This is a genomic window from Clostridium merdae, assembly GCF_900176635.1.
Lineage (GTDB): Bacteria > Bacillota > Clostridia > Oscillospirales > Acutalibacteraceae > Faecalispora > Faecalispora merdae.
In genome coordinates this window covers 918,787-975,617 of record NZ_FXLN01000004.1, presented here as the reverse complement: position 1 = coordinate 975,617, position 56,831 = coordinate 918,787, and the positions used below count along the sequence as shown (strand labels likewise).

58 protein-coding genes, 1 tRNA gene, 1 other RNA gene and 1 pseudogene (1 of these 61 running past the window's edge) are annotated in these 56,831 nt (G+C 44.7%); 31 read left to right on the top strand and 30 right to left on the bottom strand.

All coding sequences use genetic code 11. The features are described 5' to 3' along the window. Positions 1-16: 16 nt before the first annotated feature. The 10 genes and pseudogenes from CAN90_RS10250 (at position 17) to CAN90_RS10205 (ending at position 6,076) form a co-directional block, all read left to right on the top strand. Positions 17-535 (top strand): DUF6106 family protein, encoded by a 519-nt coding sequence (locus CAN90_RS10250; protein ID WP_085833729.1) that lies wholly within the window; start codon positions 17-19, stop codon positions 533-535. Then, positions 516-806, top strand: a pseudogene (locus CAN90_RS13835) (holo-ACP synthase); the annotation flags it as partial. The gene CAN90_RS10250 and the pseudogene CAN90_RS13835, both read left to right, overlap by 20 nt. A gap of 73 nt (positions 807-879) precedes the next feature. Beyond that, positions 880-2,409 (top strand): NAD(P)H-hydrate dehydratase, encoded by a 1,530-nt coding sequence (locus CAN90_RS10240; RefSeq protein WP_242953624.1) that lies wholly within the window; start codon positions 880-882, stop codon positions 2,407-2,409. Positions 2,410-2,419: 10 nt separating this feature from the next. Then, positions 2,420-2,938, top strand: coding sequence for a hypothetical protein (locus CAN90_RS10235; protein WP_085834338.1), 519 nt, complete (start codon positions 2,420-2,422; stop codon positions 2,936-2,938). Between the two features lie 229 nt (positions 2,939-3,167). Further along, positions 3,168-3,623, top strand: a complete 456-nt coding sequence (locus tag CAN90_RS10230; protein ID WP_085833726.1) for a MarR family winged helix-turn-helix transcriptional regulator — start codon at positions 3,168-3,170, stop codon at positions 3,621-3,623. Between the two features lie 69 nt (positions 3,624-3,692). Next, entirely contained in the window at positions 3,693-4,232 is a 540-nt protein-coding gene (locus tag CAN90_RS10225; protein ID WP_085833725.1) for a flavodoxin family protein, read from the top strand. A gap of 18 nt (positions 4,233-4,250) precedes the next feature. Then, positions 4,251-4,601 (top strand): DUF1304 domain-containing protein, encoded by a 351-nt coding sequence (locus CAN90_RS10220; protein ID WP_242953623.1) that lies wholly within the window; start codon positions 4,251-4,253, stop codon positions 4,599-4,601. Positions 4,602-5,118: 517 nt separating this feature from the next. Continuing rightward, a complete protein-coding gene (locus CAN90_RS10215) occupies positions 5,119-5,490 on the top strand; it encodes a type II toxin-antitoxin system PemK/MazF family toxin (protein ID WP_085833723.1) in 372 nt (123 codons plus the stop codon). An 89-nt stretch (positions 5,491-5,579) separates the two neighbouring features. Next, complete coding sequence (locus CAN90_RS10210) at positions 5,580-5,765, top strand: spore coat protein (RefSeq protein WP_085833722.1); 186 nt, start codon at positions 5,580-5,582, stop codon at positions 5,763-5,765. Positions 5,766-5,779: 14 nt separating this feature from the next. Beyond that, entirely contained in the window at positions 5,780-6,076 is a 297-nt protein-coding gene (locus CAN90_RS10205; protein ID WP_085833721.1) for a spore coat protein, read from the top strand. Positions 6,077-6,203: 127 nt separating this feature from the next. Here CAN90_RS10205 and CAN90_RS10200 read toward each other — a convergent pair whose 3' ends face one another. The 4 genes from CAN90_RS10200 to CAN90_RS10185 form a co-directional block, all read right to left on the bottom strand. Then, entirely contained in the window at positions 6,204-6,878 is a 675-nt protein-coding gene (locus CAN90_RS10200; protein WP_085833720.1) for an amino acid ABC transporter permease, read from the bottom strand. Then, a complete protein-coding gene (locus tag CAN90_RS10195; protein ID WP_085833719.1) occupies positions 6,878-7,633 on the bottom strand; it encodes an amino acid ABC transporter permease in 756 nt (251 codons plus the stop codon). Before CAN90_RS10195 ends, CAN90_RS10200 begins: the two co-directional genes overlap by 1 nt. 72 nt (positions 7,634-7,705) lie before the next feature. Further along, on the bottom strand, positions 7,706-8,551 hold the full coding sequence (locus CAN90_RS10190; RefSeq protein ID WP_085833718.1) for a transporter substrate-binding domain-containing protein: 846 nt from the start codon (positions 8,549-8,551) through the stop codon (positions 7,706-7,708). A gap of 71 nt (positions 8,552-8,622) precedes the next feature. Continuing rightward, positions 8,623-9,345 carry an amino acid ABC transporter ATP-binding protein gene (locus tag CAN90_RS10185; protein WP_085833717.1) on the bottom strand — a complete coding sequence of 241 codons (723 nt, stop codon included), beginning with the start codon at positions 9,343-9,345 and terminating at the stop codon, positions 8,623-8,625. A gap of 974 nt (positions 9,346-10,319) precedes the next feature. Between CAN90_RS10185 and CAN90_RS10180 the strand changes: the two genes are divergently transcribed. The 4 genes from CAN90_RS10180 to CAN90_RS10165 all read left to right on the top strand — a co-directional run bounded on the left by CAN90_RS10180 (position 10,320) and on the right by CAN90_RS10165 (position 14,562). Then, complete coding sequence (locus CAN90_RS10180; RefSeq protein ID WP_085833716.1) at positions 10,320-11,525, top strand: aconitase X catalytic domain-containing protein; 1,206 nt, start codon at positions 10,320-10,322, stop codon at positions 11,523-11,525. A gap of 1 nt (position 11,526) precedes the next feature. Further along, positions 11,527-11,940 (top strand): aconitase X swivel domain-containing protein, encoded by a 414-nt coding sequence (locus tag CAN90_RS10175; RefSeq protein WP_085833715.1) that lies wholly within the window; start codon positions 11,527-11,529, stop codon positions 11,938-11,940. 35 nt (positions 11,941-11,975) lie between these two features. Next, a complete protein-coding gene (locus CAN90_RS10170) occupies positions 11,976-12,944 on the top strand; it encodes a C-terminal binding protein (RefSeq protein WP_085833714.1) in 969 nt (322 codons plus the stop codon). 286 nt (positions 12,945-13,230) lie between these two features. Further along, a complete protein-coding gene (locus tag CAN90_RS10165) occupies positions 13,231-14,562 on the top strand; it encodes a Na+/H+ antiporter NhaC family protein (RefSeq protein ID WP_085833713.1) in 1,332 nt (443 codons plus the stop codon). 148 nt (positions 14,563-14,710) lie between these two features. On the opposite strand, the gene larE is transcribed toward CAN90_RS10165, so the two are convergent. The 4 genes from larE to CAN90_RS10145 all read right to left on the bottom strand — a co-directional run bounded on the left by larE (position 14,711) and on the right by CAN90_RS10145 (position 19,158). Next, entirely contained in the window at positions 14,711-15,535 is an 825-nt protein-coding gene (gene larE / locus CAN90_RS10160) for an ATP-dependent sacrificial sulfur transferase LarE (protein WP_085833712.1), read from the bottom strand. A 14-nt stretch (positions 15,536-15,549) separates the two neighbouring features. After that, on the bottom strand, positions 15,550-17,007 hold the full coding sequence (gene larC / locus CAN90_RS10155; RefSeq protein ID WP_085833711.1) for a nickel pincer cofactor biosynthesis protein LarC: 1,458 nt from the start codon (positions 17,005-17,007) through the stop codon (positions 15,550-15,552). A gap of 226 nt (positions 17,008-17,233) precedes the next feature. Continuing rightward, positions 17,234-17,585: RNase P RNA component class A (rnpB, locus tag CAN90_RS10150), an RNA gene on the bottom strand. A 46-nt stretch (positions 17,586-17,631) separates the two neighbouring features. Then, on the bottom strand, positions 17,632-19,158 hold the full coding sequence (locus tag CAN90_RS10145; protein WP_085833710.1) for a nicotinate phosphoribosyltransferase: 1,527 nt from the start codon (positions 19,156-19,158) through the stop codon (positions 17,632-17,634). A gap of 462 nt (positions 19,159-19,620) precedes the next feature. Between CAN90_RS10145 and CAN90_RS10140 the strand changes: the two genes are divergently transcribed. The 6 genes from CAN90_RS10140 (at position 19,621) to CAN90_RS10115 (ending at position 24,408) form a co-directional block, all read left to right on the top strand. Next, positions 19,621-19,869, top strand: coding sequence for a helix-turn-helix domain-containing protein (locus tag CAN90_RS10140; protein ID WP_085833709.1), 249 nt, complete (start codon positions 19,621-19,623; stop codon positions 19,867-19,869). 388 nt (positions 19,870-20,257) lie between these two features. Beyond that, on the top strand, positions 20,258-21,010 hold the full coding sequence (locus tag CAN90_RS10135; RefSeq protein ID WP_085833708.1) for an amino acid ABC transporter ATP-binding protein: 753 nt from the start codon (positions 20,258-20,260) through the stop codon (positions 21,008-21,010). A gap of 61 nt (positions 21,011-21,071) precedes the next feature. Beyond that, a complete protein-coding gene (locus CAN90_RS10130) occupies positions 21,072-21,932 on the top strand; it encodes a transporter substrate-binding domain-containing protein (RefSeq protein WP_085833707.1) in 861 nt (286 codons plus the stop codon). Positions 21,933-21,978: 46 nt separating this feature from the next. Beyond that, positions 21,979-22,683 carry an amino acid ABC transporter permease gene (locus CAN90_RS10125; RefSeq protein WP_085833706.1) on the top strand — a complete coding sequence of 235 codons (705 nt, stop codon included), beginning with the start codon at positions 21,979-21,981 and terminating at the stop codon, positions 22,681-22,683. Then, positions 22,683-23,369, top strand: a complete 687-nt coding sequence (locus CAN90_RS10120; RefSeq protein WP_085833705.1) for an ABC transporter permease subunit — start codon at positions 22,683-22,685, stop codon at positions 23,367-23,369. Before CAN90_RS10125 ends, CAN90_RS10120 begins: the two co-directional genes overlap by 1 nt. Positions 23,370-23,376: 7 nt before the next feature. Further along, entirely contained in the window at positions 23,377-24,408 is a 1,032-nt protein-coding gene (locus CAN90_RS10115) for a uroporphyrinogen decarboxylase family protein (protein WP_085833704.1), read from the top strand. 205 nt (positions 24,409-24,613) lie between these two features. On the opposite strand, the gene CAN90_RS10110 is transcribed toward CAN90_RS10115, so the two are convergent. After that, on the bottom strand, positions 24,614-25,183 hold the full coding sequence (locus CAN90_RS10110) for a TetR/AcrR family transcriptional regulator (protein WP_242953622.1): 570 nt from the start codon (positions 25,181-25,183) through the stop codon (positions 24,614-24,616). Between the two features lie 36 nt (positions 25,184-25,219). Beyond that, entirely contained in the window at positions 25,220-25,975 is a 756-nt protein-coding gene (locus CAN90_RS10105) for a flavodoxin family protein (protein ID WP_085833702.1), read from the bottom strand. 266 nt (positions 25,976-26,241) lie between these two features. On the opposite strand from CAN90_RS10105, the gene CAN90_RS10100 reads away from it, so the two are divergent. The 3 genes from CAN90_RS10100 to CAN90_RS10090 all read left to right on the top strand — a co-directional run bounded on the left by CAN90_RS10100 (position 26,242) and on the right by CAN90_RS10090 (position 28,010). Next, positions 26,242-26,556, top strand: coding sequence for an MGMT family protein (locus CAN90_RS10100; RefSeq protein WP_085833701.1), 315 nt, complete (start codon positions 26,242-26,244; stop codon positions 26,554-26,556). A gap of 9 nt (positions 26,557-26,565) precedes the next feature. After that, entirely contained in the window at positions 26,566-27,027 is a 462-nt protein-coding gene (locus tag CAN90_RS10095; protein ID WP_085833700.1) for a pyridoxamine 5'-phosphate oxidase family protein, read from the top strand. Positions 27,028-27,173: 146 nt separating this feature from the next. Further along, the gene (locus CAN90_RS10090; protein WP_085833699.1) at positions 27,174-28,010 is read left to right on the top strand and encodes a DegV family protein; all 837 of its coding nucleotides are present in this window, start codon (positions 27,174-27,176) and stop codon (positions 28,008-28,010) included. Positions 28,011-28,082: 72 nt separating this feature from the next. On the opposite strand, the gene CAN90_RS10085 is transcribed toward CAN90_RS10090, so the two are convergent. From CAN90_RS10085 to pdxS, 3 genes are all read right to left on the bottom strand, one after another. Beyond that, on the bottom strand, positions 28,083-28,412 hold the full coding sequence (locus tag CAN90_RS10085) for a hypothetical protein (RefSeq protein ID WP_242953621.1): 330 nt from the start codon (positions 28,410-28,412) through the stop codon (positions 28,083-28,085). A gap of 69 nt (positions 28,413-28,481) precedes the next feature. Continuing rightward, positions 28,482-29,054, bottom strand: coding sequence for a pyridoxal 5'-phosphate synthase glutaminase subunit PdxT (gene pdxT, locus CAN90_RS10080; RefSeq protein WP_085833698.1), 573 nt, complete (start codon positions 29,052-29,054; stop codon positions 28,482-28,484). Then, the gene (pdxS, locus tag CAN90_RS10075; RefSeq protein ID WP_085833697.1) at positions 29,051-29,923 is read right to left on the bottom strand and encodes a pyridoxal 5'-phosphate synthase lyase subunit PdxS; all 873 of its coding nucleotides are present in this window, start codon (positions 29,921-29,923) and stop codon (positions 29,051-29,053) included. The genes pdxT and pdxS overlap by 4 nt, the downstream gene beginning before the upstream one ends. A 144-nt stretch (positions 29,924-30,067) precedes the next feature. Here pdxS and pdxR point away from each other — a divergent pair, with 144 nt between their 5' ends. Continuing rightward, the gene (gene pdxR / locus CAN90_RS10070) at positions 30,068-31,483 is read left to right on the top strand and encodes a MocR-like pyridoxine biosynthesis transcription factor PdxR (protein WP_085833696.1); all 1,416 of its coding nucleotides are present in this window, start codon (positions 30,068-30,070) and stop codon (positions 31,481-31,483) included. Positions 31,484-31,542: 59 nt separating this feature from the next. Here pdxR and CAN90_RS10065 read toward each other — a convergent pair whose 3' ends face one another. The 4 genes from CAN90_RS10065 to nth form a co-directional block, all read right to left on the bottom strand. Beyond that, on the bottom strand, positions 31,543-34,146 hold the full coding sequence (locus tag CAN90_RS10065; RefSeq protein WP_085833695.1) for a cation-translocating P-type ATPase: 2,604 nt from the start codon (positions 34,144-34,146) through the stop codon (positions 31,543-31,545). Positions 34,147-34,569: 423 nt separating this feature from the next. Beyond that, entirely contained in the window at positions 34,570-35,385 is an 816-nt protein-coding gene (locus CAN90_RS10060; protein WP_085833694.1) for a zinc ribbon domain-containing protein, read from the bottom strand. Between the two features lie 209 nt (positions 35,386-35,594). Next, positions 35,595-35,670 (bottom strand) — tRNA-Ala (locus tag CAN90_RS10055). A gap of 97 nt (positions 35,671-35,767) precedes the next feature. Continuing rightward, the gene (nth, locus tag CAN90_RS10050; RefSeq protein ID WP_085833693.1) at positions 35,768-36,418 is read right to left on the bottom strand and encodes an endonuclease III; all 651 of its coding nucleotides are present in this window, start codon (positions 36,416-36,418) and stop codon (positions 35,768-35,770) included. Positions 36,419-36,563: 145 nt separating this feature from the next. On the opposite strand from nth, the gene glyA reads away from it, so the two are divergent. From glyA to CAN90_RS10025, 5 genes are all read left to right on the top strand, one after another. Next, a complete protein-coding gene (glyA, locus tag CAN90_RS10045) occupies positions 36,564-37,817 on the top strand; it encodes a serine hydroxymethyltransferase (RefSeq protein ID WP_085833692.1) in 1,254 nt (417 codons plus the stop codon). A gap of 126 nt (positions 37,818-37,943) precedes the next feature. After that, positions 37,944-39,212, top strand: a complete 1,269-nt coding sequence (locus CAN90_RS10040) for a replication-associated recombination protein A (protein ID WP_143750818.1) — start codon at positions 37,944-37,946, stop codon at positions 39,210-39,212. 83 nt (positions 39,213-39,295) lie between these two features. Then, a complete protein-coding gene (locus CAN90_RS10035; RefSeq protein ID WP_085833691.1) occupies positions 39,296-39,955 on the top strand; it encodes a flavin reductase in 660 nt (219 codons plus the stop codon). Positions 39,956-40,144: 189 nt separating this feature from the next. Next, positions 40,145-41,497, top strand: a complete 1,353-nt coding sequence (gene uraA, locus CAN90_RS10030; RefSeq protein ID WP_085833690.1) for a uracil permease — start codon at positions 40,145-40,147, stop codon at positions 41,495-41,497. A gap of 42 nt (positions 41,498-41,539) precedes the next feature. Beyond that, entirely contained in the window at positions 41,540-42,016 is a 477-nt protein-coding gene (locus CAN90_RS10025; protein ID WP_085833689.1) for an NADAR family protein, read from the top strand. A gap of 128 nt (positions 42,017-42,144) precedes the next feature. On the opposite strand, the gene CAN90_RS10020 is transcribed toward CAN90_RS10025, so the two are convergent. Together CAN90_RS10020 and CAN90_RS10015 are read right to left on the bottom strand one after the other, a co-directional pair. After that, positions 42,145-43,077 (bottom strand): hypothetical protein, encoded by a 933-nt coding sequence (locus tag CAN90_RS10020; RefSeq protein ID WP_085833688.1) that lies wholly within the window; start codon positions 43,075-43,077, stop codon positions 42,145-42,147. After that, entirely contained in the window at positions 43,067-44,290 is a 1,224-nt protein-coding gene (locus CAN90_RS10015; protein ID WP_085833687.1) for a nucleotidyltransferase, read from the bottom strand. Before CAN90_RS10015 ends, CAN90_RS10020 begins: the two co-directional genes overlap by 11 nt. Before the next feature lie 126 nt (positions 44,291-44,416). Here CAN90_RS10015 and CAN90_RS10010 point away from each other — a divergent pair, with 126 nt between their 5' ends. Further along, complete coding sequence (locus CAN90_RS10010) at positions 44,417-45,625, top strand: acetate/propionate family kinase (RefSeq protein ID WP_085833686.1); 1,209 nt, start codon at positions 44,417-44,419, stop codon at positions 45,623-45,625. A 62-nt stretch (positions 45,626-45,687) separates the two neighbouring features. Here the strand turns inward: CAN90_RS10010 and CAN90_RS10005 are convergent, their stop codons facing one another. Further along, a complete protein-coding gene (locus CAN90_RS10005) occupies positions 45,688-45,894 on the bottom strand; it encodes a DUF378 domain-containing protein (protein ID WP_085833685.1) in 207 nt (68 codons plus the stop codon). A gap of 208 nt (positions 45,895-46,102) precedes the next feature. Here CAN90_RS10005 and CAN90_RS10000 point away from each other — a divergent pair, with 208 nt between their 5' ends. Beyond that, positions 46,103-47,092, top strand: coding sequence for an aldo/keto reductase (locus tag CAN90_RS10000; RefSeq protein ID WP_085833684.1), 990 nt, complete (start codon positions 46,103-46,105; stop codon positions 47,090-47,092). Positions 47,093-47,328: 236 nt separating this feature from the next. On the opposite strand, the gene CAN90_RS09995 is transcribed toward CAN90_RS10000, so the two are convergent. From CAN90_RS09995 to CAN90_RS09950, 10 genes are all read right to left on the bottom strand, one after another. Continuing rightward, entirely contained in the window at positions 47,329-47,943 is a 615-nt protein-coding gene (locus tag CAN90_RS09995) for a V-type ATP synthase subunit D (protein ID WP_085833683.1), read from the bottom strand. A 15-nt stretch (positions 47,944-47,958) separates the two neighbouring features. Continuing rightward, a complete protein-coding gene (locus tag CAN90_RS09990) occupies positions 47,959-49,389 on the bottom strand; it encodes a V-type ATP synthase subunit B (protein WP_085833682.1) in 1,431 nt (476 codons plus the stop codon). A gap of 30 nt (positions 49,390-49,419) precedes the next feature. Continuing rightward, a complete protein-coding gene (locus CAN90_RS09985) occupies positions 49,420-51,183 on the bottom strand; it encodes a V-type ATP synthase subunit A (protein WP_085833681.1) in 1,764 nt (587 codons plus the stop codon). A gap of 35 nt (positions 51,184-51,218) precedes the next feature. Then, positions 51,219-51,815, bottom strand: a complete 597-nt coding sequence (locus CAN90_RS09980; protein ID WP_085833680.1) for a V-type ATP synthase subunit E — start codon at positions 51,813-51,815, stop codon at positions 51,219-51,221. 30 nt (positions 51,816-51,845) lie between these two features. Next, positions 51,846-52,154, bottom strand: coding sequence for a V-type ATP synthase subunit F (locus tag CAN90_RS09975; protein ID WP_085833679.1), 309 nt, complete (start codon positions 52,152-52,154; stop codon positions 51,846-51,848). Between the two features lie 44 nt (positions 52,155-52,198). Next, the gene (locus tag CAN90_RS09970; protein ID WP_085833678.1) at positions 52,199-52,642 is read right to left on the bottom strand and encodes an ATP synthase subunit C; all 444 of its coding nucleotides are present in this window, start codon (positions 52,640-52,642) and stop codon (positions 52,199-52,201) included. 57 nt (positions 52,643-52,699) lie between these two features. Next, positions 52,700-54,652, bottom strand: coding sequence for a V-type ATP synthase subunit I (locus tag CAN90_RS09965; RefSeq protein WP_242953620.1), 1,953 nt, complete (start codon positions 54,650-54,652; stop codon positions 52,700-52,702). An 18-nt stretch (positions 54,653-54,670) separates the two neighbouring features. After that, positions 54,671-55,717 carry a V0D/AC39 family V-type ATPase subunit gene (locus CAN90_RS09960; RefSeq protein WP_085833677.1) on the bottom strand — a complete coding sequence of 349 codons (1,047 nt, stop codon included), beginning with the start codon at positions 55,715-55,717 and terminating at the stop codon, positions 54,671-54,673. A 4-nt stretch (positions 55,718-55,721) separates the two neighbouring features. Continuing rightward, positions 55,722-56,033: a hypothetical protein gene (locus CAN90_RS09955; protein WP_085833676.1), complete on the bottom strand. Its 312-nt coding sequence runs from the start codon at positions 56,031-56,033 to the stop codon at positions 55,722-55,724. 182 nt (positions 56,034-56,215) lie between these two features. Next, positions 56,216-56,831: the end of a PFL family protein gene (locus tag CAN90_RS09950; protein WP_085833675.1), read on the bottom strand. 743 nt of this gene lie beyond the right edge of the window; 616 of the gene's 1,359 nt are visible here — the last part of the coding sequence; its start codon lies beyond the right edge, outside the window; the stop codon is at positions 56,216-56,218.

Here is a 56,831-nt window from a genome sequence, read left to right as displayed (position 1 = left end):
AATGGGAGATGACGGAATGGATGTTTTTGTAGAACAATTACTTCAAAAGAAAAAAGGTCGCAAGGATTATATGATTATTGGTGCCGCCAGTGTCTTTGGGCTAATACTACTGGCGTTGTGTACCCAGGTTCCCTTTCTAATTCCTTTTCTTTTATTAATTGTTGCAGGTGTATTTGCAGGCATTTATTATGTAGCCGCATCCAGAAATTTGGAATTTGAGTACAGTACCACCAACGGAGATTTTACGGTGGATCAAATTACAAACCGTAGCCGTCGCAAGCGGATTTGCGGCTTTGACCTGAAATCCGTAGAGGAGATGGGGCTTTACAACGCCTCCACACTTCAAAACAGAACCTTTGCGAGCCGACTGATGGTTGGTGTAGACGATGAGGGCACGGATGCGTGGTACTTTGTCGTGCATTTGAAGGATGCAGGAAACACTTTGGTTGTGTTTAACCCCAATGAAAGGATGCTGACGGCAATCAAACCGTTTTTGCCCCGGCAGGTATCTGTAAATGCTTACCGTGGGCGTTGATCTGGTTGAGATTCCCCGGGTCGAGCATGCTATGCGCAACCCGCGCTTTTGCCAGCGTATTTTGGGTGCGAGAGAGTACGCCCAGCTTTCGGAGCGTGGATTCCCGGCGGCAAGTGTGGCCGTCAGCTTTTGTGCCAAGGAAGCTTTTTCGAAAGCTCTTGGTACCGGTGTGCGGGGCTTTTTGTTAAGCGAGGTACAGCTTTTGCGTGATGACCTCGGTAAGCCCTTTCTATTCTTGGAGGGAGCTGCCCGCAAAGCGGCTCAAAACATGGTGTTTACAGTCAGTGCTACGCATACCGACCGGTACGCGTCCGTTACAGTCATCGGAGAGGAGCGTCACAGCAATGAAGGTATTCGAAAGCGGTGCCATGCGGGCGCTGGAAGAAAAAGCAGTTCAGGCAGGAACCAGCTACTCCGAGCTTATGGAAAACGCAGGCTTGGCAGCCGCGCAGATACTGAGGGAGAAAGCCGCCGGAGCGCATTTCGTCATACTGTGCGGAAAGGGCAATAACGGGGGCGACGGCTATGTTGCCGCACGGCATTTATCAAGCTGGGGAGCACAGGTATGCGTGGTGCTAATTCAAGGTGAGCCGGAAACCGAATTGGCAAACCAAATGTTTCTTCAAATAAATCGGGAACAAATTCAAGTTCTGGATTGGAAAAAAGAACCGGATGAAATAAAAACGCAAGTGTATGGAGCCGATTATGTACTAGATGCAATGTATGGAATTGGCTTTCGCGGCAGTTTGACAGAGTATCTATTTCCTTTGCTTGATGCAGTAGAAACCTCCGGTGCACACGTATTGGCGTTGGATTTGCCCAGCGGAGTTGCTTGCAATACGGGAGAAGTGCCTGGTCGCTCGATGAAGGCGGCTCAAACCGTGAGCTTTACGGCTCTAAAGCCAGCTCATCTCATTGAGCCGGGAAGAAGCTTTTGCGGAACCGTAACGGTGGTACCCGTGGGTATTTCGAAAGAATGGCTTGATAAAGAAACCGCCTCGTTATTTACCATAGAAGAAAAGGATGCTTCGCTCTTATTCAAACAACGGGAACAGAATACCAATAAGGGCACCTATGGTACTTTGCTTTCTGTTTGTGGCAGCAGGGGGATGGCAGGTGCAGCGATGCTGGCAGCGCGTGCAGCTCTGCGCAGTGGAGTTGGTTTGCTTAATATGGCAATTCCCGCGGAGCTTTATCCGGTTGTGGCCGGTGTGCTCCCCGAGCCTGTTTTTACAATATTGGAACACGAACGCAATGGTGTGATTTGTAAAGAAGATTCTGCTATGTTAAATCAAAGAATGCTGAGTGCTTCAGCAGTGCTCCTTGGCTGCGGAATTGGTACCTCTGCCTTTGCTCGCTCGCTTCTTCGGCGTGTGGCGGCTTGCACCTCCGTACCGCTTGTAATCGATGCAGATGGAATAAATCTCTTGGCTGAGAATATAGATATATTGAAAACAGTCAGAGTGCCGGTCGTACTTACCCCGCATCCGGGGGAGATGGCGCGGCTTCTTCATTCCACAACCGAGCAGGTACAAGCGCACCGTTTGGAATATGCCAAATGCTTTGCACAGGAACATGGCGTAACCCTTGTTCTAAAAGGCTCTGGCACCATTGTAGCCAATGCGGACGGCCGTGTGTTTGTTAACACCACGGGCAACCCGGGCATGGCAAAAGGCGGGAGCGGAGATGTGCTTGCCGGTATAATTGCCTCTTTTATAGCGCAGGGAACCCCGCCTTACTGGGCGGCGGTATTTGGCGTATTTCTGCATGGGCTTGCGGGTGACCGCTGTGCGAAGAGGCTGTCTCAGCGTGGAATGCTTCCGTCTGATATGATTGAGGAGCTGCCCTTACTGTTTTCAGAATTTGAACAATAAGGGTGATTTCATGCGCAAACCGACCCGTCTTCTTGTTATTCTGTTTTGCCTCATTTGTTTGGCAGTTTTGGCGGCGGGGTGTTCCCCGTCACTCACACAACCCGTGGTAAATCCGGTAATGACCTTTGAGTCGAAAGCCAATGTTTCCGTAGGGAAGAGTCAATACATTTGCAAACTGCAATATACCGCTGGGCAGGGCGCACAGCTTACGCTGTTAGAACCGCAGGAGCTTGAGGGCATGACATGGGTGTGGGATCATAAAATCCTTTCCGTTAGCTACCAGGGGTTAACAGTGGCACAGGATAATCTCATGCTCCCGCAGACGGGAATGATACCGATGATTCTTAAATCTTTGGATGCCGCTTCGGTGGATGGCGCGTTAACAACCTCCGGTGATGGGCTATTTTTTGGCAGTGGCGAAAAAAACAATTTCACACTTACAGCGGATCGCCGTACTGGGCGAATCAAGCAATTGGCTATTCCAGAAGAAGAACTGCTGGTGGTGTTTGAACCAATTACCGAGAAATAATAGTACCGCTCTGTGCAAAAACGGTTGTGCCTATTTCTTTAAATAGAAGTAGGAATAAGATAGCACCTGGTTTGCTACCCTATATGTTAGGCTGTGTGATTGATAGCCTAACATATAGGGTGTTTTTATGAACTTCAATCTTTATAGTTTTAACTAGGGACGTTTGAACAGAGACATTGACAAACAAAGATTTTATTGTTATATTTGTACATGCAAATGAGGTGTTGGTATGGATAATAATCTACTTTCAAATTGTTCGGATAGCAAGCTCTATGGCTGCTTATTTTTTTCTACTACAAAGTTGGCGCGTGAGCTAGGCAGGCTTGCAGATGAAGCCTTTAGTAAAACCGGGCTGTCCCCTAGCCATGCCGTTTTGCTCTATATTATTAATTTAAAGAGGGAAGTACAGCAAAAAGAGGTAGGGGAGCTGCTTCATCTAACGCCCTCTACGATAACCCGTTTGGTAGATAAATTAGAGCGAAAGGGTTATGTGAAAAAGCATTCGGAAGGGAAAAATGTTTGCTTGCTGGCAACAGAAGAGGGGTTACAGCAGCAAGAGCAAATTGTTTATTCTTGGAGCCAACTTCAAAACGGCTATCAAGGTGTACTAACGGAAGAAGAAAGCTTGTATTATTTAGAGATGAATGACAAACTTTTGAGAAAGCTAACGGGTGAAAAAAATTAAACCTGAGATTGCTTGATATCAATACGTTAAATAGTATTTAGACTTAAGTATAGATGAAGGGGATTTTTTATGAATATTTTGGTTATTACTGGAAGTCCGCGAAAAGGTGGAAATACAGAAATTATGGCAGATGTGTTTGCACAAGCTGCAAGAACGGCAGGCCACACAGTAATCATAAAAAATCTGAGCCAATTAAAGGTTGCCCCTTGTATTGCCTGTCAATATTGTTTTACTCATGATGGTGAGTGCGTGCAAAAGGATGATATGAATAGCATTTTAAAGGATTTGGATACAGCCGATATGCTGGTCTTGGCATCTCCTATCTATTGGTTTGATATTTCAGCTCAGACGAAGTGTTTTATAGACCGTATGTATGCTTTCGGGAGGAAAGGCTTTCATATTCAATCTATCGCCATGCTGCTGAATTCTGGAGCAGACAATGTGTATGCAGCCGCTGAAGCTCAGCTAAAGGCGATTAGCTCTTACTTAAAATGGGAGATAAAAGGGATTATAAAAGCACCGAATATGACAGAAAAGGGGAGTATACAGAACTCACCTGATTTGCAAAAGGTTCGAGATTTTGCAGTAAGTTTGAAAGAAAGTGTGTGAGTAATGCAACTGATTAGTATGATTTTTCTTGGTCTCATTGTGTTAGAACTGCTTTTTATTGTGTGGGTCGAAATTTTTGCATGGACGAGCAAAGGGCCAAAAATGTTCCCGCACCTTAGTGTTGATTTTATATACAGTACAAAAGAAATGGCGGCTAATCAAGGAATATACAATGCATTTTTGGCTGCGGGGTTAATTTGGTCGTTGCTCATCAAAACAGCACCGTGGAATGCTTACATTGCTTCCTTTTTCTTAGGGTGCGTTATTGTTGCAGGAGTTTTTGGAGCTTTTACATCCAATAAATCTATTTTTTATAAGCAGGCTCTTCCTGCTATTATTGCGATGGTAGTTCTTTGGATTTTTAAATAGCAAATCCAGTATTCTTAATTAAATTAGTAAGTGGTAATACGCCTTTACGAATACTTTTCTTACTGAAAAAGCATAGAAGGAGAATGCAAAAATGCATTCTCCTTCTATGCTTTTTCGTTTTCGTCACTTTTATAATGCTTAAAGGAATGCCTCTGGCCTCATTGTTGCAAGTGTACGGGCTGCTGTAGAGGGTACGATTTTTTTTATGGGCACGTTCAAGTGAGCGTTTGTGCGGATAGTGCGTATTTTTTACTTACAGCGGCTTTTGCTGAATAAGATTTACAAAGCTACCCGCAATTAATGAAAAAACCGATACTATGCTAGTTGGCGTATTTTTGTTACGAATACTCTTTTCGAATCTCACTGTCAATTGTAGGGTAAGCTAATATTATGTAGAGAGGCGCAACCCTTAAAAAGAGATTAAAAAGAAAAATATTTTAAATATTGTATGAAAGTTTTTATAAGAGGCAAAAATAGGATTGGGCCCAAACATTAAATTATTCGGAGCGTGAAAAACGTGAATGTCAGAAGAGGCGAAATTTATTATGCTGATCTCAGCCCAGTAATCGGGTCTGAACAAGGCGGGGTAAGGCCGGTACTGATTGTTCAGAATGATGTCGGTAACCGATTCAGCCCCACCGTAATTGCAGCAGCCATAACCAGCCAAAGGGCAAAGGCCAAATTGCCGACACACATTATGTTGGATGCAGAAACCACAGGATTAGCGAGGGATTCCATTGTGCTTCTCGAACAAATCCGCACCATAGATAAACACAGATTAAAGGAACGTATGGGGCGGCTAGACCATGGGTCAATGTCGCTGATTGATCAGGCGTTGTCTATCAGCTTTGGCTTAGAACCTGAAGCAGAGGTCAGGCAGGCTACATAGAAATGCCTGAAAACATCAACCTGAAGAATATTCTTTACCAATTACGCAAAGAATAAGGAAAATAAAGCGAATAAAAGGAGGTAAAGAAAATGGCATCATTAACCACAAAGGAGCTTTCTGCAATTGAAGACCAGCTTAGCGGAGAAAAACTTTTAATTACAAAACTGAAGGCTTATTCAAAGGGCTGCACAGACCCACAGCTCAAGCAGCAGTACAACGATTTGGCCTGCAAGCATCAGCAGCATTACGATAAGCTTCTCGGATTTTTAAGTTAAAAGGAGAAATGAAAATGGATCAGAATCAAAGCCAGAATCAAACGCAATCCTGCATGCAGGATAAAGAGGTTCTTCAAGACGTACTGTCTTCGCAAAAAGCGATTACCAGTACCTATAATACGTTTACCAATGAGTGCGCAACTCCGAATGTGCGTAATGAGTTCATGAATATCCTCAATGAAGAGCACCAGCTTCAAGCGCAGATTTTTGATGAGCTACACAAGCGCGGTTGGTATCCCACTCCAGCAGCAGAGCAGCAGAAGATTGACCAAGCAAAGCAAAAATTTCAAAATATGAATCAGAACGGCTGATTCCTTGCTAACTGCAAAAAGACCTCAGGCACGGGTTAAATCCCATGTCTGAGGTCTTTTGCAAGAAAAAGAGTGGAATAAAAAAGTAGGTAGATTGTATTCATTGGCCGCCCATACACACCAATACTTATGCTTCCACCAAAACAGGTGCTTTCACAATTTGCCCCTTTGTGTTTTGCCTGCGAACAATGGTGGAGAGAGTAAAATTAATGATGAAATACATGCCGGCCATGAAAGCGAATAAAATAAACACCTGCGTTGAGGAAGCGAACCGACCCATTAAGATCATACCCTTGCCAGTGAACTCCTCAATTGCGACCGCCCATAAAAAGGAAGTATCCTTTACGGTGGTAATCATCTGCGAGAGCAGAGAGGGCACAATGTTCTTAAAGCACTGTGGAATAATAATAAACCAAAGTGTTTGGAAGAAGCCAAAGCCCTGTGAATATGCCGCTTCGAACTGCCCTTTTTCAATGGAATTCAGTCCTCCACGCACAACTTCAGCCATTATCGCCGTTGTAAAGATAGACATAGAGAGAATACCGGAGTAAAGAGCGGGGATAGGAACTAGAAAGCGGATGGCCAATATCCAAAGAATCAGCGGTGTGTTGCGAAAGGTTTCAATATAAACCGCGGAGAGCTTGCCGAAAATACCTCGGTCATAGTTACGAATCAGCCCCAGAATGGTGCCGAAGAACAGCGCAATGGCTATGGTGGTGGTTGCAATAAAAACAGTGGTTCCCATTCCGCTTAGCAGAAATAGAACATTGTCCTTAGAAAAAATGGTACTTAATATTTCCATTACGCTGCTCCTTTCTTCGAGAGCTCCGGCAGGCTGCCCCAAAATACCTTCTTACTTTTTGCGGGTAGTGCGGTCGCCTGAATATCGTGGCTCTTGAGCTTCTGCTCGTAATTGCGCGCCCAAGTAGCAAGCGGGAAGCAAAGAGCAAAGTATAATAGTCCCGTAATAGCGTAGGCTGGGCCGTAAAGTAGTTGGCTGCTTGCCCAAGAATCTGCACGGTACATCAGGTCGCCACCGGCAATCATAGCGAGCACAGAGGTGTTCTTAATCAGGTTTACGGCTTGGTTTGTGAGTGGTGGCAGTACAATCTTTACGGTTTGCGGCAAAATAATAAACCGCATTGCCTGCACATGGGTAAAGCCTTGGCTTTTTGCTGCCTCCATTTGTCCTGCCGGTATCGACTGAATCCCGGTTCGAACTACTTCGCTGATATACGCACCGGTGTAAACACCGATTCCAAGCACGCCGATTGTAAATTTATCGAGCATCACACCAACGAGCGGAAGACCGTTGTACAAAAAGAACACCTGAATCACCAAGGGAATGTTCTGAATGAATTCTACATATACACGGCTGATTCCTTTCAGGCCGCGATGGTGCGAGGAAGAGAATATTCCAAAGACAATCCCGAAAAGCAAGGCAAGTGCCAATGCAAGTGTTGCAATGAGCAGCGTGGTTAAAAAACCTTCCGCAAACGTTTGCCAGTCGAGAAATAACCTTCCCCATTTATCCAAAGAAAAAGGTGAGTTGTTCATCCCTTATCCCTGCCTTTCTAAAAGATGAGTCTGAGGGAACTTTCTTCCCTCGTTATTGCTTTTTCACTAAGGTTAACTCAGGTGCCATTTGGCAATCATCTTATCCAGCTCTCCGCTGGATTTCAGCTTGCTGATTTGTGCATTTACGTATTCGGCAAGGTCTTTGTTGTCGAGCTTGCTGGCAACACCATACTGCTGGGGTGCGTATTTTTCGCCTAAAATCGTGGTGGTGTCATCTACATATCCGCTTAAAATAGAGCCGTCAACCGCAAAGCACTGTACCCGGCCGGAATCCAATGCGGCCTTTATTTCGGGGTAGGTCGCATATTCATCAAACTTCACGTTCAATTTATCCGTTTCAGCCGCAGCCTGAATGGCTTTCATGCTGGTTGAGCTTTGAGCAACTCCAATGGTCTTACCGACCAAATCCTTGAGGCCAGTGATACCGGAGTCTTTTTTCACCATTAGCTTTACAGCATCCGAAAAATAGGGATCCGAGAAGTTGTAGACCTTTTTACGCTCATCTGTAATGGTAAAGGTTGCGATTACCAAATCGACTTCGCCGTTGTCGAGTAGCGGGCCGCGTGTTTTGGCGGTAACCCCTTGTGTGTTTACTTTCGTCTCATCGCCGAGAAGGTCTTTGGCAAGGGCTTTTGCCAGGTCGATTTCAAAACCCTCGATTTCGCCAGTCTTTGTATTTTTAAGGCCAAAGTTTGGAACGTCTACCTTTACGCCGACCTTCAATACACCTGCGGATTTAATTTTATCTAATGTAGGAGTGGCAGTAGTGCCAGAAGCCGCAGTGCCGCTGCCTTCTGCCTTGCTGCTAGAAGCCGGAGCAGAGCCCGCACATGCGGTTGTCATCGCCAGCATAGATACCGCCATAATTGCCGCACACGCTTTTTTTAGTGTTGTCATGTGAATCTCTCCTTTATTTCTGTTGTATTAATACCCCTTCTATAAAGAACGGGAAGAAATTAAAATAAAAGCTATTTTAAAATTTTGCTTAAAAAAGCCTTGGTTCTTTCGTTTGTGGGGTTCTCGAAGAAATGCTCCGGCTTCCCCTCCTCCAGAATAACACCATGGTCCATAAAGATAATCCGGTCTGCTACCTGTCGGGCAAAGCCCATCTCGTGAGTAACAACCACCATCGTAATGTTAATGCGAGAGAGCTCAATCATTACATCTAAAACCTCTTGCACAGTTTCGGGGTCGAGCGCGCTGGTAGGTTCATCAAATAAAATGATTTTCTGCTTGGTAGCCAAAGCGCGTGCAATAGCAACCCTTTGCTGTTGACCGCCGCTTAAGGTGGTGGGGTAAACGTGCGCTTTATCTCGCAGACCTACCACGTCCAAATATTCATAAGCGCTCTTTTCGGCTTCCTCTTTGCTCATGTGCTGCAATTTAATAGGCGCTAAGGTTACGTTTTGCAGAACGGTCATGTGCGGGTAAAGATTGAATTGCTGGAAAACCATTGCAATGTTTTTGCGAACAATGTCGTTTTTGCTCTTTGCGTTGAGCTCTTCACCATCAATAAATACCTCGCCGGAGGTTGGTTCCTCTAAAAAGTTCATGCAGCGTACCATTGTGCTTTTACCGGAGCCAGAGGGCCCAATAATAACAAGCTTTTCGCCTTCTTCTACGGTTAGGTTTATATCCTTCAGCACATCCAAGTCGCCAAAGCTTTTATAAACATGGTTTAGCTTTATCATCGTTCATTTCCCTCCTGTATGAAAAAGTGCCGAAACACTCTTGGGTAATCGTTGAGAGTGGATTTTGAAATTTCAAATGTTAAATCCTGCATTTGTGGTTTTTGTTATCATACTCTTGTAAATAAAAAATGTCAAATTGGTTTTTCAAAGCTGTTGATTAAAAATGACATAAAACAACGACAAAACGAGTACGCAACAGAGGAGTGAGGTCGATATTTAGAGAATTAAACTAAAATGATTCACTATTGTTAATTTTATTTCTATCTATTTTGTAATGAAAAAACAATAAAAATAATCTATTTTTGAAAGTTTTAATAATATGAAATTCAAAAACATCTTTTTTTCACGATATAAGCTTATAAGAAATTTATACTTCCTTATTCATAGAATAACTTTCATCCGAATATAAAAGAGTATATATTCGGAATATACTTTAAATATTTCTTAAAATTAGTAAAGCACTCTTTATATAAAAATCAAAAGCAATTTTTCAAGATAACAAAGAATAGATTTTTATACATCATTTTTAAATTTTTAAGTTATTAAAGAATAGTGAAACTTGATAAAATAGCGATATTTGTTAAATTAAATGATAAGAGAAACAGAAAATGGAACTGCATAATTATGCGCTAATACAACTTGTTAATAGAAGTGAACTTGTATTTTTGTAAATTAATTTGTAGTTTTATAAGCGCTAAATTGATAATAAACTAAAAAATATTTTACTTTTTTTGATTTTTTAGATGATTTTTCGACAAAATAGTTGTATAATACAGAAAAGTAAAAAGAAGAGTCTTTAATATCGCGGCTCAAAGGTGTCGCGATCCTCTTTTCACTTTTTTGGTTTCGCACGCTAATGTGTTACCTTAAAATGCGGCGGCTGTGGAACAAGGTTGCCCTTATATCAATCTGGCACTTTGTAACCCATCCAGCCTTAATGTAGGCTGAGAATCTTAAATAAGGAGAAAAGTGATATGAAGCTGACACAAGAACAGCAGGATATGCTGGACGGTAAATACGGCAAAGGAACCGCATACGCAATGAAAATTCAGGTTGCGATTGGTGAATCCTTTGACGCAGAACGAATGGTTCCCATTACAAGAGCGCACGTTGCACTAAGTAACCAGGAGGCAGACCTCTGGTTTGCAGAAAAGCTGCTGAGTGCGGGTGCAAAATGTAGGGTGGCACCTACGGTAAACCCCGGGTTCTGTCTGTCTTTCTTTCAAAGCCGCGACATGGTTCCCCCGGAGTTTGCAGATTTAATGCAGAGAACACATAACGCCTACAAAGCGTTGGGAGCAGTACTAAGCTACAACTGTACTCCTTACATTGATACGAACGTTCCCAATTACCAGGAGGTCATCGCATTTTCCGAATCCAGTGCCACACCGTATGTGAATTCGGTTTGGGGTGCCAGAACAAACCGTGAAGGTGCAAATAGTGCATTGTGTGCTGCGGTTACGGGCTTTGTACCGGAATATGGTCTGCTGTTAGATGAAAACAGAAAAGGCAATATTCTCGTTGAAGTTCAGGCGGATATGAAAAATGACTACGATTACCACATGCTTGGTATGATGGGTAAAAAAATCGGCAACGGTATTGCGGTGTTTACGGGTCTTCCCAAGCACATCAGCAAAGAGGCACTTCGCAATTTAGGTGCAGAGCTAAATACCTCTGGTGCTTATGGCATGTACCATATTGTTGGTTTCACACCGGAAGCCCCCACGCTGGAAGCAGCATTTGGCGGTAAGGAGCCGGAACGCAAGGTTGTGATTACCAATGAAGATATTCAGGCAGAGCTGGAGAAAATCTCTCTGGAAGGCAACCGTAAAATCGATTTTGCCATGTTTGGCTGCCCCCACTTTACATTAGAAGAAGTAAAGCACATTGCCGAGCGGATCGAAGGCAAGAAGCTGGAAAAAGAAATGTGGATTCTCACCTCCAGCCATGTAAAAGAGATGGCAATTCGTATGGGGCTGGATGATATTATTACGCAGGCGGGAGGCTTTATTGTGCCGGACACCTGCCCAGACCAACCCTGCTGGGGTCACCTGAATGGGAAGGTGGGCATTACAGAATCCCCCAAATGTGCTTATTACCCACAGCGCAGAGGAATTCATTTTGTAATTCGAGATTTGGATACCTGCATTGAAGCAGCATTAACAGGTGAGGTGAGATAACATGGAGAAGAAAATATTTCAGTGCCATAAAATTTCAGAAGGCGTTGTAGAGGGCGAAGCAATCGTTTCGAAGGATGACATCATGTTTTACCTGATAGACCCCAAAACAGGTACAATGATTGAGCCGGGGCATGATTTAGAAGGGAAGAGCATTGCACAGAAGATATTAATCTTTCCCAGTGGAAAAGGTAGCTCTGTGGTGCAAGCAGATGGAATCTATCAGCTTAATATGCAGGGCAATGCACCCAAAGCGATGATTTTGCAGCATCCTGAAACCGTTTTGGTCTCCAGTGCAATCATTATGGAGGTTCCAATGGTAGATAAGGTTGACCCGGAATTTTATGACGTGGTAAAGGATGGCGACCGTATTCGTGTGGATGCCGATAATGCCACGATTGAAATTTTAGCGGAGTAAGGAAAGAACCTTACTTATTTAGGAGGAAAACAATCATGAATCGCCCCTTATTTTGGTTTATTGATGAAGAGTGGAAAGACTACGATTTAGAAGTGAGTGTTTTAAAAGAGCAGTATCCCGATTGTGAACTGCGCTTCTCCACTTATGAGTATGAAAAGGATTTGGAGGAGTTCGGCTGGAAGGCCGACGCCATTATTGCACAGGTTTATGCACATATTCCCGCGGCTGTGATTGAGCGGCTGAAAAACTGCAAAGGAATTGCCGTACTTGGCGGCGGTTACGACCGCATTGATACAGCAGCGGCTCGCGCTAAGGGGATTAGCGTTACAAATGTACAGGGCTATTGCGCAGAGGATTTGGCGGACTATGTGCTTGCTTCCATCTTTCATTTTTATAAGGGTTTAACTCAATATAATAGCAATTTAAAGAATGGGGAGTGGGGTGCACAGGCAGTTACTCACACACCGCACCGTATTTCGCAATCTACACTGCTTGTCATTGGGTGCGGTAGAATTGGCAGTACGGTAGCCAGTCACTGCCAGAGCCTTGGTATGAAAGTGGTTGCTTATGATCCGTTCCAAGACGATGAAGTGCTTTTAAAGCAAGGCATTGAGCCGGTTACCTTGGAGGAGGGACTCCGGCAGGCCGATTATGTAAGCCTAAATGTAAAGCTTGAGGAAAGCACCACCGGCTTAATTGGCGAGAGAGAGTTTTCACTGATGAAGCCTAGTGCCTATTTTATAAATACGGCACGCGGAGCCATTGTAAAAGAAGAGGATTTAATTAAGGCATTGGAAAACCGTGTGATTGCAGGAGCAGCATTAGATGTTATTACGCATGAGCCGCCAAGAGAGAAAGAGCCGATTTTTGATGCTCCCAATTGCATTGTTACCCCCCACATTTCTTACATTTCGCAGGAGTCTTTTGAGGAACTGCGTACCCGAGCCGCATGGAATGCCATTCGCATGCTGCGTGGTGAAGTTCCGAAAGATTTAGTGAATTAGGCTAGGGGCTGTTTGTTTGATTAATAAGCCTAAAAAGAAACGGAGAATTTAGAATCTGTTTCAAAAATCATCAAGGCTATTTGGGTGAGCCGCTGTAAGGAAGGGGATGGGAGACTGCCCATAGCTGTGTTATGAATAGAGGATAGGGCAAAGGAGATATTTAGGGGATAAATAAGAATCGCGGCTTTCCCGGCGGTTCCGTGTGGTGTGTGGGAAAACAGGTCGGGGAAGGAACCTCAACAGAAGAAGAGTAGAGAAAAGAAAACAGAATATTGGAGGGTGTTATATGATCGCATTGTTGACGAATCCTATACTTATTGCGGTTGTGGTCATGCTGGTTTTGTGTTTTGTAAAAGTCAACGTTATTTTCGCACTCATCATTTCTTCACTTGTTGGCGGTCTTTTATCTGGAATGACCATTCCAGAAACAATGACGCTGTTTACGGACGGCATGGTGGGAAACTGTGAAGCGGGACTAAGCTATGTAATGCTTGGTGCAGTGGCAGTTATCATTGAGCGCTGCGGCCTTACAAGCAGGCTGTCTGGCAAGCTGGGCGGTATTATCAAAGGCAGCAAAATAAAGCTGCTCTTAATTTTCATTTTCCTGTCTTTCTTATCGCAGACCTTTATTCCAATCCATATCGCATTCATGCCAATGATTATTCCGGGCTTGCTGGTATTAATGAATGAGATGAAGCTCGACAGACGCCTTGCCTCCTGTGCTTTGGCGTTTGGCCTGAAGGGAACCTGGGTAACCTTCCCGCTTGGCTTCGGTTTAATCTTTCATACCATCGTATCGCAAAACATGACGAAGTTTGGTATGCCGATTGCGGTAATGGATGTTTGGCACTTCACTTGGTTCCTTGGTTTTGGTACTCTGGTAGGCTTTATCGGTGCATACTTCTTGTACAGAAAACCCAGAGAGTACGCAATGGGAGACAATAGCTTTGTACAGGAAGAAATCGTTGCGGAAAACAATGGAGCGGCTACTGGTAAAGCCCTTATGAAAACACAGTGGGCTGCGCTGTTTAGCGTGCTTACTATTGTGATAGTGCAGCTTATTTTTGACACTATGATTCTGGGCGCTTTGTCTGGCCTACTGCTTTTCCTGTTATTGGGCGTAGTAAAGCTAAATGATATGCAGAGTGCAGTAGAAGAAGGTATTGGCATCATGGGCTTCATGGCGTTTGTTATGCTGACTGCCGCTGGTTTCAGCAACGTGCTGAGCAATAGCGGACAGATTGATCCCCTGATTCATTCCACAATTGCCGTACTCGGTACCAACAAGGTTGTTATTGTGGTAGTGCTGATTCTTCTGGGGCTTATACTTACCATTGGTACCGGCTCCTCGTTTGGTACGGTTCCGATTCTGGCGGCTTTGTATGTTCCGTTCGCACAGGTTATGGGTTTCAGTGTTGGCGCAACCGTTATTCTCATTACCGGTGCCGCAACCATGGGCGAGTGTGGTTCCCCCGCCTCTGACTCTACCTTAGGACCCACGGCTGGCTTAAATGCCGATGGGCAGCACGACCATATTTGGGATAGCTGTGTACCGCAGATTATTACCCTCGTATTAAGCGCACTCATCTTTGGCATTGTTGGTGCATTGATATTCTAAAATAACATAAGGGGCAAATTCTCTTTAATATGAGAATTTGCCCCATCATTTTTACTCCAAAGCTATGAATAAAGCGAAATAAATATAGTTAAATTAAAAAAAGAGAGCCCACTTACGCTTTTGTACAAAGCAGAAGTGGGCTCATCCATTATTTATTGGCTGTTAGCGATAAGGTTTCATTCATACTACCGGTACGGTAACCTGTAATATCAATCGAAACATATACGAACCCAAGCTCCTTGAGTTTAGTAGATATGGTATGGCGAATCTCTTTCTCAATCAGCTTCGGGTACTGCTCTTCCTCTACCTCAATGCGTGCTAAATTGCCATGGTGACGAACTCGAACTTGGCGAAAGCCTAAATCCAAAAGAATCTGCTCGGCTTTGTCAATTTGGGTGAGCTTTTCTTCCGAAATGGTTTCTCCATAAGGGAAGCGGGAAGAAAGGCACGCAAAGGAAGGTTTGCTCCAAGTAGGCAAGCTCATCTCTTTCGATAATGTGCGAATTTCTGCCTTGGAAAGGTTGCAATGCCGCAAGGGGCTTTTTGCATTCTGCTCGGCTACCGCAATTAGGCCAGGCCGGTAATCGCCGTTGTCGTCTAAATTGGAGCCCTCCACAATTTCCTTGAGTCCCAATTGATTTGCCACACTGCGTATTTTTTGGAAGAGCTCGGTTTTGCACAGGTAGCAACGGTTGACCGGGTTTTGAGAAAATCCGGTAATGTCGAGTTCTTCCGAATCAACTATGATATGCTGGATGCCATTCCGCTCACAAAAGAGCTTCGCCTCATTAAGCTCACGTTGGGGGAAGCTGCAGGAGCGTGCAGTAACCGCAACAGCTTTATCACCTAATACATTGTGTGCTACGGTAAGTAAAAAGGTGGAATCCACTCCGCCGGAAAAAGCCACGGCAACACTCTCTAGGGAACGCAGGTACTCCTCAAGCTGTTCCTTTTTCTTATGCAGTTCGTTCATGCGGTATTCCTCCACTATTCGTTTTCGTTGGAATGTAAGGCATTGTAAATAGTTTGGATAGGCACACCGTTCTGTTGTGCCGCAGCTTTCACATCCTCAAATTCTCCACTCGTTTTTGTGATATTGCCATAGGTTGCTTTTTTTACTCGAATTGCACCGTAACGCGTATGAACCGTTTCGCTTTTTCGGTTCATCACCGTTCTTTGAACCGGAATGCTGCGAATTCCAATGGTTGAAGTTTCTTCAAATACAATTGTTTCGAGCTCCGGTAGTAAAGCTTCTTCACACAAGAAAGAAAGTGTAAACGCGGGGCGGCACTTTTTCATGTAGATGGGGGTAAAGAACACATCCAGTGCGCCAGCGTCCAGTAAGCGGCTCATTACATAGCCTAGTATCTCTCCGGTTGTGTCATCCACATTTGTTTCAGCAAGTATAATAGCGGGCAATAATTTTTTTTTCTTTTTCTTTACAGGGAGAACCTCACCCATCATCAGGCGCAGTGTGTTGGGTATCTCTAAATCATACAAGCCGGCACCGTAACCGACTGCTTGTATTTCCATTTCTGGCTGCGAGCCATACTCCTGCGCTAACGCGGCTAAAATAGCAGCACCGGTGGGAGTAGCCAGCTCTTTTTGAATTCCATTTGAATAAGTGGGGATGCCGCCTTTGCGAATAATCTCGAGTGTTGCCGGAGCAGGAACCGGAATAAGCCCATGCTGGCAGCGTACAAAACCGGAGCCAACTGGAAGATGGGAAGCGACAATGCGGTCAGGCTTTATAAAATCGACACAGATAGCGGTACCAACTATATCAATAATGGAATCGATGGCGCCAACCTCGTGGAAATGAACCTCTTCGATTGGCTTTCCATGAACCTTTGCTTCCGCTTCCGCTACAAAAGAGAACATCTTTTTCGATAGTTGCTTTACATTGTCCGACAACTCGCTGGCATCAATGATTTGTGTGATGTCCTGTAAATTGCGGTGGGGCGCATGGCCATGCTCGCCGTGGTCGTGGTGGTGATGACCAGAATGCGTCTCGTGTGAATGAAAACCAGAATCTGCATGAAAATGAATTGCATGCTCGGCATACTTTTTGTTTTTGTTCTTATGCTTCTTTTTTTTGCTGCCCAGTTCTTTGGGGAGCTTGTTTTTTCCGCAGATGCAGTAAGTGCGGTGGTGCTTGCAGGTGCAGGGAGGGAGGGCTTTCTCATTTTTCTCTGCGTGCTGCTCTCTTTTCGAGGTATTTTCATGCTGGTGGGAATGCTCTGATTCCTCCTGCAAAATAACATCAAAATAAGTACCGGTAATCCCATTTTTCTGTTTTTTGGTGATTTCGATTTTATAGCCATCCACTTGCAGCTTATCAAGCTCTTGCAGTAAATACGCTTGGTCCACGCCTAAGTCCAAAAACGCACCGATTGTCATATTACCGCTGATGCCGGAAAAGCAATCCATATATAGAGTTTTCATTCCATTCCCTCCATTTTGTATTCGCCTGCCACATAGCGTTGGCAGTGTATCATGTTAAAATAAACTAGTTTTAAAAGAAAAACCATGAAAGGTAAGCTGCAAACGGCAACTAAAACCTTCATGGTTTTGATTCATCTTCCAGCTCCTTCTTCCTTGTTCTTCTGTAATGATTTCAAATCATAATTATTAGGGGAAAAAGGTATTATACAGGAAGCTTTGTTTTCAGGTTGCGACCAGGCCTATAAGCCGAGTTCTGTCGTGAACAGTCATCTATCTTGGCCGGGCGTTACCGCCGCAGCTCAGTGCCACCTGTTCGGGACGCGCCGGGCCGACGCATTTGTCCCATTCCGGTGTTGCTCCGAATAGGGTTTACATAGCCGCGCGGTCTCCCGCGCGCTGGTGGGCTCTTACCCCGCCTTTCCAGCCTTACCTGCACAAAGTGCAGGCGGTATCTCTCTGTTGCACTATCCCTGGGGTCACCCCCGGCGGCCGTTAGCCGTTATTCTTGCCCTGTGGAGCTCGGACTTTCCTCGGATAGGCCCTTTCGGGCGGTTACCCGCGACTGCTCAGCCTGCTCGCATCGTTCATTTTAACGAATTTTTATTTTCTTGTCAAGTAACGCTCTTATTCAAAGCGCTCTCCCATTTTGTCAGCGTACTTTACCGAACGAGAAGAGCTCTTTTCAAAATTGTGGTTGGTAATGAGCTTGTCCTTCATTTGCCACAAACTCTGCGAAAGGTCTACGTAATAGCGGTGCGGGTTTTCAAAACGAGTAACCTCTTCCCAGAGCGTATCTACCTGCGCGGTGCAGTATTCACGAATCTCATGAACGCTACGCGGCTCCATAGTACATTGCCCGTTTTTAAAAATCTGGGTCATAAGGGGAACCGCACGGAAGTTTTCCACTCTTTTGCGCTTCCAAATATATTCAGGGTCAAAAATAACATAGGGAAGCTCATCATCAATCAGCTCATCGTGCATGGTAATTACATCAGCAATTGCCTTTCCGCTGTAACGGTCAAACAAACGCCACAGGCGTTTAAAGCCGGGTGTGGTAATTTTCGCAACGTTCTCACTAATTTTGATTTTGGGCTGAATACTGCCGTCCTCGTTTTCAACGCCGACTAATTTATATACGCCACCGAATACGGGTTCAGACGCAGAGGTAATCATGCGCTCGCCAACGCCAAAGCTGTCTACCTGAGCACCCTGCATCAGCATATCGCGTATGATGTACTCATCCAGCGAGTTAGAAGCGCAAATGCTGCAATCCTCAAAACCGGCGGCGTCCAGCATCTCGCGTGCTTTGCGGGAGAGATAGGTAATGTCTCCACTATCAATTCGAATGCCTCCGGGGCGAAAGCCCTTCGGCACCAATTCTTCATTAAAAATACGAATGGCATTTGGAATGCCAGACTGCAATACATTATAGGTATCTACCAGTAACACACACTGGTTGGGGTATTCACGAGCATATGCACGAAACGCATCAAGCTCTGTGTCGAAAAGCTGCACCCAGCTGTGCGCCATTGTTCCCATAGCGGGAATGCCAAAATCACGCTCACAAATGGTGCAAGCTGTTCCCGTACAACCACCGATATAGGAGGCTCTCGCACCGTAAACCGCACCGTCGAATCCTTGTGCCCGCCGTGAACCAAACTCCATTACAGAACGCCCGCTTGCTGCACGAACTATTCGGTTTGCCTTTGTTGCAATTAAGGTTTGGTGATTTACGCAAAGAAGCACCATTGTTTCAATAAACTGTGCCTGAATAACGGGGCCGCGCACCGTTACAATTGGCTCACCTGGGAAAATGGGGGTTCCTTCCGGAATTGCCCAAACATCGCACTCAAAGTGAAAATTGGCTAGATAATCAATAAAAGCATGATTAAATGTTTTGGTGGTACGCAGGTAGTCTAAATCCTGCTGGGTAAACGAGAGGTTTTGCAAATATTCCACCATTTGCTGTACGCCAGCCATAATGGCAAAACCACCGCCATCGGGAATTTTACGAAAGAACATATCGAAATAAACAATCTTATCTTGAAAGCCGTTTGCAAAATAGCCGTTTGCCATGCTTATCTCGTAAAAATCGGTGAGCATTGTCAGGTTCTTACCGAATGGAGTCTGTACTGTTTCCTCCAAATCCATACACCTCATTAAAAGCAATTATTATAGCATAATCTCTTTGCAGTGTTTGTGCATATTATAAATCAGAAAGCAAAGAGAAAACGTTGCACGAATTAGGGTGATTTACCCGAATTCGGGGCAAGCCTCAAAAAAATATGCCGGTCACTTTGTTGAATAGTATTATAACAAGAAACCCTCTAAATAACAATGTTTTTTTGACATTCGACAAAGTAGGTACCGTTCCATTTGAAACCAGCAAATTAAACGGATTAAATCTAAAATTTTTGTATGGTTTTTGTTGCGTTTTTCGATTTTATCTACTATAATGGAATGTATTCCGGATAGTGGTATTTTTATTTCTTTTAAAATACTTTGCTTTCTGAAAAGCGACAGCAATTTAGTGCCTTTTTTATTGAAGAGGGAAATCTTATTATTATTTGTCTGGCCGGCGAAAAACGGCCTGAGCAACGGGGAGATGAAAGAATGAGATTACGCAAGCAAGCCCTGGGTAATCGTAATTTGGTAGGTGCCCATGTAGAAATGGCCCGCAAGAATTTGGGTATGAAACAAAAAGAACTTTTGGCTCAGCTGCAGGTGAATGGAATTGACATGAACGCTTCCGGCCTTTCGAAATTAGAAGGGCAAATTCGTTACGTAACGGATTTTGAATTGGTAGCTTTATCGAATATTCTAAACGTGTCTGTTGACTGGCTGCTCGGTCGCGAAGACTGATTACGGCACATTATACCAGCGCTTTATAGAAAAGAACAGCATCCCGTAGAGTGGATGCTGTTCTTTTTTTGCGTTCTAATATTTATAAAATTGAAATGGGTAACCAATCACTCTAATTTGATAGCTGCCAGTTAAAAAGTTACTCTGAAAAATGAAAACTACTCTCAATTTTAAGGCTTATTTTTTTATCTATATTACATGAAGATGTACTTAACATATCGGTATTCTATTATAAGTAATGTTAAAAATAAATTTTTTCCTAAAAAAGAGTTGACTATTCGTATCTTGCAACGTATTCTTTACTAAACTTAGTTTTGTAAACGTATAAGATTAGTATGTTTTAACAGTTTGAATTGTTAAAATGCACAGCAGCAAAAGGAGGGCAACTATGATCACACTACAAAACATTCGCAAATCTTTCGCCTTCAAAGAGATATTAACAGGTATTAACCTTACGGTAGAGCAGGGGGATGTTGCGGTGATTATCGGACCCAGTGGAACGGGAAAAACCACGCTGCTGCGCTGTATGAATGGCCTGGAGAAGGCCGATGAAGGAAATATCACCATTGACCAGATTTTCTATGATTATAAAAAATCTTCAAAAAAGCAGCTTTTAGCACTTCGAAGAAAAACAGCAATGGTATTTCAGAATTACAACCTATTTAAAAACAAAACTGCTTTGGAAAATATTACGGAGGGACTAATTACCGTTCAAAAAATTCCCAAGACAGATGCAATCATTACTGCAAAACAGCAGCTCAAAGGTGTTGGGCTCGAGGGAAAAGAGGATTTTTACCCAAATCAGCTTTCCGGAGGTCAGCAGCAGCGGGTAGGCATTGCTAGAGCGCTTGCCTTAAACCCATCGGTGATTCTATTCGATGAGCCTACATCATCGCTCGACCCAGAGCTGGTCGGCGAGGTTCTTTCCGTGATGAAGCAGGTGGCTAACAGAGGAATCACGATGGTAGTTGTTACTCATGAAATGAGCTTTGCACAAAATATTGCAAATAAGGTGATTTTTATGGAGGGTGGTAACGTTGTAGAGCAAGGCCCTCCCAGAGAGGTTTTTCTATCACCAAAAGAAGCGGCAACAAAACGGTTTTTAGACTGCATCTATCAGCCTTTTGTTTATCAAATATAAACAGCAAACATCTTAAAATAGTTTACTTTATGAGGGCTTACACAAATAAGGAGGAATTAACATGAAAACAAAACGCATTCGATCGTTCATCACAGCGGCTATTCTTACGGGGCTTTTGTCGGGTTGCGCAGCAAACACCAGTACAGGTGCAAACGCTTCTGCTGTGCAGAGCGGAGATTCCTCATCTGCCTCGGTAAAGACCGTAAATGTTGCTTTAGAGGCTGCTTCACGCCCATTAAGCTTCGAGAATGAAAAAGGCGAAAAGGTTGGTTATGAGGTTGAGGTGCTAAAAGCGGTGGATGATTTGATTCCGGATTATCAATTCAACGTGGAATTGGTAGAAAGCGACGCGACGCAAATCGGTTTAGAAACTGGTAAATATGCGCTCATTGGCGGAGGTCTTTATAAGACAGCTGAACGCGAGAAAAAGTATCTGCTGCCAAATGCCATTACCGGTGTGAGTCTTATTAACATTTATGTGAATGAAGACAATAACTCCGTTCAAACGCTGGATGATTTGGTGGGCAAAAAGCTAGTACCATCCACCCCCAATGGAGGCATTTTTAATTTGCTTACTGCCTATAACAAAGAGCATCCCGATAAACAAATTACCATTGCGACCGGCGACGGCATTTCAGTGGCAGATCGTTTTAAATCGGTGAGCGATAAACAGTATGATGCCTTGGTGCTTCCGAACAATTTGGGCTTCTCTGAAATTAAGGAGCAATTGGGTCTAAAAGTAAAAGCGGTAACTCCCCCAGTGAAAATTAATGGAACTTATTTTGCCTTAGCAAAAGACCAGGCAGATTTATCTGCAAAGGTAGAGCAGGCGTTAAAAACACTCAGAGAAAACGGAACGCTCTCCAAGCTTTCTGAAACATGGTATGGGGAAGACACCATAAAATACGCTGCCAATTCGTAAGTTCTTTTGTACAAGTGCTTGGTAGCAGAGGGGAGCGGTACCCACAATGAATATCGATTTTTCTTATGTGTGTTATGTGGTAGGGCGAATTAGCGTTGCAATTCCTTATACAATGTTGGTTATTGTTATATCTGGCAGCTTGGGTATTCTTTTGGCGGCGGGTATCGCGACAGTTCGAATTAAAAAATGGAAAGTGCTTTCACCCCTGTCAGACTTATATGTATCTTTCTTTCGCAGCACACCCTGCCTGATTCACATTTTCTTAGTGTATTACGGGTTGCCGCTAATTCTGCGGGAATTTGGGATTGATGCAGATGGCTGGAGTAAAACCTTCTATGCTTCTCTTGCGCTAATTTTATACAATGGCGCCTATATGTCGGAGTACCTTCGCCCTGCCTATTTGGCGGTGGGAAAAGGCCAACACGATGCCGCCGACAGCATTGGTATGAATGGTTTCACGAAATTTAGAAGAATTCTACTGCCTCAAATGCTGCCAATTGCGTGGCCAAATTTAGAGAATGCTTTTGTAGAGCTGGTAAAAGATACATCTGTTTTATTTGTGATTGGCTTAACTGACATTATGGGGCTGGCCAAAAAAATCATCTCCAATGATTTCGGAGTAAAAAAGCTGGAGGTTTTTCTGGCTGCGGCAATTATTTATTGGTGCATCACGTTTGCAGTTGGGAAGCTGTGCCAGGTATTTGAAAAGAAAGTGATTGCTGGTAAACAAACAGAAAAGCGGGTGGGGTAATGCTGAGTGGTTCTATCATTGTAGAAGATATGCGCTTTATTCTTACGGTTGTCCCGTTTACATTGGGAACTGCGCTTATCGTATTATTCTTTGGCGTTCTGCTTGGTTTACTCGTAGCAGTCATTCGTATTCGCCAAATACCGGTGGCAAAACAGATTGCACGGGTATTTATTGACTACACCAGAGGGGTGCCGTTGGTGATTCATTTGTACCTCGCTTATTTTCTTCTGCCCATGGTGTTAGATAGCCTTTGCCAACTGCTAGGGCTGGGGAACGGTGCACCTGTTTCACCTCTTGCTGTTCTTGTGGTGGCATATGCGTTCTATATTTCGGTTGGGCAGTCTGAAAATATTCGTGGGGCGTTTTATTCCATTGACCCCGGGCAATGGGAAGCTGCCTTTGCCAGCGGGATGACCGGGTACCAGGCATTGCATCGAATTGTGGTGCCGCAGGGGGTAGCGGTAGTAGTACCAGTGCTTTTTAATACCTTTTTAGGGGTAATTAAGGGGCTTTCACTGGCTTTTACCATTGGCGTGGCAGACATTTTATCTCAGGCAAAGCTGGCATCTGCTCAAAATGCGCATTACCTTGAGGCGTACATTGCGGCCGCACTCATCTATTGGGCACTTTGTGGATTGCTGGATGTTGTATTTCGCCGTATTGAGCTGGCATTTAAGAAATGGTAGGTGTAATATGAATAAGTTTGAGCGAATTCACGCAGCACTGAATGGGCAAGAGGTGGATAAAATTCCACTGAATGTCTGGATGCACTTTTCAGCAGTAGACCAAGACCCAAGAAGTCTAGCGGAGGCACAAGTGGCTTTTGCACAAAAGTATGATTTTGATTTTATTAAGCTCATGCCGTTTGGGCTGTATGGTGTGCAGGATTATGGCGTAAAGGTGAAAATCTTTAATCGAGTGAATGAGCCGCCAATTGTAGACGACTATGGGATACACCAAGTAAAGGATTGGGAGCGGATTGAACCGCTGCCTGCCATTTATGGAACCTACGGCAAGCAGCTTCAGGCGGCTCGGCATACCATAGTGCTGGCAAACGGGCAGCTGCCTATCATCCAGACCATCTTTAGTCCCCTAACCACGGCCAGAAAGCTTGCGGGCGATCGAATTCTGCTCGATATGAAGGATAACCCCCGCCTATTCAAGCAAGCCTTGCAGGCTATAACGGAAACTACCATTAACTTTGTAAAGGCCAATATTGAAATGGGTGTAAATGGTTTTTTCTTTGCGACGCAATGTGCCAACCACGATTTCTTAACCGAGGAACAGTACCGCGAGTTTGGGGAATATTTTGACCGTCAGGTAATCGCCGCCTATCAGGATGAAACGTTCTTTAATGTGGCTCATCTGCATGGAGACAATGGGATGTTCCAGTTAATTGCCGATTACCCTGTGAACTGCATCAATTGGCACGACCGCTGGAGCAGTCCAACGCTGGAGGAAGCACGTTCCATTACCGATAAATGCCTGCTGGGTGGAATTCGCGAAGCCCCTTTCTATAATGAAAATGGGGAGAAAATACGAGAGAGCATTTTGGTTTCCGGCTCGGTGGCAGAGGTGGAACAGCATGTGCAGGAGGCTATTGTCGCCGCAGGGGATAACGGGCTGATTATTGGTCCCGGCTGTGTAGCGAACCAGAACCTTCCTGAAAAAAATATGTATGCTCTTTGCCGTGCTGTTTACCGAGTTGCAGCTGTGGCAATATAAAAAGAACCGTACCTGTTTATACAGGTACGGTTCTTTCTTGTAGAACGTACAGCTGATGGTCGTTCTATAAAAGAAGTGTGGGGCGTTGGTACTAGTACATTACCACTACTCCATACAGTTTTTTATTCTGCTCATAATAATGACTACTTTTTTTACAAAGCATAATTCAATATTTAATTGCTTCGTCTGGCGACATGTTTTCGGATCAATACATAAGCCCTTTCATCGTGAATTCAGCAAGGTATTCAATCAGCTGAGGGAAATAATCAATCCCAATTTCATCCTTATGTGTTTCCATAACAACCAATGAGGTGAAAATCGCCATAATCATTTCAGCGTCAATATCTTGCCGCATCCGTCCCTCGGCCTGCCATTTTCTCACAATCTCAATAAAACCACTATAGAGAAAATCCACGCGAGCTAATCCGTTTTCTTCTCGAAACTTTTTTTCAATTTTACTAAACGACTCTCTATTGTACCATTCCCGTAGAATTGGGTTTTCGTTCATTCCCGCTAAGTTCAACTGCAGCATCTTCTGAATGACGTGTATGGGTTCGGCATCAATGTCTATCTTCTTCATGATGTTTTCTTTCAGGGCAACATTTTCGTCGTTGTAAATATCCAGAAACAGTGCTTCCTTTGAAGAATAGTAATTATAAAATGTACCCGCCGCCATTCCTGCCATTTTCATGATTTGGGCAACATTGGTATCCTTAAAGCCCTTTAAACAAAACAAATGCTTCCCGCAGCGATAGATTTCTGCTTTTCTGTCCACGTTTATCCTCCTGTTGCGTAATAATTTCTAATTATATTATCTTTTGTTTCCTATAAAATCAAAAAAGCTTCCCCATATCTTTTTAAAAAAACCTAATGTAACAGGGTAATAATAATCGGACTCAAACCACCCGAGTTCCTTAAAATAACGATAATCCCGGTATTCCTTATTTTGAAGTTTACCTATCATTGTTCGGCTCATACGGAACATCATAATCCTGAAAAGAGAAGGGGATGGCGCGCCGTTCGTCAGTGCTTTATAAAAGCTCTCAGCCGCCTTCTTTATTTTCCTATCGTTTTTTATACGCATAGCCTCCGTGGTGGGCTCTAGCGTTTGTAGAACACAACCGCAGGATGAGTAAAAACCTAAATTTTCCCCCATGCTATTTAAATACTTGACAATTTTATCTCCACCGAAAATGCCCTGTGTGACAATAGCCGTACAGGCCTTGCCCCAAAAGCGCGGTCTGTGAAAGAGAAAGGCCAGCCTGTCAAACAAGTTCTTCATCTGTGCGGAAACATGGAATGCGTAATTGGGGGATGCAAAGATTACACCGTTCGACTGACTAATTTTTTCCATCAAAACATCTCGGTCGTCCTTCAAGGGGCAATATTCCTCACCCTTGTCAAAGCACAGCTTGCAACCCGTGCAAAATTCAAGGTTGTAATCATGTAAAAAAATAGGTTCAAATTCAATCTCGCCATACGATTTAATATATTCCCCAAATTTGAGGACGGCACCGTAAGTTTCTTTCTTCCGCGGACTTCCGATTATTGCAATAACCTTTGTCATAACCGACCTCCTTAAATATAAAAGACACAATATGAATGAACAATTAATTATTCATTCATATTTTGATAATAGCATAGAGCTATTTGTATGTCAATAAAAGTGGCTTAAATTGGGTTGGCCTTTTTAAGGTGGCTGTCTTTATGAATGAAGTATTTAACATTATAAAATACCGGTATTTTAAATGCAGTATTATAATAAAAGAAAAGCCTTGAATTCTGCCATTGCTTTCGATATAATCAAAGTAAATTAGAAAAAGGAATCATGGCATGGAACAACGGACTTTTTCAGAACACGTGTACGATTGGGTTGCAAAAATTCCGTATGGCAAAGTTGTAACCTATGGTCAAATCGCTTTTTTCATGGGCATGCCACGCAGTGCAAGACAGGTAGGGTATGTGTTAAGCCATACCCCTTCTTTTTTATCACTTCCCTGTCATCGGGTGGTGAACCGATTGGGTGCTACTGCGCCGGGATGGCCGGAGCAGCGCAGCTTATTGCAAGCGGAAGGGATTGCTTTTCGTAAAAATGGTACGGTAGATTTAGTGCAAAGTATTTGGAGACCGACGAAAGATGAAAAATGAGGTGGAGTTATGTTTCCGGAAGTGAGAAGAAAAGACCGTATCCTCCCTGAAGAAAAGGTAGAGAAGCTGCTTAAGGAAGGGGAATACGGAGTACTGTCTACCATTGGGGAAGAATACCCGTATGGTGTACCGATAAGCTATGTTTACGACGGCAGCTCTATTTACATTCATTGTGCAACGGTTGGCACAAAGCTTGAAAATCTATTAAAGAATGCAAAAGTATCGTTTTGTGTTGTAGGCAAAACACAGGTTCTGCCGGGAGATTTCACTACCAATTATGAAAGTATCGTTTTATTTGGAATTGCGCAAGAGGTTTTCGAGGAAGAGAAACAAAAGGCGTTAGAGCTATTATTAGAAAAATATTCATCCGAATTTATACCAAAGGGACTCGATTATATTGAAAAAGCGCAAAGTAGAGTAAGAGTGATTAAAATTACTCCGAATTATATTACGGGTAAAGGCAGAAAATAATTAATTATTACATGATTTGCATGTAGTTTTAAAAATCTTTACATTTGATTATGGGAATTACCAGTTGATGTTTTACTTATTTCGTGGTAAACTAAGTGATATTAGTAACATGCCCTGTGCCAGGCAAGGAAAGGTAGGAAAGCCCAGTGGAGTATCAGATCATTGTAGATAGTTGTGTGGATTTTAACGAAGAGGTGTTCGGTGATCCCAGTGAAATGAAGCGGATTCCCTTTCAGCTTTTAATAGATGATGAGGCTTTAACAGACGAAGGTCTGGATTCTGACGAATTAATTCGCAAAATGAAAGCCAGTAAACGTAAAATATCTACCGCTTGCCCTTCTTTGCATGATTATTTGGAAGCTTATAAAACTTGTGCGGTGAATTATGTAGTTACAATCTCCTCTCGCCTGAGCGGCTCCTTTCAAAGTGCAATGGCTGCCAAGCAAATGCTAGAGGAATCCGGTAGCGACAGTAAGGTTTATGTAATAGACAGCAAAACTGCTGCGGCAGGACAAACGCTCGTTGCACTCCAGCTCAAGCGTATGCTGGAACAGCAAATGGAGAGCACCCAGATTCTGCTTCGTATGAACCAATACATTGCGAATTTGCAAACCTTATTTGTGCCTGTATCCTTAAATAACCTAGAAAAGAACGGCAGAATTAAAGGCATTCAGGTCATTATGAGCAAAGTTCTGCGCATCATTCCAATCCTCGGTGCGAATCGAGAAGGTACTCTCGAGCTGAAGGATAAGGCGCGCGGAGAAGCCCAGGCAATGGAAAAGCTTATGAATCTCATTCGGCGCGATGCGGTTAATATGACAGAAACTGTTTTAGCGATTACACATGTAGATGCAAGAGCGAAGGCAGAGGAATTGTGCGAAAAGATTAAGAGCCTGTTTACATTCAAAGAGGTCATCATATTTCAGGCGAGCGGCTTGAGCACGATTTACGCAGATGATGGTGGAATTGTACTTTCTTTCTAAAATTATATCAATAATAAAAATACAAAGGCTCCGTTCCATTGGAACGGAGCCTTTGTTGATCATAAAAAACCATTAAGAATTCGATTTTTCTACTTCTTTCCAAGCTGCTAATTTTAAAATGAATCCGCAAATCCATTGCACAATAAAAACCAGCGCAACAAAAATAAGAAGTGATACCGGAAGTGTAGACCCGAAAATTGGGATGGCAATAGAGGTTGCAATAAAATAAGATAAAATAAAACCAATAAGGTCTACTGCAACAAATAAAATCCGCCAAGGCCAAGTAAGGGTGATGCTGCGGCCGCAGTGGTCGCAAGGAACGCTGCGGAAAAAGATGCTGGTGAAACGAAAGGAATACCCAACCTCGTAACGGTGTTTGCAATTCTCTTGATTCGAATTCAATGGACACAACTCATTTCTCGTTAGAAATCAAACTGCAGGCGCAAATACCAGTGTGTAGGGGTTTTTCCATCAAATGAACTTCTCCGCTTTTCGAAGAAAATACTCCAGCACACGCGTATCATCCGTCAGTTCAGGGTGATAGGCTGTCACTAGAATTGTATCATTTTCCGCAGCAGTTATTTTTCTGTCAAAGAACGATAATGGGGTGACGCCCTCACCAATGGATTCAATATAAGGGGCACGAATAAAGGTCATTGGTACAATACCAATCCCGCGGAATTCTTCCTGCGTCTCAAAGCTCCCCAACTGTCTTCCATAAGCATTGCGGCAAGCTGTTAGATCAATTCCTTTTAGATAAGCGTGCTTTTCATTTGAAATTCGATTCGCAAGCAATATTAACCCTGCGCACGTTCCCCATACGGGCATTCCATTTTGAATGCGTTCCTGAATGGGTAAAAACAGCCCAGTTTGGTGCAAAAGCTTGCCAATGACGGTGCTTTCCCCTCCGGGAAGAATGAGCACATCTACGGTATCATCAAAATCCGCTTTCTTGCGAATCTCAACATAGGGAACGTTCAGCCTATTCAAAGCTGCAATGTGCTCCGCAAACCCGCCTTGCAGTGCTAGAACGCCAACCTTCATATGCCGCGCTCCGCCATTAGTAGCTCAATTTCTTGCTCATTAATGCCAACCATTGCCTCACCCAAATCTTCGGAAAGCTCTGCTAAAAGCTTGGGATCGTTGTAATTGGTAACCGCCTGCACAATGGCGCGTGCTCGTTTTGCGGGGTTGCCAGATTTAAAGATACCCGAGCCAACAAATACACCCTCTGCGCCAAGCTGCATCATAAGTGCTGCATCTGCTGGGGTTGCAATGCCGCCGGCGGCAAAGTTTACGACCGGCAAACGCCCGGTTTCAAACACGCTGCGAACTAGGTCATAGGGTACCTGCAGCTCTTTCGCTGCATGGAATAGCTCATCCTCACGGGTGTTTTGAATCTCTCGAATCTGTCGGTGAATAAGGCGCATGTGGCGTACTGCCTGCACAACATCACCTGTTCCGGGCTCGCCCTTTGTACGTATCATAGAGGCTCCTTCGGCAATACGGCGTAAGGCTTCTCCCAAGTTTTTCGCTCCGCACACAAATGGAACTTCGAATTTGGTTTTATCAATATGGTAGAGGTCATCGGCGGGGGAGAGCACTTCGCTTTCATCAATGTAATCAATCTCAATTGCCTGCAAAATTTGTGCTTCTGCAAAATGCCCGATTCGAACCTTTGCCATAACCGGAATGCTAACGGCTTTTTGTATGCCGCGAATCATGGTAGGGTCACTCATGCGGGAGACGCCGCCAGCGGCACGAATATCCGCGGGGATTCGCTCTAACGCCATAACGGCGCACGCACCGGCCTCTTCAGCAATTTTTGCCTGCTCGGGAGTTGTTACATCCATAATAACGCCGCCCTTTAGCATTTGGGCTAAGTTTTTATTAAGGGTATATCGATTGTTCATAAACTCTGCCTCCTTGAATTCCTTTTCGTCTAGTAAAATGAAAACTTGCAGAATTTGTAAGTTTGCTCTATTATAAAAGGGAATTGATTGTATAAAAAGAGCCAGATATATAAAATTTGATGGTACCAGATGGGAGGCGAGCTTATGAATGAAATCAATTTACAGCTCAAAAAAGAGTCGGAACTTCCTTTATTTCAGCAGCTGTACGATTATTTTAAACAGGAAATTATCAGCGGTAATTGCAAGAAAAACGAGAAGATGCCATCCAAACGGCAGCTTTCTGCCTATTTGCATTGTAGCCAAAATACCGTACAAGCGGCCTACTACCAATTGGTAGCCGAGGGCTACCTTATTTCCCGGGAAAAAAGTGGTTATTATGTAGCCGATTTGGGGAACGTGCTGCACATAAAAGAGGTACCCCCAAAAGAGCTTCTTTCGCCTCCAGAAGAAGGGCGTATTTACTATGATTTTTCGTATCAGGGAGTGGACCACGACAGCTTTCCATTTTCCATCTGGCGAAAGCTGACCAAAGAAGGAATCAATGAATACGACCGGGATTTACTCAAGGCGGGCGACCCTAAGGGCGACCTTGGTTTGCGAGAAAGTATTGCTCATTACCTACATTATTCGCGTGGAGTCAATTGTAGCGCTGAGCAAATCATCGTCAGCTCTGGAACCGAATTTTTACTGCAATTGCTGATTCAGCTGTTTGATGCCAATGTTGTATATGGCATAGAAAACCCCGGTTATGAGAAGTTGAATATGATTTTTAAAAGCAACCGCGCCAATTGCCAGCCAGTAGCTTTGGATGACAGAGGAATGCGACCAGACTCCCTGCGAGAAAGCCAAGCAAGCGTGGCCTGTATAACGCCATCACACCAATTCCCTACCGGTACGGTGATGCCGGTGAGCCGCCGAATTCAACTGCTGAACTGGGCAAATGAAGCACCGGAGCGTTATTTAATTGAGGACGATTACGACAGTGAATTTCGGTATTCCGGCAAGCCAATACCCTCTTTGCAGGGCATGGATGAGACCGGGCGGGTGATATATTTGGGTGCTTTCTCAAAATCACTTTCACCGGCACTGCGGGTGAGCTATATGGTTTTACCGCTACACTTGCTTGGTGAATATGAAAAAAAGCTTCGTTTTTATATTTGTCCCGTTCCTAAAATAGACCAAAAAACCTTATGCCGATTTATTGATGAGGGTCATTTTGAACGCCACTTGAACCGTATGCGAAACTTATATAAGCAAAAGAGAGAGACCATAGTAGCTGCCATACACAAAAACCTCCCACAAGCTGAAATTCAGGGGGATTCTGCTGGTCTGCATCTGCTTTTGCGTGTGAACAATGGTTGGGATGAGGCAGAGTTAATTGATGCCGCATTGCGAAAGGGAGTAAGGGTATTTGGTGTAACGCAATACTATTTTGCTCCACCGCAAAAGAACCAAGAGAGCTTGCTGTTGTTAGGCTTTGCGTGCCTGAAAATAGAAGAAATTGAAACTGCGGTTATTTTGTTGACGCAGGCTTGGAAAAACAACGGGGATGCTTTTTAAAAAGCATCCCCGTTGTGACTTATAATAGTTCACAACTGTTATAGAAAAACGAATCTCTTTTATTTTCTCCCTGTGAGTAGCTTATAAATCTGAACCAATAAAAGAGGCAGAAGCGATACGCCAAAAATAACGGCATATTGTATTCCGTTCAGCGGTGCAATTTCGAAAAGCACCATGAGTGGCTGTAACGTTAATACCGCAAACAGCATCAGAAATCCAACTGCCACGGCAAGCCAGATGAATTTGTTTGAGAAAACACCCAAGCGGAATACGGAATCTTTGCCTCTGCAATTAAACCCATGAAGAAGTCTCGATAGGCAAAGTGTGGCAAATGCCATTGTTCTTGCGGTTTCCGCTCCGCCAGCAGACAGACCAACATAGTAGGCAATCATGGTTCCAATCGCAATGAGGAGGCCCTCCAGCAATACCTCCAGACCAAAGCGTTTATCTAATATAGGGGTGTTTCGGTCACGTGGGCGCTCTTTCATTACGGTTTCATTGTGTGGCTCAAGCCCAATCGCGATGGCGGGTAGGCTATCGGTTACCAAATTGATGAATAACAGGTGAACTGGAGCAAAGGGGTTTGGCAGAGCCAAAAGGGAAGCATACAACACCGAAAGAATTCCCGCTGTATTGCCGGAGAGTAGAAACTGAATGGCATTCTTAATGTTTGCATAGATGCTTCTACCGTTTGAAATCGCACGAACGATGGTAGAGAAGTTATCATCAGTAAGCACCATAGCGGCTGCATCTTTTGCAACCTCCGTACCGGTTATACCCATGGCAATCCCAATATCGGCCTGCTTTAAGGCGGGTGCATCATTCACTCCGTCGCCGGTCATGGCTACTACCTTGCCTTTTTCCTGCCATGCTCTCACAATTCGAATTTTATGCTCGGGGGAAACTCTTGCATACACTGAGATTTCTTCTACACGCTGCTTTAGCACCTCATCCGACATATGTTCTAGTTCGTAGCCTTCGATTGCCTGTGCATCGTCGGTTAATATTCCAATCTGTTTGGCAATGGCAGAAGCTGTTATCTTATGGTCACCGGTAATCATGACAGGCTTGATGCCCGCACGCAGGCAGTCTGCCACCGCCTGTGCAGATTCCGCTCTGGGCGGGTCCATCATGGCGATGAGCCCAACAAAGGTAAGGTTATTTTCATCCTCTACCACAAGCTCCCGGTTGAAGGAAAGCTCCTTGCAGGCAAAGGCGAGTACTCTCAGTCCGTTTTGAGAAAACTCACAATTCATAGCCTCAATGCTCTGCTTGAGTTCCTCTGTGAGTGGCTGAATACCATCGGAGGTTTGCAGGCTAATAGACCTTGCGAGGAGGACATCCAAAGCGCCTTTTGTGATCATGAGGGGGTTACCGTCCCAAGTGTTCAAGGTACTCATCAGTTTGCGCTCGGAGTCAAAGGGGAGCTCGGCAACGCGAGGGTATCTTTTTCGAGCTAGCAGTTCATCCAAATGATACAGGTCGCCGAGGTTCACAAGGGCAATTTCAGTGGGGTCGCCAATTTCTTTTTTCTCGATGGTGACGGCATCGTTACATAGCAGAGACATTAAAACCAGATTTTTCTCCAAATCATGTTCCGGATTTAGCTGATTGTGCTCTATTACTTTGTTATCCACATACAGCTTTTGTACGGTCATTTTATTCTGAGTGAGTGTTCCCGTTTTGTCGGAACAGATGACCGAGATGCTCCCAAGGCTTTCTACGGCTTGCAGCTTGCGGATGATTGCATTCGACTTTGTCATTTTCTGTGTGCCGAGTGCTAGCACGATGGTCACGATGGAGCTTAGCGCCTCCGGAATTGCCGCTACCGCTAAAGAAACGGCAAATAGAAATGCATTTATCAGGTCGTTGCCTCGAAACACATCGAGCGAAAACACAAGGGCAGATAGGATGAGAATTAGCAGAGCAAGCTTTTTGCCAAAGTTGTCGAGGCTCTCTTGAAGTGGCGTTTTTTTCTCTTTAGCACTTTCCAGCAAATGGGCAATCTTACCGATTTCGGTATTCATGCCGACGTTGGTAATGAGAACTACCGCCCGGCCATAGGTAACAAAGCTGCCGGAAAACACCATGTTCTTTCGATCGCCGATGGCGATTTCTTCTTTCTCAATCACATCAACGGTTTTTAGCACGCTTACGGATTCCCCGGTCAGGGAGCTTTCGTTTACTTGCAGATTGTACGATTCTAAAATCCGGCCGTCCGCGCTGATAAAATCGCCGGCATCCAAATAGCAGATGTCCCCAACGACTAGCTCATGAGAGGGAATCTCCGTTTTCTTTTCATTTCGTAGCACCTTAGCGGTGGGGGAGGAAAGAGCCTTTAAGCTTTTTAAGGACTGCTCCGCCTTCCGGTGCTGAACCGTGCCGAGGATTGCGTTAATTACCACAACGGCGAGAATGACCAGAGTGCTTTCTAGCTTACCGAGGAATGCAGAGATGGTTGCGGCGGCAAGTAGAATTAAAACAAGAAAATCCTTAAATTGCTCAAAGAAAATTTGCAAAGCACTTTTAGCGGCGGTTTCTTCTAGTTCATTAAAGCCATATTTATCACGTTGAATCTTCACTTTCGCATCGTGCAGGCCTTTGGTATCCACTTTTAGCAGTTCCATGATTTGCTGTGGGGACTTTGCGTGAAAGTTGTTCATTCGTCATTCTCCTTATTTCTTTATTTTGGTAGCTGGCAAATTCAAGTGATGACAGGATGATTAGAGAGAATTGGTCGTACAACTTGAGTTCATAGAAGGGGGATGCGGTTGTTGAAAAACAGTTATTATTCGGGTGCACAAAGCGGTTTTTCACTTCTTTTCCCTAAAAATGGGTAATAAAAAAGACCCCACGGCTAGATTAAAAAATCTAACTGTAGAGTCTCACTAAACGAAACGCTGTCAAAGCCGGGATTTCTCCGAAGTGACGACTTTGAGCCCCGTATCAATACGGGAAGCTACTCCCTCTAATATTCGATTACAAGTATCATATCATTCTATTCTGGAAATTGTCAATAGCGAATTTTACTAATTTAGATTTCATTTCATTAAGCTTATACACTTAGCAAAGCGGACATTTTGTTTCTATTTGCTGCTCGTTGAACTAGGGGTCTTTTGTATGATTTCATTTATTTCCGTATCGCTAAAACCCTGAGACTTTAAATAATTAATTCTCTCAAGCATTAATTTTTTAAAAGAATTGTAAATGTATAAGTCATTTTGCTTCATTTCAGATAAGTACTTTACTTCGTTTTTATCCACATATTTCATCATGTTCTCTGCCTTAAATTTTCCATTTATAAGGAAATCCTGCGCAGCACCAATATATGCTCTATTTTTACCATCTCTTGCGTCCCACATTATCTTAATTAAATTATTCATAACTTCTTTGGTGTTTTTTGCTGCTTCATATGCTTCTAACGCACTAATTTTATTTTCTGAATATGCGTTAACATAATTATTTAGGTTTTCTAATCCCTCGTTAGAACCTATAATTGTATTCATGATAAATTCATCAAATTGAATTGCATAGGCCTTCTCTTCACTCATTTGGTTTGATGCTGCTAATTCAGAAGAAGCAGAACTAAAAATAGTACTAGAGCTTGCGCTCACTGAACTTACTGCAATGGAAGAAGTTGATGAAGTAGATGCAGCTACCGCAAATTTATCGCCAGAAACACTATTCATCCACATAATAACGGCGACTATAATAAAAAATGGAGCGCATATTATAAATAAAAGATTTGAAGTACAACCTTTTTCTTTTTTTACAATGGTTTCTGTGTTGCCAGGTTTTTGGGTTTCAACTTCTTCCGGTTGCATTGTTTCGACGGCAGTACCACAATTAAAACAAAACTTACTGTTGTCTGGAATTTGATTTCCGCAATTTTTACAATACATGATATCCCTCCAAATTATTATATTACCATAATTTGGATTAGATAGGAATGGAAAATATCTAATATTGTAAAATATACACGAATCAATGCTATAATTACGTGAATGAAATGAAAAGTTATTTCATAACGGATTCAAAGTATTAATTTAAGTTTTAGAAATGTAAAACAAAAAGCCGAACCTGTTAAAATCAGGTTCGGCTTTTCTTCATCTGGTGGACCCAAGGGGGATCGAACCCCTGACCTCTGCATTGCGAACGCAGCACTCTCCCAGCTGAGCTATGGGCCCATAAATGCTATAAAACAAGATGAAATCACTGGTAATTTCAACGCTGTTAATTATAGCACGGGGGTTTTGGTTTTTCAAGTTTATTTTGCAAAATGACCTATTTATTTTTCTTTTTTTCCTCTGCTAAACCGGTTTTGCAAAATGTGTTCATACAGCATATTTCGCAATGTGCGGTTCGTGCCTGACACACCGCTCTACCGTGCAAAACCAGCCGGTGACAAAAATCGTTGGATTCCTCTGGTGGCAGCACCGCCCGAAGATCTTTTTCAACCTGAAGCGGCACTTTGCTTTTTGTAAGACCCAGCCGCCCGGTGATGCGTATAAAGTGCGTGTCGGTCACTACGGCGGGCTTGTGGTAAACATCCCCCACAACCAGGTTTGCAGTCTTTCTGCCTACACCCGGCAGCTTTGTTAGCTCCTCTACTGTGTCTGGGATAATGCCGTCGTATTCCTCCGCCAGCCTTTGGCACATGGCAAGAATATCGCGCGCCTTTGTTTTATATAGCCCGCAGGAGCGAATCAGCTCTTCAATATCTTCCACGCGAGCCTGTGTAAAGGCTTCTAACGTGGGGAAGCGCGCAAACAATGCAGGGGTGACGAGATTCACACGTGCATCGGTGCATTGTGCGGAAAGCCGTGTTGCAATCAATAGCTGGAGAGGGTCACGGTATTCCAGCGAACAGATGGCATCGGGGTATTCCTTTTTCATTGCTTCCACGGCACAAACTGCTAATTGCTTTTTGGTCATTTTCGGCGTATCCTTTCCCGGCGGTTTTCTACATTTTAATACAAAACAAGAGAAAAGGAAAGGTCATTTTCTGGGAATGACCGCATTGCCTTTTGCAAAAATCGCGTGTATAATATTCTTAAGAAAACAGGAGAGAAGGTTGCCAATGTTCAGTGAAATGATGGATACCATCGGATTTGTTTCCCGCTTTGACCATGAGGTTGGAGCAGCTATGGAGCAGGAGCTGGGTCGCCAGCAAAGAAATCTGGAACTAATTGCTTCTGAAAACATGGTTTCTCCCGCGGTTTTGGCCGCAATGGGAAGCATCCTGACTAATAAGTATGCGGAGGGTTACCCGGGCAAACGCTACTATGGCGGCTGCCAGTATGTGGATGTAGTGGAAGACATTGCACGTGACCGTGCATGCCGTATTTTTGGTGCAGAGCATGCCAATGTGCAGCCTCACTCCGGTGCGCAGGCAAACCTTGCCGTGTATTTCTCACTATTGCAGCCCGGTGATACCGTAATGGGTATGAACCTGGCTGAGGGTGGGCATTTAACCCATGGATCCCCTGTGAATATGTCCGGCAGCTACTACAATTTTGTAGCCTATGGTGTAGATGCGGTAACGCACCAAATTAATTATGACAAACTGTACGAGCAGGCAATGCAGGTAAAACCCAAGATGATTGTTGCGGGTGCATCGGCATATCCCCGTGCACTTGATTTTAAGCGTTTTCGTGAAATCTGCGACGCTTGCGGCGCTTACCTGATGGTAGATATGGCTCACATTGCTGGTTTAGTTGCGGCAGGGCTGCACGCTAGTCCGGTAGAGTATGCCGATGTGGTTACCACCACCACGCATAAAACCTTGCGCGGCCCTCGCGGCGGCATGATTTTATGCAAAGAGCAGTATGCCAAAGCAATTGATAAAGCGATTTTCCCCGGCACGCAGGGCGGCCCGTTAATGCACATTATTGCGGCAAAGGCAGTGTGCTTCGGCGAAGCACTCCAACCGGAATTTAAAGTATACCAGCAGCAAATTATAGACAATGCGCAGGCTCTGGCAAATGGCCTTATGAAGCGTGGAATCAAGCTGGTCTCCGGCGGAACGGACAACCACCTCATGCTCGTTGACCTCACCGGCGAAGAGCTTACCGGTAAAGAGCTGGAGCACCGTTTGGATGAAGTGTATATTACAGCCAATAAAAATACCGTTCCCAATGAGCAGAGAAGCCCCTTTGTCACCAGTGGCCTACGCCTGGGTACTCCCGCAGTTACCACTCGCGGCCTGAACACACAGGATATGGATTTGGTTGCGGAGTGCATTGCTATGGCAGCACAAAGCTTTGAAGGTAACGAAGATACCATTCGCGCTAAGGTGGAGAGCATTTGCAGCCGCTATCCGCTGTATCATTAATTAGATTATTTCTTCTAGCAACTGTTGTTTGTGCCGTTTGGTACAAATAAATAGATACGAAAAGTTTTATCAAATCGTGTGCGGCGCAGCTTCTGCTGCGCCGCTTTTTGAAAGGATGGGTTTCCATTGTCAGTGCCTTTGGCAGAACGCCTGCGCCCGCAGACGCTGGATGAGGTAGTCGGGCAGCGCCATCTGTTGGATTCAGAGAAAGCACTGCGCCGTATCATTGATTCCGGTGAAATTCCGAATATGATTTTCTATGGGCCTTCCGGTGTGGGGAAGACCACCGTTGCCTCCATTATCGCTCGTAAAACACAGCGGAAGCTGGTAAAAATGAACGGAACAACTGCTTCAACAGCAGATATTCGCGCGGTAGTGGAATCACTTGGCACACTGGAAACGCTCAATGGAGTTTTATTGTATCTGGATGAAATCCAGTACTTTAATAAAAAGCAGCAGCAAACCCTGCTGGAATTTATTGAGAACGGGCAGATTACCCTGATTGCATCCACTACGGAGAATCCGTATTTCTATGTGTATAACGCTATTTTAAGCCGGTGTACGGTTTTTGAGTTTAAGGCGGTGGATACAGCGGAGATTTTGAGTGCAGTAGAGCGTGCCTTTTCTCTTCTTGAGCAAGAGAGAGGGGAGACGATTACGAGGGCAGACGGGGTGGATTTGCACATAGCACAGTCGTGTGGCGGAGATGTTCGCAAAGCCATGAACGCTGTGGAGCTTTGCACACTTTCTGCCAGACGAGAAGAACAAGGCCTTTTTATCGAGCGAGATTCTGCACTGGAATTAACACAGAAAAGTGCTGTGCGCTATGATAAGGATAGTGATGAGCACTACGATTTGCTTTCTGCTTACCAAAAGTCGATGCGCGGTTCCGACCCAAACGCCGCCGTGCATTACCTCGCAAGGCTGCTCGAGGCAGGAGATTTGCCTTCGGTATGCCGCAGATTGCTTGTTTGCGCAAATGAAGATGTTGGCCTTGCATGGCCGCAGATTATCCCTATAGTGAAAGCTGCTGTAGATACTGCCCTGCAGGTCGGTTTGCCGGAAGCCCGAATTCCGCTTGCGAACGCAGTGATTTTGGTATGTATGGCACCCAAATCGAATTCAGCTTATTTGGCAGTAGATGCAGCGCTTGCCGATATTCGTGCAGGGAAAGCTGGCCCAATACCGCGCAATCTGCAAAACAAGCATTTTGACGGGGAAGATCAAGAACGAAAAGGGCAGTTTTATCTCTACCCTCATAATTACCCTAGCCACTGGGTGCAGCAGCAGTACTTGCCAGATGCGCTGAGCAGTACAGAGTATTACAAAGCAGGGTTAAATAAGAACGAGCAGGCATTTCTTCAGTATTGGAGAAAAATCATGGAGGAAAATTAAAAAAAGACTCTTGTAACTTTGTCCGCACAGTGCTATTATATATATAATTTTGGACTCATGTAATCCGTGGGGAGGGATATTGATTGGATAGTAATGTGTTAGCAAGTTTGTCTTATGGAATGTATGCAATAGGTGTAAAGGGTGAACACGATCCTTCCGCTTGTATTGTAAATACAGTGATTCAGGTAACGAATTCAAATCCTCCCGTAATTGCTGTTAGTATGCATCATAATAATTACAGTCACGAATGCATCCGGGAGACCGGAATTTTTTCTGTTTCTGTTTTATCGGAAGATACTCCCGGAACGGTAATTGGTGCTTTGGGTTTTAACTCCGGTAGAAGCTCGAACAAGCTAAAGAATATTCGCCACCGTGTTTTGGTGGAGGGCGTTCCTGTTATTAAAGAAAACGCCTGCTGTTGGTTTTTGTGTAAGGTGATTAATCGGGTAGAAACCGCTACGCATACCGTGTTTTTGGCAGAAGTTGTTGCCGGCAGTGAAAAAGTAGTGGGGACACCAATGACCTATAATTATTACCACCAAGTGCTAAAGGGCTCCGCTCCCGAATATGCCCCAACGTATCGCCCCGTAAACGCGGGTAATACCAGTTCTGACGGTGGCAAGTTCATTTGTAAGATTTGCGGTTATATTTATAATGACCCCGATGTTCCGTTTGAAGAATTGCCGGAAGATTGGCTTTGCCCCATTTGTGCGGCACCTAAATCGGCATTTATTCGAAAATAGAAGACCAAAGAGCTCAATCTGATATGCGTTTGCATACCGGGTGGGCTTTTCTTTTGGTCTGTTTACAACATTCACCGCTGTTGGCGGCTGCGTTGGTAGGCTTTTGATGTCACATTTCTCAAAGGCCTACTTTTTTGGAGCCGTTTTCAGATAGAGAATTCACATGAAAGAAAAGGATGATTCAACACTATGTCAAAACACATCATTCAAACCCATGAAAAACCGCCACTGAAACAGGCAATCCCGCTGAGCATTCAACATATGTTTGCTATGTTTGGTGCTTCTGTTTTGGTTCCGACCTTATTCGGAATTAATCCTGCGGTTGTGCTGTTAATGAACGGCGTAGGCACACTGTTTTTCTTCTGGATAACGCAGGGAAAATGCCCGGCGTACTTAGGCTCCAGCTTTGCATTCATTGGCCCGGCGCTTATTGTAATCAACCGGTATAAGGATGCACCCGGCGGCGGCTTTTCTTACGCACAGGGAGGTTTTGTGGCGGTTGGCCTGCTTGTTGTAGTTTTGGCATTGGTGATTAAGCGCTTTGGCTCGGATTGGATAGACAAGCTCCTGCCTCCTGCCGCTATGGGCCCCGTTGTGGCGCTTATTGGTCTGGAGCTTTCGGGGACAGCGGCTTCTACCGCAAAAATACTGCCTCAAACCAGCTATGTTGCAGTAAAAGGTGCAGATGGCATGTTCCAGCAGGTTGTAACAACCGTAGACCCCAAAAATATGGCGGTTTTCTTGGTTACACTTGGTATAGCAGTGTTTGGTTCCATTTTGTTCCGCAATTTTCTTTCGGTTATACCCATTCTCATTGCAATTATTGGTGGTTATGTTACGGCTGCAATTCTCGGTGTGGTAGATTTCACAGCAGTGGAACAAGCAAGCCTATTTTCACTGCCGCATTTTCAGTTGGCGCAGTTCCGGTTGGACGCGATTATTACTATGCTACCAGTAGCCTTGGTTTTAATCTCCGAACATATTGGCCACCAAATTGTAACTGGTAAGGTTATTGAGAAAGATTTAATCAAAGACCCCGGTCTGCACCGCTCTTTGATGGGAGATGGTTTCTCTACCATGGCGTCTGGTATGGTGGGTGCGGTGCCTACCACTACTTACGGTGAGAACATTGGCGTAATGGCGATGACCCGTGTATACAGCGTGTGGGTAATCGGCGGTGCGGCGGTTCTTTCCATCATTAGTTCTTTCATTGGTAAATTCTCAGAACTGATTGCAACTATTCCAGGCCCGGTAATTGGGGGCATTTCATTCTTGCTGTATGGTATGATTGGTGCTTCCGGCTTGCGTATTCTGGTCGATTCTCGAGTGGATTTCGCAAAGAACCGCAATATTATCATGACCTCCGTCATTTTTGTTACAGGTCTTTCCGGAGTATCGCTCCATTTGGGAAGTGTTGAGCTAAAAGGAATGGTACTTGCCTGTGTAGTTGGTATGCTGTTGGGTCTCATTTTCTATGTGCTCGACTGCCTGAATCTAACAAACGACAGAGATGACGATGAGGCAGAGAGCGCAGCGGAATAGAATTTTTGGAATAGTGACGCTCTGGGATAGGGGGTAAGGAAAATGAAGAAAGTGATCTGCTTTCATAATCCTGATGAAGAAAATGGATATTTAAGCAATTGGTTTTTGTCTGATTTTGAAAAGGATGGAGTGCATTTTTCCTCTATGGAGCAATATATGATGTACCAAAAAGCCATCATTTTTGAAGACAGTGAAATTGCATCGCAAATCTTAGCAACCTCCAATGTTGGAAAGATTAAGTCTTTAGGGCGCTCGGTTCGAAATTACGAGGATGTTGTTTGGAGCGGTGTTCGGCAAATAATAGTATATGAGGGACTAATTGAAAAATTTGTTCAGAACAATGAGCTCAAAGGGTTACTGCTTGCAACGAAGCAGCATATTCTGGCGGAATGTGCAGTACAGGATAGAATATGGGGGATCGGCCTCTCCATGACAGATGAAAAGCGGTTCGATAGAAACGCATGGCGTGGACAAAATTTGTTAGGATTTTCTTTGATGAAGGTTCGGGAACGATTATAAGCTTAGTGTTTCTAATTCTATCGTCTATTTTGCAAAATTTACGCCTAAAGAGCGTAAAGCCCCCATTCTCTTCGGATATACCAAAGGGAACGGGGGCTTTCTTTATTTAAGATTATAATTTCTCTTATTCATCCTAATTCCGCTACAAACTCATCCAGAGATGCTTCATCGTCCAGCTTTGGGGATTGGTCAATGCGCTGTAAAGTAAGGTTTTCCACATGGCGAACCGTGTTTCCCGGTTCAATGTGGCATAGCGGGCTCAGGGACTCCATCTCTAAAAAATCGCCGTTCGTATACGTTTCATACGAGGCGCCTAAGTCTGGGTACACCGCATGATTATTGTGCACGAAGCGTTTTAACATCACCACATTTTTTCTAACATAAGCAGCCCAGCCAGCACGGTTGTTCGTTCCCACCTTAAAGGCGGTGGTAGCGGTTGGGTCTTGCCGAAGAGTGATAAAACGATTACCCCAGAAGACGCGGGGGTCACGCAGGTTGGCATAGGGCCATAAAATCACTGATCGGTCTGGCTGGAGTGGGTCTTCCCCCTGATTCTGGGGAATGATTTCAAACCCGCCGGGTGCCATCATGGTAACAGACCAAAGGGCAAGAGTTTTGGGGTCCTTCGAGCAATTTTTGGCACTGTGAACCACCATAATGTCTGAGGTGTTTTCGTTCATCATCACCTCAAAGCCTAGTTGCATTTCATTATGTTTTTGCCGTACCGGTGTAAAGCTTACTCCCTCAGTAAGAATTCCATACACTACCGGTTCGTTGTCTGGGTAGTAGGTGTCTGGTGTGCTTTCGGGGCTAAGCCAAAGCCTGTGCCCGCCGTAATTGTAAAAGACGGCGCCCTCTCCGTAAAGCTGGTCGAATTCTTCTCCCGAAGCTTTGTACTTTCTCTCTTGGTCGGTGTACAGCATGTTTTCGCCATTGACTAAACCAAAGTGGATGATTCGGGGTCCCACATCAATTGTGACCATTACTTCAATAATGCCGTTGCTCATATGTACGCACCGGCCGTAGTTCAAGTATTCTGTTTCTTTAATTTCAATTGCCAAAAAAATCCTTCCTTTCCCAATAGGAGCAGGTCATTTCCAGCCCGCAGGGGCCTTTTTCTGGTGTGCATAGAGAATAAAGGTCCGTTGTTCTGCATTCCGTTTCAAACATTGCTTTTGCATTGCTGTTAAGCGGTGCAAAGTCAGCAGCATTCGTAACAATCGGCAAGGTTGCTGTACGCCGTATATTGCGCAGCATGTTTCTGCCGGTTTCATTGAATGCCAGTATTCGAATGTATGCAGGGGCTTCCGGAAGTTCCCGCTGATTTAGACCCAAAAAAGCGGATAACAGGATTCTACGGATTCGTGCATGAGAATAACGCTTTGATTTAATGGAAATAAGAAGCTGTTCCAGAGATGTGCAGGTACGAACACTGCTGAAAATACGGTTCTCCAAACCCTCGCTAATGTCTGGCAATTGGGAAAGCTCCTCCCGGCTCATGGTACGAAGCCTGGAAAGGATAGCATTTTCCAACGGTGCAAGCGATGCAGGAGCACGCCCAGCCAATCGTTCCCGCTCAAAAATAGAATAAGCCACTTTGGGAACAAAGGCCGAAAAAGGTTCCTTTTGCTGGATGAGTCTTCGAATTTGTGAAGCGGAGGCAATATGGGTATTCGAAGCGAGTTGCGGTGCGTCGTGGGCGGAACCAATGCGCTGAATGGTTTTGGGCTGCATAGGGGACTGCGTGCGAAGCAGTGCCTTGCAGTATTCAATGCCGAGAATGTTGTTTGGTTCGCTCAAAAGTGCGGCGGAATCGCCAAGAAGCTCCTTTGCCGCAGCCTGCCTTGCCGCAGCAAAGGGCAAGCCGAGCGAGAGGTGGCTTTTTACAGCAGCCTCAAATGCCGAGCTTTGCAGAGCCTTAGCAATGATATTCAGAGTGGAAACATCCCCGCTTTCACTGCCAAAAACGAGTTGATCCACACAGCCCAGTGCATTAAGAATAGAGATGGCTCCAAATGCAAAGCGTTCCGCACCGGCGACGGAAAAGCTAACGGGAAGCTCGAGCACTAAATCGGCACCGCAAGAAAGCGCCGCAAGCGCACGCGGCCATTTGTAAAAAGCAGCCGGCTCGCCTCTTTGCACATAATTTCCACTCATCACAACAGCTAGCCCGCCGGGTGAAGATTGTTTGACTTTTTGTATTAGGTATTCATGCCCAAGGTGTAACGGGTTAAATTCGGCGACAATACCCGTAATCAAGGGTCTCTCTATCATTGGGTAAAAAACTCCTTGAAATAATTGTGAAAATGTACTATGATAGTGTACGGTTCTATAGTACAGTATTGCAGTAACACTTTCAAGCTGTTTTTGCAATATTTAGAAAGTTTAGGAGGGAATCCGATGAAGATTCTGGTCATTAATGCAGGGAGCTCTTCCCTGAAATATCAGTTGATTGATATGGCCAAAGAGGAAGTACTCGCGAAAGGTAACTGCGAGAGAATTGGGCTTGGCGACGGTATTTTCGGCCACAAAACGGCAGATGGACGAGAGAAGAAGTTAACCGTGGACATGCCTGATCACATTGCAGCTTTCATGCAGGTTAAAAATGCGTTGGTAGATGCAGAGGTTGGCGTAATTAAAGATTTGTCTGAGGTAACCGCAGTTGGTCACCGTGTGGTGCAGGGCGGCATGAAGTTCATGAACTCCGTTCTGATTAACCAAGAGGTTATTGATACCATTGAGGAGCTTATTCCGCTGGCTCCCTTACACAACAGTGTAAACCTGCAGGGCATTCGTGCTTGCCAGGAGGTATTTGGTGACAAGGTACCGCAGGTTGCTGTATTTGATACTGCGTTCCATTCCACCATGCCGGCTGAGGCTTATATTTACCCCATTCCTTACGAGTATTTTGAAAAATACCAAATTCGCCGCTATGGCTTCCATGGTACTTCTCACCGTTTTGTCAGCGAGCGCTGCGCAGAGCTGGTAGGTAAGCCGATGTCTGAGCTGAAAATCATTACTTGCCACCTTGGCAATGGTTCTTCCATCGCCGCTGTGGACCATGGCAAAGTAATTGATACCAGCATGGGCCTCACTCCCTTGGATGGCTTTATGATGGGTACTCGCTGCGGCTCTTTGGATCCCTCCGTTGTTACCTTTATTGAAGAGAAAGAAAACCTTACTGCAGAGCAGATGAGCGACATCCTGAATAAGAAATCCGGTCTTTTGGGTATTTCCGGTATTTCCAGTGATGACCGTGATGTTACAAAGGCAGTTGAGGAAGGCCAGCCGAGAGCAATTCTTGCTCATAAAATTTTGGTATACCAGATTAAGAAATTCGTTGGCAGCTACGCTGCTGCAATGAACGGCTGCGATGCAATTGTGTTTACAGCTGGCTTGGGTGAGAACCAGGTTGACCACCGCCAGAACGTGTGCGATGGCCTGACTTACCTTGGTGTAGAAGTGTCGAGAGAGCTAAACGAGCAGATGATTCGCGGCAAGGGCGGCAAAATCTCTACTCCCAATTCAAAGGTGCAGGTATTCGTAATCCCCACCAATGAAGAGCTTGTTATCGCACGCGATACCAAAGAGATTGTCAATAAGCTTTAATTGTAATAAGCTGTAATGAATATAAAAAAAGCGGCGGAGAATTTTTTCTCTGCCGCTTTTTGTTATTTTCTATTGGTAATCTCGTTGTCACGGAACAGCAGAGAAATGCACCAGACTCCGGCTAGACCAACAAGGGTATATATAATTCGACTAATGACTGCGGTTTGCCCTTGGAATAACCAAGCAACAATATCGAATTGAAAAATACCAATGGAGCCCCAGTTAATTCCTCCAATAATCAGAAGAATCAGAGCAATCATGTCAATCATTTTATTACCACCTTTCTAATAATTTTGATAATTTATTAATTTTAGTGTAAACTGAAATAACAAAAATATGCAAGTTGTTGATATATCATGCCCGTACAGATGAAAATCAATCAAATAAATGTGCATGATTTAAATTTTTATTTATCTTGTAAAAAAGGAGCTTTTTATTGTAAAATAGAAAAAAGAAAAGAAATGGCGGAGGTAATATATGAAGACGAGAAAAATTGGTGAGTCTGGTTTGGTTACTGGAGTTTTATCTATGGGCGCATGGGCCATTGGTGGAGGAAGCTGGTGGGGGGAGAACGACGATTCTCAATCCATACGTACCATTCACAGTGCGCTGGAACAAGGCCTGAATTGGATTGATACAGCACCGGTTTACGGTTTTGGACATAGCGAAGAGGTAGTGGGGCGCGCTCTAAAAGATCGCAGAGAAAGAGCCGTTCTTTCTACCAAGTGCGGGTTACAGTGGCGCAATGAGCTTGGCAGTCATCCTTTCACCAAGGATGGCCACTCGGTTTATCGCAATCTTTCTGCGCAATCTATTCGTAAGGACTTGGAAGACAGCTTGCAGCGCCTGCAGACGGATTATATCGATATTTATTATACGCATTGGCAAGCAGCGGAAGACGGAGCTTCTATTGCTGAAACCATGGAGGAACTGCTCAAGATGAAGCAGGAAGGCAAAATTCGCGTGATTGGTGCTTCTAATGTGACAACTGAGCATCTGGATGAATATCTGAAATACGGTAAGGTAGATGTGATTCAAGAGAAGTTTAGTCTGCTTGACCGCCGTGTGGAGGCTTCCCTTCTGCCTTACTGTGAAGAGCATAAGATAACTCTTCAGGCGTATTCTCCTTTGGAGCAAGGGCTTCTCACCGGAAAAATCACGATGGATTATAAAATTGAACCCGGTTCCGTTCATGAGAATAAGTTTTGGTGGATGCCGGAGCACCGCCAATATGCCATAGAAATGCTAAATGGCTGGAGAGATTTGACTCTGAAATATGGCTGCTCTTTAGGGAACCTTGCAATTGCTTGGATGGTGGCACGCAGTGAGTACCTAAATGTGCTAGGTGGTGCTAGAACCATAGAGCAAGCGCAGGAAAACGCAAAGGCAGGAGAATTACAGTTAGAGAAAGCAGATTTTGAAAGAATGACGCGCGACGCTGACAGGGCAATTGAAAGTGCAAATTAATTCTACCTTAATTGAAGCTACTAAAAACACCACTGTTTAACCAGTGGTGTTTTTTTGTCTTGCTCTATGAGCTTACTAGCAGTCTTTTAAGAACTAATCTGCCAAAGTAAAAAGACTTTATGAAGAAAAATAAACTGCTAAGTATTAAAGGAAGTACAATAAGCGAGAGGGCAATGAAGTTTAGCAGCTAAGAAAAGAAGGCTTTTCCTTTCGGAAAAGCCTTCTTTTTTTTCGTGCTATTCGTGGGTTTTCTGCCGCTTGATTACTTTCAAGCGAGAGAATTCCTCTCGGTCCTTCTCTTCCAGCGCGTCCGTGATAAACTTTACGGTTTCCTCAAAGCGGGGAATCATAATGTTTTTCAAAGCATTCGCGCGCTTTTGGGTCTTCTTTACGTTGTCAGCTAAGCGGTAAACACTGTTTTCCACTTCGGCAAGCTCTGCGGTAAGATATTTAACCTCTCTGAATTTCAGGTAGGCGTTATCCATCATAGAGTTTGTCTCCATAAGACCATAGCTGAGAGTTGGTGGGGTACGTTCCAGCGAGACCATGGGAATTTCCACTCCCATAACGCTGCGGTACGCCACATTCAGGTTATCATCGTATGGAACAGTTTCTGCAATTTTATCGCACATACCCAGCGTAACGCTGGCCATTTGCAAAGCCGCATAAGCTTCTTCATACGTACTATCAATCTTATCTTGAATTTCATTGGCTCTCTCAATTAAAGCCATCATTTCACGAATAAGAATGTTACGCTTACGGTCCATCAGCTCAAAGCCAGTGCGGGCCAGACTAAGCGATTTCTTAGTGGCAAGAAGATTGCCCTTGGTTGGTACAATTTGAATCGCCAATGCCGCTCACCTCGCTTAGTTATTGGTTCCGTCTGCTTCGTCTTCCAGCTCGTTCGGGTCTTTTGCAGCATTTTCTGGTTTATAGAACTGGTTGAGAACCGCATCATCCACACGGTCCAGCTCAGAGCGGGGCAGGGTAGAGAGAAGTCTCCAGCCCAAATCGAGGCTCTGGTCAATGGTTCTATTTTCATTATGCCGCTGGGTTAAGAACAACTGCTCAAACAGCTTACCAAAGTGCAGGTACTGTTTGTCCACAGGAGATAATTCTTCCTCGCCGATAACGGAAGCAAGGGAACGAGCATCCATAACCTTCGCGTAGGAAGCGAAAAGCTGGTTTGATAGTGCGGAGTGATCTGCACGGGTAAAGCCATCGCCAATACCATCCTTCATCAAACGGGAGAGGGAAGGCAGAACGCCAACGGGCGGATAAATGCCCATGCTGTCAAGCGTACGGTCTAGAACAATCTGTCCTTCGGTGATGTAACCGGTTAAGTCTGGTACCGGGTGGGTAACGTCATCGTTAGGCATGGTCAAAATCGGAATCTGTGTAACCGAACCGGTTTTACCTTCTACCATGCCGGCACGCTCGTACAGCGACGCAAAGTCAGAGTACAAGTAACCGGGGAAGCCCTTTCTGCCAGGGATTTCACCCTTGGAAGAGCTGAATTCACGCAATGCTTCCGCATAAGAGGTCATATCTGTCATGATGACCAGAATGTGCATGTTCAGTTCAAATGCCAGATATTCCGCGGTAGTCAGTGCACAGCGGGGGGTAAGGGTACGCTCAATAATCGGGTCATTTGCCAGGTTAACGAACATAACAACCTTCTGCAAAACGCCAGATTCATCAAACGAACGGCGGAAGTATTCCGCAACGTCGTTCTTAACACCCATGGCTGCGAACACGATAGCGAAGTTATCGCCATCTGCACCAGTGATTTTTGCCTGACGAGCAATCTGCACAGCCAGCTCATTGTGAGACATACCGGAGCCAGAGAAAATCGGCAGCTTCTGCCCACGAATCAGGGTCATCAATGTATCGATACTAGAAACACCAGTATTAATGTAGTTAACCGGGTATACGCGAGACACCGGGTTAATCGGGGTGCCATTAATATTCATGCGCTTTTGCGGGAAGATGTTACCCAAACCATCAATCGGGCGACCAGAGCCATCGAACACTCTGCCGAGGATTTCAGGGGAAAGGGGCATCTCCATTGGGCGGCCGCGCAGACGTGTGCGGGTATTGTTCAAAGAAATACCGCGGGTACCATCAAAAACCTGAATAACCACGCGTTTGCCGTCCATTTGTACAACTCGGCCTTGGCGCATGGTGCCGTTGTCCAGACGAATGTCAACAATTTCTTCAAAAGAGGCATTTTCCACATCGTCCAGCACAATCAGCGACCCGTTTATTTCTTTGACGCCAATATAATCAAGAATCATAAAAAAACCGCCTTCTTTCCGTGGAGTTCATCAATTATTGATAATTTCCGCCACGGTGTTATCAATTTCTGCAATATAGTCATCAAACAAGTCCAGCTTGTCGTTCGGTACATCGTACTTAATCTTCACCAGCTTGTCAAACAGACCGGACTGCATAATACTGGAAATGGGAACGGATGCTGCAATGAGCTGCCGTGATTTTTGGTACAGGTGTAAAATAACCTTCATCATCAGCTTCTGCTTCTCCAGCGGTACAAACGTATCTTCCGCATGGAATGCATTCTGCTGCAAGAAGCCAACGCGAATGAGTCGCGCAATTTCAATAACGAGCTTCTGGTCATCCGGCAAAACGTCGGAACCAATTAGCTTAACAATCTCCATGAGCTTGCTTTCTTCCTGAAGAAGGTTGTTGGTTTGTCTGCGGTAATCGAGGAATTCTTCGCCCACATTTTCTTTAAACCAATCCTGCAAATCCGCATTGTACTCGCTGTAACTGGTCATCCAGTTAATGGCGGGGTAATGTCTTGCATAAGCAAGGTTTTTATCCAGCGCCCAGAAGCAACGGGTAAAACGCTTGGTGTTTTGTGTAACAGGCTCAGAGAAGTCCGCGCCTGCGGGGGAAACCGCACCGATAATGGTGATAGAGCCATCCGTACCGTTTAGGTTTTTTGTATAGCTCGCACGCTCGTAGAATTCCGCCAGACGAGAGGGCAAATATGCCGGGAAGCCTTCTTCTGCGGGCATTTCTTCCAAACGACCAGAAATTTCGCGCAGTGCTTCCGCCCAGCGGGAGGTGGAGTCCGCCATCATGGCTACGTGGTAACCCATGTCGCGGTAGTACTCCGCCAAAGTAATGCCGGTGTAAATGGACGCTTCACGCGCCGCAACAGGCATGTTCGAGGTATTTGCTATCAAAGTGGTTCGATCGGTCATCGGTCTGCCGGATTTCGGGTCAATCAGTTCTGTGAATTCCTGCAATACCTGTGCCATTTCGTTACCGCGCTCACCGCAGCCAACGTAGATAATAATATCTGCATCGCACCATTTGGCAAGCTGATGCTGTGTCATAGTTTTACCGCTGCCAAAGCCACCAGGGATAGCCGCTGTACCACCCTTAGCTACAGGGAACAGAGTGTCGATAACACGCTGACCGGTAACCAGCGGAATTTTGGGCTGCATGCGTTCCGCAACCGGGCGTGGTGTACGGATGGGCCACCTTTGGCAAAGAGAAAGCTCGTGCTTATTGCCCTTTGCGTCGGTAAGCTCAACGACGGTATCGTTTACATGGTATTTGCCGTTTGCATTCACCTTTGTGACAGTGCCGCTCAGTGTGGGCGGTACCAGGCATTTATGGCGAATGATTTTAGTCTCTGGGCATTCGGCGTAAATATCGCCGCCTACAAGGGTGTCTCCTACCTGAACGGTGACGGTAACCTCCCAGAGTTGTTCGGTGTCCAGCGCGGGAACGTTACTACCGCGCGAAATAAATACAGAGCCGGAATCGTCCGCTATTTTTTTGAGCGGACGCTCAATTCCGTCGAAAATATTATCTAGAATACCTGGGCCTAACGTAACATTCATGGGGCTTCCGGTACCGAATACCGGCTCGCCCGGGCGCAGTCCGGTGGTTTCTTCATAGACCTGAATGGTGGTAAGCTTATCGGTAATGCCGATGATTTCACCAACCAAACGCTCGTTGCCCACGAATACCATTTCCATCATGGAAAAGCTGCGTGAATTTTTAATCGTTACAACTGGCCCGTTAATACCATGAATTACATCTTGGTTCTCCATCTTCAAATCATCTCCGTTATCGTTGGTATTACGGCTCAGACCACAGACATTCCAGAGGTTTCTTCAAACCACTCCTGCTGTGATTCCAGCATCGTGTCCAGTGTTTCGTCAGCCATAATGCCTTTTTCGGCATGGTAAGCGCGAACACCGCCGATCAAAATATCCTGGTCTGCCTGAACAGTGCACTCTTTTTTGAATGCCTGGCGAAGCAGATCCTCATATTGCAGATCATCTTTTTTCACGCAGAGAACAGTGCCGGTTTCCGGGAACAGCTCAGAAAGGCTGCTTGTGTATTTTTGCAGCAGAGAAGGGTATTGAGCCGACTTTGTGTATTCCACAAGGCGCTCTTTGGCCTTTGCAAACACTTCGTTTTCAATATTCTTTCTCTTCTCCAAAAGCTCTTTGCGGGCGTTCATTTCACGGTGCGCAATGTCGCGCACAATTCCATCCCGCATAGCAGTCATTTCGCCTTGAATAAGCTGGTATGCTTCATGCAGTACCTGGCGCTCTGCCTCTTCAAGCTGATTCTGTTTGAACTCCGAAATTTCTTGTTCAATTTTTTCCCGCTGTTCCTGCGCGTAATGATTGATCGCAGTACTAAACTTACTTAATTTTTCTTCACTAGAAGTCATAGTAACCCCCCGTTCCGCCGCCTTGGCGGTTTAAATTTTTACTCCGATTGCCTCGCGGACATAGCGGGTAATAGAATCCTTGGTACGGCCATTGCCGTGACGGTCGGGTATTTCAACGATTAAAGGGCGTTTTAGGTTCAGCTTTAAATCATAAATTAACTCAGGGCACATAGAGATAAGGCGCTCTGTCATTAATATTACGGCAATGTCTTTCATTTCAATTGCATCGTTCAAAGCCTTGCGAACCTCACCGACATCGTGCGCCATTATCCCAGGAATACCGGCAAGGCGCATTCCCACCAGCGTGTCTGAATTGTCGCTGATTAAGTAAAATCGCATGTCAGCACCTGCTTTCCTATTGTCTCAAACACTGAAAAGATGGCTTAAATCTTGTTCAGAATCAGGATGGAAATCAGCAGGCCGTACAGTGCAATACCTTCACCAAGCGCAACGAAAATCAAAGATTTACCAAAGGACTTGGGGTCTTCTGCAGTAGCGCCGATAGCAGCAGGGGATGCAGCACCAACAGCAATACCGCCGCCAATGCCAGCCAAACCAGTTACAAGACCAGCAGCCAGCAGGCCAAGGCCTTCTTTACCGGCGTTTGTGCCGTCATTTGCAGAAGTGGTAGTTCCTGCAGCGGGCTCTTCCGTAGCTGCACTTGCAACCATAGGAACAGCAATGGTAACTGCACAAACAATCATGAATGCCGCAATTTGAGATACCAGAGCCGATTTAGCCTTTTTGCCGTTTTTTACTGCGCGAACAGCCAGTAAAACAGAGAGAATCAATGCTGCAACAGGGATAGTAAACAGTACGTAGTTCATAAGATTTGCCTCCAAAATATAATCATTTTAAATTTACCGCTGAGAGCAGAATGAGGTTTACGCCTCATTCTGCTCCTTGCGAGCGGATACAGGATGGAAGGGACGGCCGCTGCCGTCGAAGAAGCGGCTGAACATTTCATAGAATTCCAGCCTCAAGACCTGGATGCCAGCAAGAAGGGCTTCCAGTGCCATGACAAAGATATTGCCGAAAATAACTACGAGGATATATCCGATCCCAGAAGACATATTCGCCAGAGTAAATACCACCATCATCATACCTGCATGAACCAGTACGAATGCGCCAACACGCAGGAAGGACATAGTATTACTCATATAGCTGAGCAAATACTCAAATACTTCGAAGAAGTTCTGAGTGATATATTCGCCCCAGTTTTCCGGCCTCCAGCTCTTATTTCCTTCTATCAGCTCACTTAAAAGCTCTTGGAAGAACATTAAAAGCAACGGGAAAATCATGAAGCACAGAATATACGGTGTAGTAACAATCTGCCAACCCATAGCGATTTGTCCGCCGAAGCCGATTACGATGGAACCGTAAAACAACAGCCCGGCTAAACCGTTGGGGCTGAACAAAGCGTTGCCGAATTTCTTTTTCTTAATACTGGAATAAATGTTAATGAGCATAGCAATCATTACGAGTGAAACGCCGATGCCAACAGCCGAATAAATGATAATGTTGGTGGTGGCAGGGTGCATAACCTCGACCGGCTTTTCTTCTAAGCCAAAAAGAGCATGGTAGACTGGGTCGAGCGCATGCTCAAATCCAAATACCGAACCAAAGAGAAAGCCAAATGCCATGGATGACATACCGCATGGAATTAGAATTTTACCAAGGCGCATACGCAGTTTGTTCCACATATATAGGCCAATGAGAGAAACGCACAGCCCCTGCCCAAGGTCAGCAAACATAATACCAAACATAATAATGTAGGTAATGCCAACAAAAATGGTGGGGTCCACCTCGTTGTAAGAGGGAAGACCAAACATTTCTACGAAGAACTCAAACGGGCGAAACAGCTTGGGGTTCTTCAGCTTAACGGGCGGGGAATGACTGAGCTGAGCCTCCGCATTTTCAAAGGAGTATTCAACGGATTCCAGCGGCTCAAGAGTTTCACGGAATTTTTCTTCGTTCTTAGCGGGTATCCAACCAGTTAGCACAAAGCTTTCATGGTAACGTGCGCCGTAATGACGAATCCCAAAATAGATGCTCTTTTCTCTTAAGTGATTGAACATCAATTGGCAATTTTCACTTTCCTGTTTCCAGAAAGCACTCAGCTTATCGTCCATATCTTTTACAATAGCCGTTGTTTCTGCATGCTGCAGGCGAAGCGTTTCTATCATTTCTTCCGGTGTACCCTCGTACCCGGTAAGACTAACGCGATTGAAGAAGAGGCTTGAGAAAATCCGGTCTACTTCATCAATTTGGTCGATAGGCGCAAAGTAGGCACCCCAATAATTTTCTTCATCACTGGAATTTGGAAAAAATACCAGATAGGGGTTGTCGCTGTAAAGTGGGAGCTTTTCGTAGTTCTCTTTAGACAAAGCACCGAATCGTACCTGAACGTATTTGCATTCTAATACTTTTTTCAGGTTTAAATCCATGCCTGTAAAGTGAGATAAATCCCGAAGGGAAACATTAAGCTCACGAACTTTTTCTTCCGCTTCCGTTTTTTGCTTTAAACAAGCTTCTACGTAGGCGGTAAATTTGTCCACATACTCCAATAGCTTACGGTCTTCTTCTTCCGCACTGCAATCGGGTGCTCCCTCAAATTCAAGGGGATGGCCAATTTTTTTGCAGGCGTCTGAAAGCTTCTGCAAAGGAGTTGTGTAGGGGTTATCCTCCCCAATGGGAACAAAGGGCGTCGTATCAGCATAAAAAGAAAGAACGTTATCTGGGTGGAAAACCTCAGATTGACCGCAGCGAAGTGTTACCTCATCCAGTTCGTTCATTCGGCCGATGATACTGGCCATTTTAAGTTTTTGTACAGCCAAACAGCACCACTCCTCTCGTTAAAAATCAGAAAAAGCCAGCAGCTTTTTTATTTCTTCCGGCGGGAGCTTATAACGGATTCCCTCAACAATATTGATGATATCCATCAGCTCAATCTGCATATAGAAAATATAAGACAGCAAAACAACTGATGCGTATACTGAAAAATGAACGCCGCGGCGGCATACACCGTATAAGGCGCGCTCGGCAAGCTGGTCAGCAAAGTTGTACTCAATTTTACTGGTTTTCTTACCAATTCTGGTTTGAACCAGCTGCTTGCGCACCTCGTCTGCATCCTTTGCTTGTATCATTTTTTCAATTTGTGCTCTGTTAAGAGAACCGAAAGGAAGAAGGTTGCTGCGAATGTAATCTGGACCCGCCTGAAAATAGGTTTTGAAACGCAGTATTCTGGCAAAATTGTTAAGGTCAAGATACATATCAACAATTTGTTTTAAATCCTGTTTCACACTTTTGGAGTTCTGATGCTCTATGGTTTCGTATAGTTGACTGTATAAATAGGTATACAGAGCATTTTCCGCCGCCGTAAAATCTACGGTGTTGTCGTAGGTGGGGCGAAAAGGCTCAATCAACATTTGGTAAGGCGTGTGAGACAACGCTGCAATAATATCATCAAATCGCTCCGCTCCGGAGAGGCGTATCAAATCGATGTGAGAATGCGCAGCCAAAGGAGTGGGCATAGAAAAAAAGTATTCCTTTGTCATGTCTGCATTCAAGTGTAAAAGAGCATTTAAAATCTGTTCTACTTCACTGCGCTGTAATAAGTAAGAGGCCAGAGCGTCACCAATGGAAATTTCGTAACGGCATAACGAAGCCGAATCTGCTAAAAGCTTTTTTTTCAGCCGGTTTTCCAACTGACCACGGTGCACTTCTTTGTCGTTGATTCCCGCTAAAACCTTATCGTAGTCCGTATTCGAAGCAAGGTACCGCGCTATGTCTGAAACGCTTTTGCAGGCCAGCATATCTTGGTAATTCTGCGCAGTGAGTCTGCGACCATACATAGCACGGGCTTTTGCCGAAACTACATTGGAAGAGAGACTGGAAAGCATGAAATCACTCTCCTATCACTTTTTGAAAGATCGTATCGATCCATTTTTCGCCGTTGGCCGCATAAAGCTGATCAAGCTTTTCAGTTAAAGCCTTGTAATGCAGCTCTTTTACCTGCCAGGTTTTTTCAGCAGCAGCTTGTTCCAGAGGCCTGTTCTTTTCAATACGGGCTCTTGCTCTCGACAAATAGCTGTTACGAATGTCTTCCCGAGTTCTCGAAATCTCTTTTTCTGTGTCTATTTTTTGCTTTTGGGCGGCGTCCGTGATCTGCCTGGCTTTTTCATCCATTTCTATGATCTGCTTCAGCATATCGTTCATAATGACCGCACCTCCTTGATAAATAAAATCTAAGTTTCACAAAACATTCAGAAATCACATGCACAATTATAGCTCTCTCGTCACAAATATACAACTGATAAATTTACAAAATTTACGCTTGTGACACAATACATCAATAAATGACAAATAATTTTATATTATTTGATATTTTTTAGACTTATTTAGTTTTTTAGGCTTTGTAGAGGGGCCGGAATGCGACCACCACGATGAATAAAGCGCGCAGGAGAGTATGGATTTACCTCCATAACAGGTCCTCCACCCAAAAGACCGCCGAAATTCAGCTCATCACCAACCTTCTTTCCAATTGCGGGAATCAGGCGAACGGCGGTGGTTTTGCTGTTGACCATTCCGATTGCGGCTTCGTCTGCAATAATGCCGGAGATGACTTCTGCCGATGTATCGCCGGGAATCACAATCATATCAAGGCCTACGGAGCAAACGGCTGTCATAGCTTCCAGCTTATTGAGGGTTAAGGAGCCGCGGCGAGCCGCTTCAATCATACCGGCGTCTTCTGTAACCGGAATAAATGCACCGGAAAGACCACCAACGTGAGAAGAAGCCATAATGCCACCCTTCTTCACTGCATCATTGAGTAGTGCCAGAGCAGCAGTCGTGCCGTGTGCACCGCATGCCTCCAAACCCATTTCCTCAAGAATGTAGGCAACCGAATCACCAACAGCAGGGGTAGGGGCAAGGGAAAGGTCTACAATGCCAAAGGGAACAAATAAACGGCGAGAAGCCTCTTGTGCAACGAGCTGACCCATACGGGTAATTTTG

What these genes read in the sequence shown, in the direction of transcription:
- CAN90_RS10185 (WP_085833717.1), bottom strand. Translation starts at nt 9,345, where the DNA reads ATGATAAAGCTAAACCATGTTTATAAAAGCTTTGGCGACTTGGATGTG.
- CAN90_RS10025 (WP_085833689.1), top strand. Translation starts at nt 41,540, where the DNA reads ATGAAGAAAGTGATCTGCTTTCATAATCCTGATGAAGAAAATGGATAT.
- CAN90_RS10195 (WP_085833719.1), bottom strand. Translation starts at nt 7,633, where the DNA reads ATGAACAACTCACCTTTTTCTTTGGATAAATGGGGAAGGTTATTTCTC.
- CAN90_RS10060 (WP_085833694.1), bottom strand. Translation starts at nt 35,385, where the DNA reads ATGTATTGTAAAAATTGCGGAAATCAAATTCCAGACAACAGTAAGTTT.
- CAN90_RS09980 (WP_085833680.1), bottom strand. Translation starts at nt 51,815, where the DNA reads ATGACTTCTAGTGAAGAAAAATTAAGTAAGTTTAGTACTGCGATCAAT.
- CAN90_RS10065 (WP_085833695.1), bottom strand. Translation starts at nt 34,146, where the DNA reads ATGAACAACTTTCACGCAAAGTCCCCACAGCAAATCATGGAACTGCTA.
- CAN90_RS10205 (WP_085833721.1), top strand. Translation starts at nt 5,780, where the DNA reads ATGGATCAGAATCAAAGCCAGAATCAAACGCAATCCTGCATGCAGGAT.
- CAN90_RS10095 (WP_085833700.1), top strand. Translation starts at nt 26,566, where the DNA reads ATGTTTCCGGAAGTGAGAAGAAAAGACCGTATCCTCCCTGAAGAAAAG.
- glyA (WP_085833692.1), top strand. Translation starts at nt 36,564, where the DNA reads ATGTTCAGTGAAATGATGGATACCATCGGATTTGTTTCCCGCTTTGAC.
- CAN90_RS10115 (WP_085833704.1), top strand. Translation starts at nt 23,377, where the DNA reads ATGAATAAGTTTGAGCGAATTCACGCAGCACTGAATGGGCAAGAGGTG.
- CAN90_RS10250 (WP_085833729.1), top strand. Translation starts at nt 17, where the DNA reads ATGGATGTTTTTGTAGAACAATTACTTCAAAAGAAAAAAGGTCGCAAG.
- CAN90_RS10190 (WP_085833718.1), bottom strand. Translation starts at nt 8,551, where the DNA reads ATGACAACACTAAAAAAAGCGTGTGCGGCAATTATGGCGGTATCTATG.
- CAN90_RS10125 (WP_085833706.1), top strand. Translation starts at nt 21,979, where the DNA reads ATGAATATCGATTTTTCTTATGTGTGTTATGTGGTAGGGCGAATTAGC.
- CAN90_RS09990 (WP_085833682.1), bottom strand. Translation starts at nt 49,389, where the DNA reads ATGATTCTTGATTATATTGGCGTCAAAGAAATAAACGGGTCGCTGATT.
- larE (WP_085833712.1), bottom strand. Translation starts at nt 15,535, where the DNA reads ATGAACGAACTGCATAAGAAAAAGGAACAGCTTGAGGAGTACCTGCGT.
- CAN90_RS10230 (WP_085833726.1), top strand. Translation starts at nt 3,168, where the DNA reads ATGGATAATAATCTACTTTCAAATTGTTCGGATAGCAAGCTCTATGGC.
- CAN90_RS10100 (WP_085833701.1), top strand. Translation starts at nt 26,242, where the DNA reads ATGGAACAACGGACTTTTTCAGAACACGTGTACGATTGGGTTGCAAAA.
- CAN90_RS10015 (WP_085833687.1), bottom strand. Translation starts at nt 44,290, where the DNA reads ATGATAGAGAGACCCTTGATTACGGGTATTGTCGCCGAATTTAACCCG.
- CAN90_RS10120 (WP_085833705.1), top strand. Translation starts at nt 22,683, where the DNA reads ATGCTGAGTGGTTCTATCATTGTAGAAGATATGCGCTTTATTCTTACG.
- CAN90_RS10145 (WP_085833710.1), bottom strand. Translation starts at nt 19,158, where the DNA reads ATGGATTTGGAGGAAACAGTACAGACTCCATTCGGTAAGAACCTGACA.
- CAN90_RS10235 (WP_085834338.1), top strand. Translation starts at nt 2,420, where the DNA reads ATGCGCAAACCGACCCGTCTTCTTGTTATTCTGTTTTGCCTCATTTGT.
- CAN90_RS10130 (WP_085833707.1), top strand. Translation starts at nt 21,072, where the DNA reads ATGAAAACAAAACGCATTCGATCGTTCATCACAGCGGCTATTCTTACG.
- CAN90_RS10105 (WP_085833702.1), bottom strand. Translation starts at nt 25,975, where the DNA reads ATGACAAAGGTTATTGCAATAATCGGAAGTCCGCGGAAGAAAGAAACT.
- nth (WP_085833693.1), bottom strand. Translation starts at nt 36,418, where the DNA reads ATGACCAAAAAGCAATTAGCAGTTTGTGCCGTGGAAGCAATGAAAAAG.
- CAN90_RS09975 (WP_085833679.1), bottom strand. Translation starts at nt 52,154, where the DNA reads ATGCGATTTTACTTAATCAGCGACAATTCAGACACGCTGGTGGGAATG.
- CAN90_RS10010 (WP_085833686.1), top strand. Translation starts at nt 44,417, where the DNA reads ATGAAGATTCTGGTCATTAATGCAGGGAGCTCTTCCCTGAAATATCAG.
- CAN90_RS10170 (WP_085833714.1), top strand. Translation starts at nt 11,976, where the DNA reads ATGAATCGCCCCTTATTTTGGTTTATTGATGAAGAGTGGAAAGACTAC.
- CAN90_RS10220 (WP_242953623.1), top strand. Translation starts at nt 4,251, where the DNA reads ATGATTTTTCTTGGTCTCATTGTGTTAGAACTGCTTTTTATTGTGTGG.
- CAN90_RS10180 (WP_085833716.1), top strand. Translation starts at nt 10,320, where the DNA reads ATGAAGCTGACACAAGAACAGCAGGATATGCTGGACGGTAAATACGGC.
- pdxT (WP_085833698.1), bottom strand. Translation starts at nt 29,054, where the DNA reads ATGAAGGTTGGCGTTCTAGCACTGCAAGGCGGGTTTGCGGAGCACATT.
- CAN90_RS10240 (WP_242953624.1), top strand. Translation starts at nt 880, where the DNA reads ATGAAGGTATTCGAAAGCGGTGCCATGCGGGCGCTGGAAGAAAAAGCA.
- CAN90_RS10225 (WP_085833725.1), top strand. Translation starts at nt 3,693, where the DNA reads ATGAATATTTTGGTTATTACTGGAAGTCCGCGAAAAGGTGGAAATACA.
- larC (WP_085833711.1), bottom strand. Translation starts at nt 17,007, where the DNA reads ATGAAAACTCTATATATGGATTGCTTTTCCGGCATCAGCGGTAATATG.
- CAN90_RS10210 (WP_085833722.1), top strand. Translation starts at nt 5,580, where the DNA reads ATGGCATCATTAACCACAAAGGAGCTTTCTGCAATTGAAGACCAGCTT.
- CAN90_RS09960 (WP_085833677.1), bottom strand. Translation starts at nt 55,717, where the DNA reads ATGCTTTCCAGTCTCTCTTCCAATGTAGTTTCGGCAAAAGCCCGTGCT.
- CAN90_RS10140 (WP_085833709.1), top strand. Translation starts at nt 19,621, where the DNA reads ATGAGATTACGCAAGCAAGCCCTGGGTAATCGTAATTTGGTAGGTGCC.
- CAN90_RS10175 (WP_085833715.1), top strand. Translation starts at nt 11,527, where the DNA reads ATGGAGAAGAAAATATTTCAGTGCCATAAAATTTCAGAAGGCGTTGTA.
- pdxS (WP_085833697.1), bottom strand. Translation starts at nt 29,923, where the DNA reads ATGAACAATCGATATACCCTTAATAAAAACTTAGCCCAAATGCTAAAG.
- CAN90_RS09985 (WP_085833681.1), bottom strand. Translation starts at nt 51,183, where the DNA reads ATGGAGAACCAAGATGTAATTCATGGTATTAACGGGCCAGTTGTAACG.
- CAN90_RS10000 (WP_085833684.1), top strand. Translation starts at nt 46,103, where the DNA reads ATGAAGACGAGAAAAATTGGTGAGTCTGGTTTGGTTACTGGAGTTTTA.
- CAN90_RS09955 (WP_085833676.1), bottom strand. Translation starts at nt 56,033, where the DNA reads ATGAACGATATGCTGAAGCAGATCATAGAAATGGATGAAAAAGCCAGG.
- CAN90_RS09970 (WP_085833678.1), bottom strand. Translation starts at nt 52,642, where the DNA reads ATGAACTACGTACTGTTTACTATCCCTGTTGCAGCATTGATTCTCTCT.
- CAN90_RS10005 (WP_085833685.1), bottom strand. Translation starts at nt 45,894, where the DNA reads ATGATTGACATGATTGCTCTGATTCTTCTGATTATTGGAGGAATTAAC.
- pdxR (WP_085833696.1), top strand. Translation starts at nt 30,068, where the DNA reads ATGAATGAAATCAATTTACAGCTCAAAAAAGAGTCGGAACTTCCTTTA.
- uraA (WP_085833690.1), top strand. Translation starts at nt 40,145, where the DNA reads ATGTCAAAACACATCATTCAAACCCATGAAAAACCGCCACTGAAACAG.
- CAN90_RS10165 (WP_085833713.1), top strand. Translation starts at nt 13,231, where the DNA reads ATGATCGCATTGTTGACGAATCCTATACTTATTGCGGTTGTGGTCATG.
- CAN90_RS10200 (WP_085833720.1), bottom strand. Translation starts at nt 6,878, where the DNA reads ATGGAAATATTAAGTACCATTTTTTCTAAGGACAATGTTCTATTTCTG.
- CAN90_RS10135 (WP_085833708.1), top strand. Translation starts at nt 20,258, where the DNA reads ATGATCACACTACAAAACATTCGCAAATCTTTCGCCTTCAAAGAGATA.